Origin of the sequence: Myxococcus sp. AB036A, from assembly GCF_006547355.1 — a bacterium.
Classification (GTDB): domain Bacteria; phylum Myxococcota; class Myxococcia; order Myxococcales; family Myxococcaceae; genus Myxococcus; species Myxococcus virescens.
The window spans coordinates 1-41,005 of sequence record NZ_VHLC01000082.1 but is presented as its reverse complement, the minus strand read 5'-3'; the positions used below and the strand labels follow the sequence as shown (position 1 = coordinate 41,005).

The 41,005-nt window shown below is 69.1% G+C and carries 38 protein-coding genes; 13 read left to right on the top strand and 25 right to left on the bottom strand.

Features of this window, described 5'->3' with window-relative positions:
- Window positions 1-888 (top strand): hypothetical protein (locus FL344_RS27815; protein WP_141620660.1); only part of this gene is annotated, 888 nt, incomplete at its 5' end.
- On the opposite strand, the gene FL344_RS27810 is transcribed toward FL344_RS27815, so the two are convergent.
- The 3 genes from FL344_RS27810 to FL344_RS27800 all read right to left on the bottom strand — a co-directional run bounded on the left by FL344_RS27810 (window position 854) and on the right by FL344_RS27800 (window position 2,983).
- Window positions 854-2,026, bottom strand: a complete 1,173-nt coding sequence (locus FL344_RS27810) for a CaiB/BaiF CoA-transferase family protein (RefSeq protein WP_090492823.1) — start codon at window positions 2,024-2,026, stop codon at window positions 854-856. The genes FL344_RS27815 and FL344_RS27810 overlap by 35 nt on opposite strands.
- A 129-nt stretch (window positions 2,027-2,155) precedes the next feature.
- Window positions 2,156-2,479 (bottom strand): SCP2 sterol-binding domain-containing protein, encoded by a 324-nt coding sequence (locus FL344_RS27805; protein WP_011553019.1) that lies wholly within the window; start codon window positions 2,477-2,479, stop codon window positions 2,156-2,158.
- A 96-nt stretch (window positions 2,480-2,575) separates the two neighbouring features.
- On the bottom strand, window positions 2,576-2,983 hold the full coding sequence (locus FL344_RS27800; RefSeq protein ID WP_216609004.1) for a response regulator: 408 nt from the start codon (window positions 2,981-2,983) through the stop codon (window positions 2,576-2,578).
- Window positions 2,984-3,136: 153 nt separating this feature from the next.
- Here FL344_RS27800 and FL344_RS27795 point away from each other — a divergent pair, with 153 nt between their 5' ends.
- Together FL344_RS27795 and tatA are read left to right on the top strand one after the other, a co-directional pair.
- Window positions 3,137-4,162 carry a sensor histidine kinase KdpD gene (locus tag FL344_RS27795; RefSeq protein ID WP_141620659.1) on the top strand — a complete coding sequence of 342 codons (1,026 nt, stop codon included), beginning with the start codon at window positions 3,137-3,139 and terminating at the stop codon, window positions 4,160-4,162.
- Window positions 4,163-4,238: 76 nt separating this feature from the next.
- On the top strand, window positions 4,239-4,484 hold the full coding sequence (gene tatA, locus FL344_RS27790; protein WP_026114203.1) for a twin-arginine translocase TatA/TatE family subunit: 246 nt from the start codon (window positions 4,239-4,241) through the stop codon (window positions 4,482-4,484).
- 128 nt (window positions 4,485-4,612) lie between these two features.
- Here tatA and FL344_RS27785 read toward each other — a convergent pair whose 3' ends face one another.
- From FL344_RS27785 to FL344_RS27760, 6 genes are all read right to left on the bottom strand, one after another.
- A complete protein-coding gene (locus FL344_RS27785; RefSeq protein ID WP_141593213.1) occupies window positions 4,613-6,475 on the bottom strand; it encodes a long-chain fatty acid--CoA ligase in 1,863 nt (620 codons plus the stop codon).
- The gene (locus FL344_RS27780; RefSeq protein WP_141620658.1) at window positions 6,472-7,269 is read right to left on the bottom strand and encodes a hypothetical protein; all 798 of its coding nucleotides are present in this window, start codon (window positions 7,267-7,269) and stop codon (window positions 6,472-6,474) included. Before FL344_RS27780 ends, FL344_RS27785 begins: the two co-directional genes overlap by 4 nt.
- 97 nt (window positions 7,270-7,366) lie before the next feature.
- Entirely contained in the window at window positions 7,367-8,113 is a 747-nt protein-coding gene (locus FL344_RS27775) for an RNA polymerase sigma factor RpoD/SigA (protein ID WP_090492810.1), read from the bottom strand.
- Between the two features lie 201 nt (window positions 8,114-8,314).
- The gene (locus FL344_RS27770; protein WP_141620657.1) at window positions 8,315-9,733 is read right to left on the bottom strand and encodes an FAD-binding oxidoreductase; all 1,419 of its coding nucleotides are present in this window, start codon (window positions 9,731-9,733) and stop codon (window positions 8,315-8,317) included.
- Complete coding sequence (folE, locus tag FL344_RS27765; RefSeq protein ID WP_171442996.1) at window positions 9,730-10,287, bottom strand: GTP cyclohydrolase I; 558 nt, start codon at window positions 10,285-10,287, stop codon at window positions 9,730-9,732. Before folE ends, FL344_RS27770 begins: the two co-directional genes overlap by 4 nt.
- A gap of 102 nt (window positions 10,288-10,389) precedes the next feature.
- Window positions 10,390-10,731: a Rieske 2Fe-2S domain-containing protein gene (locus FL344_RS27760; RefSeq protein ID WP_141620656.1), complete on the bottom strand. Its 342-nt coding sequence runs from the start codon at window positions 10,729-10,731 to the stop codon at window positions 10,390-10,392.
- Window positions 10,732-10,856: 125 nt separating this feature from the next.
- Between FL344_RS27760 and FL344_RS27755 the strand changes: the two genes are divergently transcribed.
- The 6 genes from FL344_RS27755 to FL344_RS27730 all read left to right on the top strand — a co-directional run bounded on the left by FL344_RS27755 (window position 10,857) and on the right by FL344_RS27730 (window position 16,169).
- A complete protein-coding gene (locus FL344_RS27755; protein WP_141620655.1) occupies window positions 10,857-11,282 on the top strand; it encodes a hypothetical protein in 426 nt (141 codons plus the stop codon).
- 77 nt (window positions 11,283-11,359) lie between these two features.
- Complete coding sequence (locus tag FL344_RS27750; protein ID WP_141620654.1) at window positions 11,360-12,718, top strand: zinc-regulated TonB-dependent outer membrane receptor; 1,359 nt, start codon at window positions 11,360-11,362, stop codon at window positions 12,716-12,718.
- A gap of 17 nt (window positions 12,719-12,735) precedes the next feature.
- Window positions 12,736-13,665: a metal ABC transporter substrate-binding protein gene (locus FL344_RS27745; RefSeq protein WP_141593206.1), complete on the top strand. Its 930-nt coding sequence runs from the start codon at window positions 12,736-12,738 to the stop codon at window positions 13,663-13,665.
- A 3-nt stretch (window positions 13,666-13,668) separates the two neighbouring features.
- Entirely contained in the window at window positions 13,669-14,517 is an 849-nt protein-coding gene (locus FL344_RS27740) for a hypothetical protein (RefSeq protein WP_141620653.1), read from the top strand.
- Complete coding sequence (locus FL344_RS27735; RefSeq protein ID WP_141593204.1) at window positions 14,504-15,316, top strand: metal ABC transporter ATP-binding protein; 813 nt, start codon at window positions 14,504-14,506, stop codon at window positions 15,314-15,316. The genes FL344_RS27740 and FL344_RS27735 overlap by 14 nt, the downstream gene beginning before the upstream one ends.
- Entirely contained in the window at window positions 15,297-16,169 is an 873-nt protein-coding gene (locus tag FL344_RS27730) for a metal ABC transporter permease (protein WP_141593203.1), read from the top strand. The genes FL344_RS27735 and FL344_RS27730 overlap by 20 nt, the downstream gene beginning before the upstream one ends.
- Window positions 16,170-16,172: 3 nt before the next feature.
- Here the strand turns inward: FL344_RS27730 and FL344_RS27725 are convergent, their stop codons facing one another.
- The 6 genes from FL344_RS27725 to FL344_RS27700 form a co-directional block, all read right to left on the bottom strand.
- On the bottom strand, window positions 16,173-16,724 hold the full coding sequence (locus FL344_RS27725; RefSeq protein WP_141593202.1) for an isochorismatase family protein: 552 nt from the start codon (window positions 16,722-16,724) through the stop codon (window positions 16,173-16,175).
- Between the two features lie 206 nt (window positions 16,725-16,930).
- Window positions 16,931-18,664, bottom strand: a complete 1,734-nt coding sequence (locus FL344_RS27720; RefSeq protein ID WP_141620652.1) for a hypothetical protein — start codon at window positions 18,662-18,664, stop codon at window positions 16,931-16,933.
- Window positions 18,665-18,674: 10 nt separating this feature from the next.
- Window positions 18,675-19,277, bottom strand: coding sequence for a hypothetical protein (locus FL344_RS27715; RefSeq protein WP_141620651.1), 603 nt, complete (start codon window positions 19,275-19,277; stop codon window positions 18,675-18,677).
- 15 nt (window positions 19,278-19,292) lie between these two features.
- Entirely contained in the window at window positions 19,293-19,676 is a 384-nt protein-coding gene (locus tag FL344_RS27710; protein ID WP_141620650.1) for a hypothetical protein, read from the bottom strand.
- Window positions 19,677-19,757: 81 nt separating this feature from the next.
- Window positions 19,758-20,258 (bottom strand): hypothetical protein, encoded by a 501-nt coding sequence (locus FL344_RS27705; RefSeq protein ID WP_141620649.1) that lies wholly within the window; start codon window positions 20,256-20,258, stop codon window positions 19,758-19,760.
- Window positions 20,259-20,532: 274 nt separating this feature from the next.
- On the bottom strand, window positions 20,533-20,967 hold the full coding sequence (locus tag FL344_RS27700; protein WP_141620648.1) for a hypothetical protein: 435 nt from the start codon (window positions 20,965-20,967) through the stop codon (window positions 20,533-20,535).
- Between the two features lie 337 nt (window positions 20,968-21,304).
- Between FL344_RS27700 and FL344_RS27695 the strand changes: the two genes are divergently transcribed.
- The 3 genes from FL344_RS27695 (at window position 21,305) to FL344_RS27685 (ending at window position 25,625) form a co-directional block, all read left to right on the top strand.
- Window positions 21,305-22,777, top strand: a complete 1,473-nt coding sequence (locus FL344_RS27695) for a hypothetical protein (protein WP_141620647.1) — start codon at window positions 21,305-21,307, stop codon at window positions 22,775-22,777.
- A 57-nt stretch (window positions 22,778-22,834) separates the two neighbouring features.
- Window positions 22,835-23,989, top strand: a complete 1,155-nt coding sequence (locus tag FL344_RS27690; RefSeq protein ID WP_141620646.1) for a lytic polysaccharide monooxygenase — start codon at window positions 22,835-22,837, stop codon at window positions 23,987-23,989.
- 139 nt (window positions 23,990-24,128) lie between these two features.
- Window positions 24,129-25,625, top strand: a complete 1,497-nt coding sequence (locus FL344_RS27685) for a hypothetical protein (RefSeq protein WP_141620645.1) — start codon at window positions 24,129-24,131, stop codon at window positions 25,623-25,625.
- 152 nt (window positions 25,626-25,777) lie between these two features.
- Here the strand turns inward: FL344_RS27685 and FL344_RS27680 are convergent, their stop codons facing one another.
- The 9 genes from FL344_RS27680 to FL344_RS27640 all read right to left on the bottom strand — a co-directional run bounded on the left by FL344_RS27680 (window position 25,778) and on the right by FL344_RS27640 (window position 36,708).
- On the bottom strand, window positions 25,778-27,067 hold the full coding sequence (locus FL344_RS27680; RefSeq protein ID WP_228565428.1) for a hypothetical protein: 1,290 nt from the start codon (window positions 27,065-27,067) through the stop codon (window positions 25,778-25,780).
- Between the two features lie 323 nt (window positions 27,068-27,390).
- On the bottom strand, window positions 27,391-28,671 hold the full coding sequence (locus FL344_RS27675; RefSeq protein WP_141620643.1) for a hypothetical protein: 1,281 nt from the start codon (window positions 28,669-28,671) through the stop codon (window positions 27,391-27,393).
- A gap of 238 nt (window positions 28,672-28,909) precedes the next feature.
- Entirely contained in the window at window positions 28,910-30,187 is a 1,278-nt protein-coding gene (locus FL344_RS27670; RefSeq protein ID WP_228565427.1) for a hypothetical protein, read from the bottom strand.
- Window positions 30,188-30,395: 208 nt separating this feature from the next.
- Entirely contained in the window at window positions 30,396-31,628 is a 1,233-nt protein-coding gene (locus tag FL344_RS27665; protein ID WP_141620641.1) for a hypothetical protein, read from the bottom strand.
- Window positions 31,625-32,497 (bottom strand): tol-pal system YbgF family protein, encoded by an 873-nt coding sequence (locus FL344_RS27660; protein ID WP_141620640.1) that lies wholly within the window; start codon window positions 32,495-32,497, stop codon window positions 31,625-31,627. Before FL344_RS27660 ends, FL344_RS27665 begins: the two co-directional genes overlap by 4 nt.
- Entirely contained in the window at window positions 32,494-32,982 is a 489-nt protein-coding gene (locus FL344_RS27655; RefSeq protein ID WP_306440799.1) for an RNA polymerase sigma factor, read from the bottom strand. The genes FL344_RS27660 and FL344_RS27655 overlap by 4 nt, the downstream gene beginning before the upstream one ends.
- Before the next feature lie 149 nt (window positions 32,983-33,131).
- Window positions 33,132-34,325, bottom strand: coding sequence for a hypothetical protein (locus tag FL344_RS27650; protein WP_141620639.1), 1,194 nt, complete (start codon window positions 34,323-34,325; stop codon window positions 33,132-33,134).
- A gap of 86 nt (window positions 34,326-34,411) precedes the next feature.
- Window positions 34,412-36,211 (bottom strand): glycosyl hydrolase family 18 protein, encoded by a 1,800-nt coding sequence (locus tag FL344_RS27645; protein ID WP_141620638.1) that lies wholly within the window; start codon window positions 36,209-36,211, stop codon window positions 34,412-34,414.
- A gap of 155 nt (window positions 36,212-36,366) precedes the next feature.
- Entirely contained in the window at window positions 36,367-36,708 is a 342-nt protein-coding gene (locus tag FL344_RS27640) for a ferredoxin (RefSeq protein WP_141620637.1), read from the bottom strand.
- Window positions 36,709-37,312: 604 nt separating this feature from the next.
- Between FL344_RS27640 and FL344_RS27635 the strand changes: the two genes are divergently transcribed.
- A complete protein-coding gene (locus FL344_RS27635) occupies window positions 37,313-40,105 on the top strand; it encodes a vitamin B12-dependent ribonucleotide reductase (protein ID WP_141620636.1) in 2,793 nt (930 codons plus the stop codon).
- 87 nt (window positions 40,106-40,192) lie between these two features.
- Here the strand turns inward: FL344_RS27635 and FL344_RS38680 are convergent.
- On the bottom strand, window positions 40,193-41,005 hold an 813-nt coding region (locus FL344_RS38680), incomplete at its 5' end, for a general secretion pathway protein GspE (RefSeq protein ID WP_141620635.1).

Below are 41,005 nucleotides of genomic sequence, written 5' to 3'. Positions count from 1 at the left end.
GCCCAGCGGCTCTTCTTCGACAGCCGAACCGCCAACGGCACGCCGGTGGAGCCCCACCCCGCCCTTCAGCTCAAGAGCCTGCTGCACGCGGGCTACCCGGTGCGCCACCGCTTCGACGCGTCCTGGGGCCCCGTCATGGTGCAGGCGCTGGTGGAGCAGTTGCAGCTCGACTTCCGCCCCTCACTCGTCGCCCATCCCGAGGGCGCCTGGGCACTGGACGCCCTGTCCCTGGCGATGGAGCCCGGCGCCACGTTCCGCACCAGCGAAGGCACGACGGTCCACATCGACACGGTGATGCGGGACGCGCTCGCCACGCTCGAAGCCGCCCAGGCCGAGCTGGCCGCGGCGATGCGCGCGGGGCGGACGCAGGTCCCCAAGCGAAAGCAAGGCATCTACGCCCACCCGTGCGGCGGGCTTCACTACTTCCAGGCCGTGGCGGGCTGGGCCCGGCATGCCTCCGTGCGCAAGGCGTGGCGCAAGCGGCTGGACGCGCAGGTGGACGTGCTGCTGTACCGGCTGGACTCGGAAGGCCGGCAGTACGAGGCGGCGCTGGCCGACGCGCCGTTCGCGCACCGGCTGCCCCTGCTGGTGCAGATGCTGAAGTTCCAGGGCCACCTGCTGGAGACGCTCGGCCGCTACCGCGACGACACCCGGTGGCGGCCCACGAAAGCCCAGCAGCAGACGGTGGAGCGGGCGCGCACGGCCCTGGAGCACACCGTGCGCCGGCTGGAAGCCGGTGGCGCCTTCGACGGGTGGCCAGCGCTGGCCGAACGGCAGCCGCAGCTCGCGTTGGATTTGTTGGGCGACACCTGCCACGCCGCGCGCGGCGAGGCCCTGTGGCGGACGCCCGCCGTCAGTGCCCCAGCCGCGCAAGCTCCTGCGCGGTAAAGCCCGCCGCTTCCAGAATCTCCCGCGAGTGCTGCCCCAGCGCGGGCGGCGCGCGCAGCGGCGTCTCGCCCATGCGCAGCGGCGTCAGCAGGTGCGTCACCTTGCGGCCCAGCACCGCGTCCTCCGTCTCCACGAAGAGGCCCCGGGCCTGGAGCTGCGGGTCCTTCAGCACGTCGTCCCCTTCCGCCACGGGCTCGATGCAGAGGTCGGAGCCCGCGAAGCGCTCCTGCCAGTACGCCAGTGGGTGCTCGGCGAACAGGCGCGTCAGCTCCGCCTTCACGCGCGCGCCGGGCTCACCCGGGGCGTAGGCGTCCTCCAGCAGCTCCGGACGCCCCAGCCGCTCACACACGCCCGCGAAGAACTTGGGCTCCAGCGCGCCCACCGCGAGCCACCGGTCATCCGCCGTGCGGTACAGGCCGTAGCACGCGTAGCCCCCGTTGAGCGCATCCTTGCCCCGCTGAAGGGCGGCGCCTTCCGTCCCCATGAAGAGGCGCGACGCCAGGTGCATGTGCAGGAAGGCCAGCGCGCCGTCCGTCATGGACACGTCCACGAAGCGCCCCTGCCCCGTGCGCTCACGCTCGTGCAGCGCCGCCAGGATGCCCACCAGCGCGAAGAGGCTGCCGCCGCCAATGTCCCCCATCTGCACGCCGGGAAACGCGGGCGCGCCGCCGGCCTCGCCGCCGTAGCCCAGCAGGCCGGCGCGGGCCGCGTAGTTCAAGTCATGCCCCGCCTTCAGCCGGTCCGGCCCCGTCTGCCCGTAGCCGGAGATGGCGCAGTAGATGAGCCGGGGGTTCTCCGCGCGCAGCACGGACTCGCCCACGCCCAGCTTGTCCATGACGCCGGGCCGGAAGCTCTCCACAAGCACGTCGTAGTGGCGCACCAGCCGCTTCAGCGCCTCGCGGCCCTCGGGCTGCTTCAGGTTCAGCGTCAGGGAGCGCTTGTTCCGATTGAGGCCGTAGAACAGGCCGCTGACGTCATCCCGCAGGGGCGGCATCTGGCGGATGTAGTCCCCGCCCTCCGGCTCCTCCACCTTGTCCACGGTGGCGCCCAGGTCTGCCAGCACCAGGGTGGCGTAGGGGCCGGGCAGCAGGCGCGACAAGTCCAGCACGCGCAGGCCAGTAAGCGGGAGCGACGACATGGGCATTCCTCGAAGCGAGCGTCGGGGGGGTGTGGAAACGACTGCGGCGCGCCCCTGTGAAGGAGACGCGCCGCGTGCGGCAGAAGCCAGCGGGCGGAGTCCGCCCGCAACGCTCCGGTCCGCCGGAAATTAGAGCAGCTTCGCGAGCTTCATCGCGAGGCCCATGTCCATGGGCTTGAACTTCAGCTTGCCCTGCATGGCCGCCATCTGCGCGTTGAGCTTCTTCTCGCGAATCTTCACGAAGTCGTCGTTGCTCACGGAGATGGTCATCTTCGCGTTGTCGACCGCGCCTTCCGTCACCCAGCCCTCGGACTTGGTGGCGTCCAGCGTCCACTTCCCGCCACCCTCGCCCGACACGTCAAAGACGATGACGGCGTTGATTTCCTTCGCCAGCTCCGGCTTCGCCTTGAGGGTCTCCGGAATCTGGTTCTCGATGATGTCCTTCGCGCTCACGACACACTCCTTGGCCTGATCGTTGATTTGAAAATCAAAGACAGGGGGACCGTAATGGCGCCCCCCTGGCAGGTCAAGACACGGATGCGGCATCTGTCACGCGATGGTGGACGCGGCAGCGGGGTTCAGCGAGCGGCGAACCATGTCCAACAAATCGTTGAGTTCGAACGGCTTGGCCAGATGCCCCACCGCGCCAATGTCGGCGGCCTTGCTGCCCACATTGCGGTCCGCACTCAGGACGATGAGGGGGATGCGCGCCACCTCGGGCGGCTTCTGCCGCATCCGCTGGGCGAACTCCCAGCCGTCCATCACCGGCATCATCAGGTCCAACAGGATGAGGTTGGGCGGTTCGGGCTCGAGCCGATCCAACGCCTCCTTCCCGTTCCGCGCCCGGCGGATTTCGAAGCCTTCGGCTTCCAGAATCTCTGAAAGGGCCTCCAGGATGTCCGGGTCGTCATCGACGACCAGGACCACCGGGGCCCTCGCATGCTGTGCATTGTGCAAGGTCAGAGCAGTCTCCCGAGGTGCGACGCTGGGATTCTTCAACCATCCTCCCACACGGCCGCGCAAGAAAATGCGCCCACGCCGCCAGACATGGGCCCACGTTGCAAAACCGACAGTCACTGCCCACCCTTTCCGTGACCTGATGGACTGGGGGTGTGGAACGTGGCGAGCGAGGGGGAGCTGAAAGCAGGCGACATGGCGGCACCCGGGCTTCTGCTCGTGCCTCGCGGAGGCAGCCCGCGCCTGCTCGGACGCTCGCTGCTGGCGCAGCTCGGCCTGGAGGCGCTCCCCAGCCGCGTGGGCTCCCTGCCGGAGCTCATGGCGGTTGCGGGCTTTCAGCGGCGCCCTGGGAGCGGCAGCCACTGGGAGCGGGACGGCCAGGTGCTGATGGCGGGCGAGGAGGCGCTGGAGGACGGCGCGCTGCTGCTGTGGACGTCGCCCCTGGCGTGGGACGAGGCCGGGGTGCGGCGGCGTGTGCGCTACCTGTCCATGGCGTCGCATGACCTGCGCGGCTCACTGGCCAACGTGCGCTCGTACGCGGCCCTGCTGCTCAACGGCCGCGTGCCCCTGGAGGCCAAGGTGCAGCGCGGCCTGGAGACCATCCTCCGCAACGCGGACCGCTCGCTCGCCTTCTCCCAGGACTTCTTCGACGCCAGCCGGGCGGACCTGGGCTCCCTGCCCTGTGAGCAGGAGCGCCAATCCCTGCTGCCTCTTCTGGACGCGGCGGTGGAGCGGCAGCGCGCCGCGGCCTCGGCGGCCCAGGTGGCGCTCGTGTTGGGCCTGAATCCGGCGCAGGCGGTGCCCGACGTCATCGTGGACGGGGCCCGCATCCAACACGCCGTGGAGTCCTTCATTCAGTACCAGTTGGCCCGCGCCCAACCGGGCGAGGTCATCCGATTGGGCATCCGCGACTTCGCACCCCAGGTGCGCGTGGAGGTCCGCCGGGACGGGGCGCCCCTGTCGGATGAGGACGCCGCCGCCGTCTTCCAGCGGGAGGAGCGCGCCTTCCGGGAGAAGCGGCTAGAGGACCCGTTGCGCGTCTACCTGGCCCGGCAGGAGGTGGAGGCCCACGGGGGCAGCGTGGGCGTCGAGTCGGACCGGGGTGGCAGCACCCTCTTCCTCACCCTGACCCAGGCCCCCGCCGCGGCGCTCGGTTCTCCAGCAACCATGCAGGCTTGAATCGCCCGCTGGTCTTGCTGGCGGTCGGCGGCGCCCATCGGTATGCTCCTTTGCGTCTTCGCGAAGGAGCCGAGTGATGGGTTTGAAGGGAATGGAAATCCTGCTGATCATGGGGGTGCTGCTGCTCCTGTTCGGAGCGTCGCGCCTGCCACAGCTGGGCTCTTCGCTGGGAAGTGCGATCCGCAACTTCAAGCGCGGCTTTGGCGGTGAGGGCGAGGACGCGGCGGCCCCTGGGGACAAGAAGGGCTCCGGGACGCTCTCCAGCAGCACCGGCGTGCAGAACGACGTCACCAAGAGCCAGACGCCCAGCGGCCACGTCTGAGCCGCCGCCGGGTGGCCGTGCCTCCCGGCAGGACGTGAGCAGTGCCCTGAAACGCGCAACGCCCGAGCCGCCCCCTGGAACACGGGGTGGGCCGGGCGTTCGCTTTTGCCCTGTGCGTGGCGCGGGCCTCAGTCGACCACAGTGGTGCCTTCGTACATCCGGTCGAGCTGCGCCTTGTACTTCTGGGTGCAGACCTTCCGCTTCACGCTGAGCTTGGGCGTCAGCTCCTCCGTCTCCTGGCTGAAGTCGTTCTCCAGCACGGTGAAGCGCTTGAGCGTGGCGTAGGGCGGCTGCTGCGTGTTGACCTGATCCACCGCGGCCTTCACCGCCGCATGGACCTCCGGACGACGGGCATTGTCCGCGTAGCTGCCCACGGGGGCGCCCTGGTCCAGGAGGAGCTTGCGCGCGCCCTCCTCCGACACGGTGATGAGCACCACCAGGTACGGCCGCTTGTCGCCGTACACCATGGCCTGACTGATGATGGCGTGCGTCTTGAGGGCATTCTCCAGGTTCTGCGGCGCCACGTTCTTCCCGCCCGCGGTGACGATGAGGTCCTTCTTGCGGTCGGTGATGCGCAGGTAGTTGTCCGCGTCCAGCTCGCCGATGTCACCGGTGTGGAACCAGTTCTCCGCGTCGATGGCCTCTGCAGTGGCCTCGGGGTTCTTGTAGTACCCCTTCATGACGGCCGGGCCGCGGATGAGGATTTCGCCGTCGGAGGCAATCATCACCTCCATGCCCGGCACGGGCGCGCCCACGCTGCCAATCTTGATGTTGTGCTCGCGATTGACGGTGGTGCCGGCGCACGTCTCCGTCAGGCCGTAGCCCTCCAGCACCTTGAGGCCCAGCAGGTCGAAGAAGTAGCCAATCTTCGGAGACAGGGGCGCGCCGCCGGAGATGAACACGCGCATGTTGCCGCCCAGCTTCTCGCTGATGGCCGCGTGCACCTTGGAGAACACCAGCTTCTTCGCCAACGCGAAGCCCAGGGTGGCGTACTCGCGCCCCTGGCTGCGTGCCTCGACGTACTCGTCGAACAGCTTGAAGGCCCAGCGGAAGAGCCGGCCCTTGAGCCCCGGGGCCGCCGAGCCGTTGGCCACCACGTTGTTGTAGACCTTCTCGAAGACGCGCGGCACCGACGGCAGCACCGAGGGACGCGTCTCCACCAGGTTGGCGAGCAGCTTGTCCACCGACTCCGCGACGACGAGCCGGTATCCCATGCTCAGCCAGGCAGCCTTCACCACCTGCGCGAAGACGTGCGCCAGCGGCAGGAACAGCATCACCGAGTCAGAGGGCACCATCATCCCCACCGACTGGGCGGCCTTCGCCTCGAAGGCCCAGTTGCGGTGCGTGAGGATGACGCCCTTGGGGTCCCCCGTCGTACCGGACGTGTAGATGATGGAGGCGGTGTCCTCCATGGACACGCCCGCCACCCGCGCCTCGAAGTCGTCCGGACGGGCGGCGTGCTCGGTGCGGCCCTGGGCGACGACGTCGGCGAGTGACAGCTCGGTGCCACCGGCGACGGGGCCCTCGAAGGCGACGATGCGGCGGAGCGACGGACACTCCGCCAGCTTCTGGCGCAGGCGCGTGAGCCGGCCCGCCTGCCGGGCGTCCTTCTCGTCGTTGTCCACGAAGACGAGCGTCGTCTCGGAGTGGTTGAGGATGTACCGGCACTCATCCGGCGTGTTGGACGCATAGATGGGGACGGTGATGGCCTGCGCGGCGCTGATGGCCACATCGCAGATGAGCCACTGCAGACTGGTGTTCGCGAAAATCGCCACCCGGTCCCCAGGCTTCACCCCCTGGGCAACCAGGCCCGCGGAGAGCGCTTTCACCTCGTCCAGGAACTGGGCGAAGGTGACGTCCTGCCAGCGGCCGTCCTTCTTGTGGCTTGCGCCCACCGTCGACGCGTTCTTCGCGCGCTGAATGAGCAGTTGGACCAGCGTCGCATCCCCCCCCGCGGTAGCGGAAGCCGCTACCTGATTCTCTGCCCTCATCTGAGCTCCTTCTCGATATCGGCTTCGACTTTCTTGGACCACTCCTGCACGCGCCGCCCTTCCGCGGGGTCGTACGCGATGCTGCCTTGCTTCACCTTTTGAATGGCCTCGCGCGCCTTCGCGGCCTTGCCGTCCTTGAGGAGCGTCTCCGCCAGGAAGTAGTAGGCGCGCAGCATCTGCGGGTGCTTCGCGATGGACTTTTCGTAGAGGCTGGCGGACTTCGCCAGGTCGCGCTTGGGCCAGGGCAGCTCGTAGTAGTAGCGGCCCTTGGCCAGCAGCGGCGCGCCCCGGTCGTAGCCCGCGTCAATCTGGATAGCCTTGTCGAGCCGCTCGTTGAACTTGCCCTCGAGCCCCTCGCCCAGCGCCTTCATGATGCCCACGGCCTGGGAGTAGGCGCCGATGCCGGTGGCCGCGTAGTAGTGGCCCTCCACCCGGGCGGGGTTGAGCTTCACCGCCTTCTCACCCCAGTCCCACGTCTGGCGGCCCAGCACCTTCTTGAGCTTCTCGTTGGCCGCCCCGTCCGCCTGCCACTGAAGGATGCGCGCCTTGCGCCAGACCAGCTCGTAGTCCTCCGGCGCGGCGTCCAGCGCCGTCTTCAAGGCCCCCTCGTAGGCCTTCTCCCCACCGGACTCGCCGCGCTTCGCGTACAGCGCGTCAAGCTCGGACAACAGGGAGGCCTCAGCCCCCCAGGCAGGCAGGCTCAGGAGGAGGCTCAAAGCAAATGAAATCAAGCGCATAAGCGCCGGGCTTAGCACGCACTTTTGCCCGGTAGCAAACCATCGGCGGTCAAACATCCGCCAAACGACAAGAGGCGGGAGCGGCCCGGAATGACCCGGTCCGTCCCGCCCCGATGACGCGCCTTCCCAGGTGGGAAGGGCCCTGGATGGCCGCTCACGCCGCGTCGGCGGCCTGCTCGCCCAGGTGCTCCTCGTTCTCGTTGAACGCCTGCAGGTAGCGCTCCAGGAAGTTCTTCGTCTTCAGCTCCACCTGACGCACGCGCTCGCGCGACACGCCCCACCGCTGGCCCAGCTCCTCCAGCGTCAGCGGCTTGTCCTGCGTCAGCCGCTCCGTGAGGATGTCCCAGCCCAGGTCACCAATGCGCTTGCGCACCTTGGCGAGCGCCTCCTGAATCTCCGTGTCCTGCTCGTGCGCCAGGAACACCTGCTGAGGCGAAGGGCTGTTGTCCTCCAGCCGGTCGAGGAAGGTCGTCTCGCCGTCCTCGTCGATGGTGGCGTCCAGCGAGAAGTCCACCATGCTGCCGCGCTCGGCCTCACCGCCGCGCACCTGGCTGCGGTTGTCCTTCAGGTACCGGGTGATGTAGGCGCGAATCCACCACACCGCATAGGTGGCGAAGCGCACGTTCTTCTTGGGATCGAAGTGCTCGATCGCCTTCATGAGACCGACGTTGCCCTCCTGGATGAGGTCATCCAGTCGCGCGCCGCGATTGGCGAACTTCTTCGCCACGGCGACAACGAAGGCCAGATTGGAGCTGGCAAGCGTCTGCCGCGCGGACTCGTCACCCTTGCGGGCGCGGCGCGCAAGCTCGTACTCCTGCTCACGCGTCAGCTGCTGGTGCCCGCCCAGGTTCCGAAGGTAGTGCGACAGGCCTTCGGCTGCGTACTTCGTCGAATTGGCCATGATTTCCCGTCCTCCGTTCGATGCCGGACGCGCTCTCCCCCCGCCGCCTCGCGTCCACCTGGAACTAAGACGCGCAACGAGCGAAAGGGTTTCTCATTCCAGGTCCGATTAGGCATTTCGCGCGACATTCCCAGCCCTTCCCACGCTTTGGACGGTAAGCCGCTCGACGCCGGGACAAAAACGAGCCGCGTCGGCCACGAATCAAGAACGCATGAGCGCGGGGAAGATTTTCGAAGGGTTGAGCAACCCTGATGGATCGAAGAAGGCCTTGAGCCTGCGCTGCAGGTCGATGAGCGCGGGGGACTGCTCCAGCGAAAGATATTCCCGCTTCGCGTGCCCCACACCGTGCTCGCCTGTGATGGTTCCGCCCAGTTCCACGGTCATCACCAGCATGCGCCGCAGGGCCTCCTCCACCAGCGGCCGTTGGTGGGCGCCCTCGTAGAGGATGTTGGCGTGCAGGTTCCCGTCGCCCGCATGGCCATACGTGGCCACGGTGAGCCCCAGCTCCGCGCCCATCGCCTTCAAGCGCTCGATGACCTCCGGAATCTTCGAGCGGGGCACGACGATGTCCTCGGAAATCTTGTGAGGCTTGAGGGCCCGGAGGGCCGGGGAAATCGCCCTGCGCGCGGCCCAGAGCTTCTCGCGCTGGGAAGCATCCTGAGCCACCAGCGTCTCCGTGGCGCCCTGGCTGGCACAGATGTCACCCAACTGCGACAACTCAGCGAGCAAGCCCTCGCGGCCGTTGCCGTCCACCTCCACGATGACAGCGGAGCCCGCGCCCGGAGGGAACTGGAAGCCGCGGCCGTTCACCGCCCGCAGGGCCACGTCATCGATGAGTTCCAGGCAACGCGGGAGGATGCCCGCGGCCAGCACGGCGGACACCGCGCGCGCGGCGTGTAACACGGACGGAAACACCACCAGGGCCGTCAGCACCTCGCGCGGCAGCGGGATGAGCTGGACGGTGATTTCGGTGGCGACGCCCAGCGTGCCCTCCGAGCCGACGAAGAGGCCCACCAGGTCATAACCCGCCACGCCCTTGATGGTGCGCCGGCCCACCCGCACCACCTCGCCGTCCGGGAGCACCCACTCCAGTCCGATGACGTAGTCGCGCGTGACACCGTATTTGAGTGCCCGAGGCCCGCCGGCGTTCTCCGCCACGTTGCCGCCCAGCGTGCACACCTCCCAGGAGTTCGGGTCCGGTGGATAGAAGAGCCCTACTGCTTCCACGGCCTTCATCAGGTCGCCGGTGATGACGCCGGGCTGCACCACCGCGGTGAGGTCCTCGGGGGAGATGGAGAGGATGCGGTTCATCCGCTCCAGGCTCACCGCTACCCCGCCATGCAAGGGCAGCGAGCCGCCGCTCTTGCCGCTGCGCGCGCCACAGGGGGTGAAGGGCACGCCGTGCACCGCGCACGCCTTGAAGACCTGCGACACCTGCCGCGTGTCCGCGGGGAAGACGACGAGGTCGGGCGCATGGACACCACTATCGGACTCGTCACGGGCGTAGGCGGCCAGCGCGGCGTCATCCACGCGCAGCTGCTCCGGAGCCAGAACGGCGGCCAGCGCCTCGCGCACGCGGGCCACGCGCTCGGGCTCCACGCGCGGCAGGGGCGCACTCATCGCCGGGCCCCCAACCGGGCCCATAGCTCACGGCGCAGGGGGCCGTCGCGCCGCAGGGTGCCTTCATAGGCCTCCGCGTGAGTGACGGCGTCGCGCTGCTTGTCCCCGCGCAGGCGCAGGCACGCCTGCTCCGCTTCGATGATGCATGCGGTGGCGGGACTGCCCAGCACCTGCGCCAGGGAACGCGCCACTTCCCGCGCCATGTCTTCCTGGAGGATGAGCCGGTGCGCGAAGCAGTCCACCAGCGATGACAGCCGGCCAAATCCCACCACCCGCTTGCCCGGCACGTAGGCCACGTGGGCCCGCCCGGTGAGCGGCAGCAGGTGGTGCGGACACATGGAGTGGAAGCGCAGGTCCGTCACCACCACCAGCTCGCCCGAGGAGCCCGGCGGCGCGGGGAACGTCTCCCCCAGCGCCTGCTCCGGGGTGCGGCTGTAGCCATCGAGGAACTCGGCCGTCCAGGCCTCGGCCACGCGCGTGGGAGTGTCCGCCAGGTGGACGTCCTGGAGGTTCAGACCGGCGGCGCGCAGGAAGTCCGCCACGGCACGCGCCATGGCCGAGGTATCGGGGACAGCGGCGGGGGCGGCAGCGGCGGGGGCTTTGCGGCGGGCTCGGGACGAAGTCACAGTGGAATCGCTCCTGGAAGGGGCCGGCACTCAGGGGGCGTGGACCCTACCTGATGCGGACACGAGGATGTGCTGTCCCTGCACACGCACCGCATAGGTGCGGACCTGCACCCCTGGATGCCGAGGGCACTGCCCCGTCCGGATGTCGAACGGCCAGGTGTGCAACGGACAGTGCACCACGTATCCCACCAGGTCCCCCTCGGACAGGGGCCCGGCCCGGTGGGGGCATGCGTCCGCCACCGCATGGAGCTCCCCATTCACGCGGAAGAGGGCCACCGCGACACCGTCCACCTGCACCACCGCGCGGCCCCGCGCGTCGAGTACGTCCAGCGTCGCCACTGGAATGAATCCTCTGTCCAGCTGTCCGTTCATCCCTGAAGTTCCCCAACGTTCGGCCGGGGCCGACACATCCCCACCCGGACGAAACAGAGCGTGATAGCGTCCCTTGACACCCGCCGTGCCGCGTCATTAGAGCACCCGGGCAACCGTCCCTTCCGATGAATCAGCGAGCCCACACCTTCGCCCGCTGCACCGCGACGCTGCTCGTCGCGCTGTGGCTGTGTCAGCCGCTGGGCGCGCTGATGCACGCGAGGGACGAGCACGCGCATCGGTTCTGTCCGCAGCATCAGACGTTCGAAGAGACGGCGCTCGGCACGGGCGCGCGGCTGTCCCGGCTCGCCATCGAGCAGAGTCCACAGCTGTACGCCCTGCCCGAAGCCGTCATGGACTCGGCCGCCCTCCCCCATGAGGAATGTCCGCTGGTGACGTCCGGCTCCCGCCCGGAGCTTCTGACGCCCTACCGCACGACACTGGTGCTGACGCTGCTCGCCGTGAGCCGTCCGGCCACCGCGCCGCCTCGCGTCCAGGCCCCCCTCTCCATCCTCGATACCGCTCCCAAGGCCTCGCCTCCCGCGCACGCGTGACGTGCGTCGTCCGAGGTCTTTCAGGTCTTTGGTGGGCGTGACCGCTACGCGGCCGCCCCGTTCGAGGAGCATTCCAGGTGGCAACCCGTTCGCGCCGTGCTCACGGCGCTCTCATGGTCGTTTCACTCACGCCCTTGCTGTTCGCCAGCGGCGCCCGCGCCCAGGACGCCTCCGCGCCTCCGGCGGACGCCCCCATGCAGGAGCCGGGGGAAAACGCTGCGCCCGCGCTCACGCCTGAGGAGTTGCAGGAGATTGAAAAGGCGCTTGGCAGCGATGCCGCGTCCGCGCAGCAGAACGCGCCCACCGGCACCGCGGCGCCGCCGGCCTCCATGCCTGGCGGTGGCTCCGCGCTCTCCATCCCCGGGGTGAACAATCCCAACACGGGCGCGAACTTCCTGGACCTGAGCTTCATCCTGGATGTGGCCGCCGCGGCCTTCACGGACAAGGAGCCCCTGCAGAGCGGCGCGCACGACCCCACGCGCAACGGCTTCAACCTGCAGCAGTTGGAGCTGTCCATCGGCTCGGTGGTGGACCCCTACTTCCGGTTCGACGCCAACATCGTCTTCAGCCAGTTCGGCGTGGAAATCGAAGAGGCCTACGGCACCACGCTGGCGCTGCCCTACAACCTCCAGGTGCGCGCCGGTCAGTTCCTCACGCGCTTCGGCCGCATCAACCCCACGCACCCGCATTCGTGGGACTTCGTGGACCAGCCCTTCGCCGTGGGCCGCATCTTCGGAGGCGAAAGCAACCGCGGACTGGGCGCCGAGGTGTCCTGGCTGGCGCCCCTGCCCTGGTACGTAGAGGTGATTGGCAGCACCACCGACGCCACCGGCGAGGCCACCGCACGCAGCTTCCTGGGCTCCACCAGCGAACGGGTGCAGTCTCCGTTCGACTTGCAGCTCACCGGCGCGGTGAAGCAGTTCTTCCCGCTGTCGGATGACCTGTCCCTCATGTGGGGCCTGTCCACCGCCACCGGTCCCAACCCCACCGGCTACCGCAACCGCACGGACGTGTTCGGCACGGACCTGTACCTGCGCTACCGGCCCATCACCCAGGCCCACAACACCACGCTCATCACGCTCCAGGCGGAGGCCTTTTACCGCCGCCGCCAGGTGCCCGGGGACGTGCTGACGGACTTCAACACCTACGCGCAGGCCGCGTGGCGTTTCTCGCCCCGGTGGGCCACCGCGCTGCGCTACGAGCTGGGAACTGCGGCGCGAGGCGAAGACGGAGCGCGCGTCATCGACCCGTTGGACCCGGACTGGACGGAGTCACGCAACCGCGTGTCCGCCAACGTCACCTTCTGGCCCACCGAGTTCTCCCGGCTGCGCGTCCAGGGCGCCAGGGACCATGCCGGGTGGCGGGATGAGCCCGGCTACTCCCTGATGCTCGCGCTCGAGTTGGTGACCGGCGCCCACGGCGCCCACGCGTTCTAAACCCTTTCGAAGGAGCCATGACCATGCGTCTCTCCCGTCTGTTCGCGGCCGTGTGCGCCGCCTTCACCCTCTTCGTCGCTTCCCCCGCTCGCGCGGACCTCAACGTCGTCACCACCCTGCCGGACCTGGCCGCGTTGACGAAGGCCGTCGGCGGCGACCACGTCAAAGTGCAGGCCCTGGCGCTGTCCAGCCAGGACCCGCACTTCGTGGATGCCAAGCCGAACCTCGCCCTGGCGCTCAACCGCGCGGACCTGCTCATCGCGGTGGGCCTGGACCTGGAGGTCGGCTGGCTGCCCACGCTCCAGGTGGGCGCGCGCAACCCGAAAATTCTCGTAGGCAACCCGGGCTACCTGGTGGCCTCGCAGTTCGTGAAGCTGCTGGAGGTCCCCACGGCGCAGGTGGACCGGGGCCAGGGCGACGTCCACCCGGGCGGCAACCCGCACTTCCTCTATGACCCGCGCCAGGCGTTGTCCGTGGCGCGTGCCATCACCGACCGGCTGGCGCAGTTGGATCCGAAGAACGCGCAGGCCTACCGCGACAACCTCGCCACCTTCACCACCGAGTTGGAGAAGTCGCGCGCGGACTGGGAGAAGCGGCTGGCGGCGCTGCGTGGCCAGCCCGTCATCGCCTACCACCGGACGATGGCGTACCTGGCGGACTGGCTGGGCTTCGACACCATCGCCTACCTGGAGCCCAAGCCCGGCATCCCGCCCAACCCGTCGCACGTCGCGAGCGTCCTGGCCCAGGGCCGTCAGCGAAAGGCGCGAATGGTGCTGATGGAGAGCTACTACCCGGACACCACCGCGCGGCTGGTGGCCTCGAAGATTCCCGCGCCGCTCGTCACCCTGCACGGCGGCACGGACTTCAAGGCGAAGGAGACGTACCTCCAGCACATCAACGAAATGGTCGAGCGCCTGGAGAAGGGGCTCGCCGGCAAGGGGACCTGAGCCATGCGGACCCGTCTCCTCCTTCCCCTGCTCTTCATGTCCGGCTGCGCGCTGGAGCCCGGTGAGAGCTTCGCGGTGCTGGAGCCCGCCGTCCGCGCGGACTACGCGCCGGTGGCCGGGCGCGACGTGGGCAACGGCTTCCAGCGGCTCGCCTCCGACTTCGAGCTTCGCCTGGACGGCGCCGCGCTGGGCGTGGACCACATCGACCTGGTGGGCGGCGGCGGCACCCGCGGCCCCATCACCTTCGACCCGGCCAACCCGCCGCCGGGCTACACCAACTGCCACAACGGCCACTGCCACCACGACGATGGCTCGCTGGTGGATTACGAGGACATCCAGGCGGAGCTGGATGGCGGTGGTGGCGGCGCGGAGGCCACGGTGGCCAGCCTGCACGTGGACGCGGACCTGGACCTGCTGGCGGACCAGACGCTGTCGCCCGGCTGTGAGCCGTCCTGCGAGCTGGGCCGCACCCACGTCAGCCGCTACCAGTGGGACGTGTCGTCGGTAAACCTGGAAGGCGTGGTACGCGACAGCCGCGCCACGCCGCGCTTCAACGATGAGCGCCGCTTCCGGCTCGCGTTGGCGTCGGCGGAGGAGGCCACGCCGCTGATGATGCTGCGCGGCACGGTGGACATCCCCACGGACCGCGAGAACAAGCCGCGCGTGAAGCTCGCCCTGCGCCTGACGCTGGCGCCCACGCTGTTCGACTCGCTGGACTGGGCGGCCACCACGCCAGGCCCTGACGGCGTGGTGGACCTGAACGCACCTGAGAACGCCGCCATCCGGAACGCGATGGTGGAAGCACTGGCCACCTTGGAGCCACAGGCGGAGGTCCGACGTGAAGACCGTTGAGCCCACGGACGGCGCGCACGCGGTGCCCGCCACCTTCGCGCCGGGTGACGCGTTGCTCACCTGCGAGAAGCTCGTCATCGGTTACGACGGCAAGGCCATCCTGCCGCCCATCGACCTGACCATTCGCCGCGGCCAGTTCGTGGCGGTGGTGGGCCGCAACGGCTCCGGCAAGAGCACCTGGTTCCGGACGCTGCTGGGCATGCAGCCGCCGGTGTCGGGCACCATCTCTCGCGCCTCCGCGCAGGTGCGCAGTGCGTATGTGCCGCAGACGTCCGCCATCGACTCGCTGCTGCCACTGCGCGCGGGCGAGCTGACGGCGTGGGGACGCCTGCGCGGCTGGAGCTTCCTGTGGCCCTTCGCCCGGAAGGCGGACCGGCAGGCCGTGCAGAGCGCGCTGGAGACGGCCGGCGCGAAGGACTTCGCCTCGCGGCCCTACCGAGAGCTGTCCGAGGGCCAGAAGCAGCGCACGCTGCTGGCACGACTGGTGGCCACCGAGGCGGACCTGGTGCTCCTGGACGAGCCCACCGCCGCCATGGACGCCGTCGCGGAGCACGAAACGATGCAGCGACTGTGCACCCTGTCGCGTGAGCGGGGCCTGGGCGTGGTGGTGGTGTGCCACGACCTGGAGGTCGCCGCCGAGCACGCGGACGTGCTCGTCTTCGTGGACCGCGAGACGTCCGCCTTCGTCGTGGGCGATGCCCGCACCGTCTTCTGTCACCCCGCCTTCCGCCGCCAGTACGGCGACGAGTACTGCCAACGCGCGCCCCTGGGACCTCACCGTGGAAACGACGCTCGCTGAACCATCCAAGTGGGAGCAGTTCCACCTGGCGTTCGATTTGTTCAGGGACCCGCTGCTGTGCGCGCTCATCGCGGGCGGCGTGCTGGGCTTCCTGAGCGTGTACGTGGTGCTGCGGCGCATGGTGTTCGTCAGCGCCGCGGTGGCCCAATCCGCGGGCCTGGGCGTGGCGCTGGCCTTCTACGCGGCCATCCACCTGGGCACGCATGTGGAGCCCGTGCTGGGCGCCACCACCCTGGCGCTGTTGGCCACCATGTTGCTGATGACGGAGCCGGCGAAGCTGCGCCTCACGCGGGAGAGCCTGCTGGGCCTGGCGTATGCGCTGGCGGGCGGCGCCGCGGTGCTCGTGGGAGACCGCATCGCGCAAGAGGCGCACGACATCCAGGGCATCCTCTTCGGCACGGCGGTGCTGGTGACGCCCGAGCAGCTCTACACGGTGGCCATCGCTGGTGGGGGCGTCATGTTCATCCACCTGTGGTGGTACCGGGGCATCACCTTCGCCAGCTTCGACCGGACGGGAGCGCTGGTGCAGGGGCTCCCGGTGCGCCTGCTGGACGGCGTGCTGATGGTCAGCATCGGCGTCATGGTGGGCGTGTGCGCCCGGGCCCTGGGCGCGCTACCGGTGTTCGCCTTCTCCACGCTGTCCGCCATCGCCGCGCTGATGTTGGAGCTGAGGCTGCCGTGGACCTTCTTCATCGCCACGCTCTTCGGCGCCATCGCGGGCGTGGGCGGCTATCTCTTCGCGTTCTTCTACGACTTCCCCGTGGGCGGCTCGCAGACGGTGTTCGCCGCGGCCATGGTGGCCGTGGCGACCGTCCTCCGGATGCTCGTCCACGCGGTACAGAAGGCGCGCTGAGGGTCAGCGGACCGCCGCGGAGACCTGCTTGAACTCGGGCGTGCCGGCGCGCCCGAGCAGGTCGAACAGCGCGGCCTCCACCGTGACGACGTGCGCGCCCGCGTCACGGCACATCTGGAGGCCCACCTGCCGGTCCTCCTGCGCGCGGGACAGCACGGCGTCCGTGAGCAGGAACGGGGACAGGCCGCGTTCGGCCAGGTCGCGCACCGTCTGGAAGACGCAGATGTGCGTCTCCATGCCCGCCACCAGCACCTGCGTGCGCCCGCCGAGCGCGGCCAGCACGTCTGGCACGGCGGCGCTGAACTCCAGCTTCTCCACCGCCTTGACGTCCTTCAGCACCCGCATCCGCAGCAGCGAATGCGTGGGCCCCAGGCCCTGGGGGTACTGCTCAGTGAGGAGGATGGGGAGCCCCAGCGCTCGAGCGCCCTCGATGGCGGCGGCGGTGCGGCTGAGCATCCGGTCCAGCGCGTCCCGGTCCATGGCGGCGCACAGTCGCTCCTGGATGTCCACGACGAGCAACGCGGCCTGGTCCTGCTTGAGGCGGAAGGTGGGCATGCCCCCTCCTCGCGCGAACGGTGAGGGCCCGTCAAGCGGCGGGAGCCGTCAGCGCGACTGGTGGACGTCCGCACGGCGAGGACTTCCAGCAGGTGACAGTCAACCCACGGCGCGCGGGCAATGAGCCCCGTGGACGGTGCGCACGCTCGATGGGGCGCCTGATGGACCGCAAACAGGCGGCAGCCCCCGTGCCATTCGGGCACCGCTCAGCAGGACACCGTCCCATGTGCGGCGAGCGCCGGGGCTCCGGTCTCCCGCAGGGCGAGGAGCTCCGGCGGGCGCACGAGCCGCAGCAGACGCCCCCGCCCGGCGATGAAGGCCCGAGCGCGGCGAAGCTCCGGCTGATGCGGGTCCGCGTCACGCCAGCAGTCGAGGAACGCGGCGAAGTCCTCCACCGCGCTGCTCCAAGCGCCGAGCGCCACCTGGGATTCCGCGGACAGCAGTCGCAAGTGCCCGCACCCAGGCCGCTCCGCCACCAGCGTCTTCGCCAGCGCCACCGCCTTGTCCTCGCGCTCCGTGCGCAGACGCAGCCGGACCAGTGCCTCGCGCGCGGGCCGGGAGAAGGCCGCGGGCCCTGCGGCCCGAAGCCGCCGCTCCAGCCTCCACGCACGCGTCAGCGTGGCCTCGGCGCGGCCCACCTCGCCCCTGCGAGCCTCCAGCGCGCCACGCAGCTCATGAGCGGCCACCTCCACCACCCGCGCCACATCTCGTGGACACAGGGCCAGGTCCTCCGAGCGGCGAGCCTCCGCCAGGAGCGCATGCTGCGCATCCAGTGAGTTGCATACCCGCTCCACGTCGCCCAGCCGCGCGGCCTCGAGCAGGCTGAGTCCTCTCGTGTACTGGCGAATCCCGTCCCGCAGCGCCCGCTCCGCCGGGCTGGCCGTATCCGACAGCTCCATGGGCACGTCCGCCGCCGCACGCCAGAAGCCGAAGCGCAGGTGCGCCGACACCATCGTGGCGGCGGCGAACAGCAGCGCCTGGTCGTCGCCTCCAGCCCCTTCCACCCGCTGCCGCAGACGACGGGCCCACGCCTGGGACTCGCCGTACTGGCCCGCTTCGGCGCAGCCCTGGCTGAGCAGCCGCATGGCCGGCTCGGCACTCGGCGCGTCGGCGGTGTGCAGTCCTTCCTCGGCCAGGTACGCATCATCCGCGGCCACCGTGGCCTCCAGCACGCGCTGGGCCTCCGCCACCAGCCCGACCCGCTGAAGCAGGCGCCCCGCGGAGAGCAGCGCGGGGCTGGCACGAGGCGCCAGCGTCACCAGGCGGCGAGCACTGTCACGGGCAGCCTCGGGCCGGCCGCTGTTCAGCATGGCCTGCACCCATGCATGGTGGACGCCCGCGTGGTCCGGGTGTGAGCGCAGCAGCTCGCGCAGCAGGGCCTGCGCATACGGCTGCCCCTGCCCGGGCCGGCCATCCGGCTCGTAGCCGTCCAGGAGGAAACCCGCGAGCAGCAGCCGCGCGTCGCCGTCCTCGGGATAGCGGTCGATGAGGCACTCCATGTCACGCACGAAGGCGTGGCGCCCATTGGCCGGCCCCTTCTCCGCCAGCAGACTGCCCGCGACGATGTAGCGCTGCTCGCGGTCCGAGGTGCCCTCGCTCAGAGCCAGCGCGCGGCCCATGGCCTCCGCGCGGGCGGTGGCGAAGCGGGCACCGGGGCCTCGCGTGAGGGCGAGCCCCCACCAGGCCATGGCCAGTGACGAATCCTCGCGCGTGGCCTGCGCGAAGGCGCGGCGGGCCTCACCGCCCCACCCCAGGTGCAACAGCCGCAGACCCTGGTCGAACCAGGCCTGGGCCTGGGGCCTGGCGGTGCTGACATCCAGGTGTGCGTGACCCAGGCCCTCGCGCAGGAGCGGCGTGGGGAGCGCGTCATCCGCGACATCCTCCCACGGCGCGCGGGCATGGACGGAAGGTTCATCGGCTCGGAGCAGTCGCGCCAACATGATGGCCTCCTCAGGCCCCGGCGATCGGGGCGGTGCAGACGTTGAATCCAGAATCCAGGGAACGAAGGCGGGAGGCGAAGCGCCGCCACGCCGAGGCCAGCCCGTCCGCCGCGACGGGAGCCGCTTTGCGGCGTGCCCCGAAGCACTCACGGCGCCAGGACGGCCCCATCTCGGAGGAAATCCAGTCCTCGTGCTCGGCCAGCCACCCCGCCAGCGAGGCGAGCCCCGCGCGCAGCGCCCGCCGCTCGTGCCCCGTGGTCGGCAAACGCGCCGGGCCCAGCTCCTCCGCGCGAAACGGTAGTTGGCCCGGCCCCCCCTCCAGCAGGACGGGCGCGAAGCCCGCCCGAGGGACGAAGATGGCTTCGCCGCACTCACACAGCGCGCCGAAGCCCCACAGCGTCAGGCGCCCACCATCCGGAAGGCCCACCGTGTACGGGCTCTGTCCCTCCGCGCCTTCGGGGCGCGCGTGGCGCACGAGTCCTCGTCGAACGAGGAGATTCCCCTCCGGGCAGAGGACATCCCGCCCGAGGCACCACATGGAGACGTCGAACAGCCGGTCTCCATCGCGTCGAAGCTCACAGGGAATCACGGTGGACATGGCATGGCCGGACATGGGCGCGCGCTCCTCTCAGCTCGCGGACTTCTTCGCCGTGGCGCCGCGGCGCACGGGGCTGGCGCCGAAGAGCGCGGGCGCGTCCACCGGGCTTCCGCCCTGCTTGCCCAGCACCGCGTTGACGGCGCGCACCAGCTTCCCGCGCACGCTGGCCGTCAGTGGCAGGTCTCCCAGCGCGGCCTGGAGCTGCTGGGCGCTGACGCCCCGGCCGCTCTTCGGCTTGCCGATGGACAGCGACTCGTAGCTCTTGCCCTGCGCGTCCTTGTCACGGCGACGGGCGCTCCGCTTCTTCAAGAGGATGCGGCCCTCGGAGCCGTAGGACTCGAGCTGGCGCGACAGGCGGAGGAGCTTCTCGGAGGGGATGTTCTTGTCCGTCAGGAACTGCTGGAAGGAACCCATGGTCTTCTCTCTTCGGGGAACGAGGGGCCGGCACTGGAGCACCGGCCCCCGGGTGAACGGGCCAGGGGCCCGGGAACAGCGTCAGTGCTCGTGGCCGTGGTCGCCGTGCGACTCTTCGATGAGCACGCCGACGGTCGCCACGGACGTGGGGCCGAAGGTCAGGTAGTGCGTGCCCACCGTGAGAGGCACGACGTGGCGGCCCTTGATGTCGGTGCAGCCCTGGGAGCTGCTGGTGCTCTCCTCGATTTCCACCGCCTCACCGCTGGCGGTGGTGATGGAAAGGGGCACGTCCGCGTTGGTGTAGATGACGTAGTCGGCGGCCTCGCTCGCGGCGAAGGCCACCATGCCCTGATTCCCATCCGAGCCGGTCATCAGGGTGATGTCGTAGCGGCGGTGGTCAGCGCGAATCTCGGGGGGCGGGTTGTTGCCCCCCATGTTGGCGCTGACGGCGGTGGCGGGTCCCTCCTGGAGGTGCTCGCACGCCTCGGCGTCGACGCCCTCTTCTTCGGGATGATCGTCGCCGCAGCCGGCGGAGACGAGCGCGGTGGACAGCAGGAACGCGGCAAGGAGCTTCTTCGTCATGGTGCTACTCCACGGGATTGGACTGCGGGTGTGCCACGCCCGCGCGCCAGCAACGGACACCGCCAGGACATGGAGGGGCCGCCACGGGTGCGTGGGAATGGAAGGGGCGTGCGCGGAGCACGAAACACGGGCACCGTGAGACAACTCAGCCGGCGTGGACGCAAAGCCGCAATGACTCACAGTCCGCGCGGAGCGGACGGAGTCTGTCTGGCTTTATCGGACGGGCAACCTCACACGGCGCGACAGGCCGCCTGAGCGAGCAAACTCCCGGGCCTCACGCGCGCGGCGGAGATGCCTTGGGAGCCAGGTGCAGACGGGCGACGGGCTCCGCGTGAAAGCGGAACACCGCCAGCGCGGGCTCGGAGCGAGCGGGCGCGACCAGGAGGGACGGCGTGTCCTGCTGCGGAGGCGGGGCCTCCCGCCGGAAGAAGGCGTGGACACAGTGGGCGTCGGAGCCGTGGGCGTCCGCCTCCGTGCTCTTGGAGGCGAGCCGCACATCGTCGAAGGACGCCTCGACGTGACCGGCGCCGTGGGAGCCACCGGCCTCCACGTGCATCACCTCACCATGCTCCAGGCACGTGGCGTGCTGGACCAGGGCGAAGTGCATCACGCTCCCCATGTACGCCAGCACGCACACGAGCGCGAACGGCAGCGCCAGACGGCGCGACCGGACGGAACTCACGGGCTGGTGAAAGGAGGAGCGACTCACGTCAGGGCATTCCCGGTCGAACGGCGTCTACGGTTGTAAGCCAGACAGGCCGTTCGCGCAAGTCAGACTGTCTCACGCAACATTCGCCAGGAAACAGCACCTCCGGCGAATGAACAACAGCAACTTGGAAACAAAAGCAACTAGGGCCCCTTTCCAGCGCCGGTGCCCGGGTGTGCCCCGGAGCGGCCGGTCCCAGGCCCGGCAGGCGGCACAAGGCCACCGGGGAAGTGTCCTGCTTCGAAGGAAGGCACCGGGCCCGTGGACCGGTGGACCCGTCCAGGCGTAGGGTGCGCGCCGCCCGGAAGACGCCCGGGCGTACCATCGAGGTCACGACTTCGTGCAAGAGTTCATCGACGCGCTCCGGAGCCAGGCTCGCCACATCGCGCCCGACCTGGCGCGAATCGCCTACCAGCGGGGCCTCGCCGTCACGCGACCGGACGGGACCACCCACCCCATCCCCATTACCGCCACGCCCGTGGTGCTGGACGCCGCGGAGATTCGCCGCCGCGCGGAGCTGTCCGCCCGCCTGTCCTCCGCCACGGTGAAGATGGCGCAGGCGCAGCTCCAGGGCGCGGACGCGGAGTCCCTGCTGGGCGCCCTCTCCCCTCTCGAGCGCGTGCTCGCCGAGCGCACCTGGCGCCAGTCCACCCGGCTGGCCACCACGCGCGTGGACTACTTCGTCGCGGGCGGCACGCCGTGGGCGTTGGAGGTCAACGCCACCATCCCCGCCATGCAGGGGTACTCCGACATCGCGGCCCGCACCTTCATCGAGGTGGTGGGCCGCTACTTCCGCTATCCGGAGAAGTCCCTGCACGCCCTGCTGTCGCTCAACGGCAGCAACGCGCTGGCGTTGTACCGGGCGCTGCTGGACGGCTACGCGGCCGAGCGCAACGGCCGGATGCCAGACACGGTGGCCCTGCTGTGCCGCCGCAACGACGCCCAGATCACGGAGCTGCGCTGGCTGTGCGAGCGCTTCCGCGAGTTCGGCGCGGACGCGGACCTGGTCCATCCGGACGAGGTGTCCGGTGACGACGCCTTCGTGGCCCACGGCAAGAAGTACGACCTGGTGTACCGGCACCTCTTCGTCCGGCGCCTGGAGGAGTCCCCCTCCCCCTGGGTCGAGGACTTCCTGGGCACCGTGCCCGGCAAGAAGGCGGTGTTCCTCAATCCCCCCGCTTCGCAGGTGGAGGTGAAGCTGACCTTCGCCCGCCTGTCGCAGGCCCTGGCCGAGCCCGCACTGGCCGAAGCCGCGCGCCTCACCGGCGAGGAGTTGGAGGCGGTGCGCACGTCCGTGCCGTGGACGCGAACGTTCCAGCCCGGCCCGACGCAGGGCCCCGACGGCGAACGCGTGGAGGACCTGGTGGCCCTGGTCGCCGCGACGCCAGCGCGCTTCGTGCTGAAGCGGGCCTGGGATTATGGCGGCCGAGCCGTCTTCCTGGGTCGCTCCGCGGGCACCGTCCCCTACACGGAGCGGGTGCAGGCGGCCTATGGCGCGCCGATGACGTGGGCGGAGCTGTGCGCGCGCACGGCGGCGGACACCGCCGGCGGAGGCTTCGTGGTGCAGGAGGTGGTGGACTCGCCGCCCGAGGAGCACCTGCTCTGCGAGCCCAATGGCACCGTGCTGCCCACGTCCTTCTTCGTGGACTACTCCGCCTATGCCTCCGTGGGTCTGGCGCGGCAGCCCGCGTGGGGCGGTGTGTGCCGCGGGTCCATGTCGGAAATCGTCAACATCGTCGGCGGTGGCGGCGTGTTGCCGCTCATCACCTCGCAAGTCGCCTCCAAGCTCCTGATGGCGTGGAAGGCCTTCTAGGGCGTTGACCCGATTTCAGGGGCCGCGCCCTCCCTCCTCGCACCACAGGAGGAAGGGATGACCTCAGCAGTGCAGCGGTGTCTCGGCGCGTCGCTCGCCGTCGTGTCGATGTTGTGCGCCAGCGTGGCCCTGGCGCACGGCTCCATGGAAGTACCTCTCAGCCGCGTCTACAGCTGCTTCAAGGAAGGGCCGGAGACGCCGAAGTCCGACGCGTGCAAGGCGCTCATCCAGGCCGGTGGCACACAGGCGCTCTACGACTGGAATGGCGTGCGGCAGGGCAACGCCAACGACAGGCACCGCGACATCATTCCAGACGGAAAGCTCTGCAGCGCCGCGAATGAAAGCCACCGGGGCCTGGACCTCGCGCGCACGGACTGGCCCTCCACGCTCATCACTCCGGACGCCCAGGGCCGCTTCGAGTTCGTCTTCCACGCGACCGCCGTGCACGCCACCGGCTACTTCCGCCTCTACGTCACGCGCGAGGGCTACAACCCGGCGCTCCCGCTCAAGTGGTCGGACCTGGAAGCGAATCCCTTCTGCTCCATCACCCACGTCTCCGCCCAGAACAACCGCTACCGGCTCAACTGCCCCTTCCCTCAAGGGAAGACGGGCGCGCATGTCATCTACGGCATCTGGCAGCGCTCGGACAGTCCGGAGGCCTTCTACGCCTGCACCGACGTGAAGTTCAGCAACACCCCGCCGCCGCCCTCGTCGTGGAAGGAGCTGGGCCAGGTGCAGGCGCGTGAAGATCTGCCCGCGGGGAGCTCGGTGACGCTGCGCGTGTTCGACGCGCAGGGTGCTGACGCCGAATCCCATGTGCATCCCCTGGCCACGGCCACGCCGGCGGCCCAGTGGATTCATGCGCTCGCGCAGCGGGTGAACGGCGCGTCCAGCCGCGTCCAGGTGGGCGTGCTCGACGCAGCGGGCCGCGTGAATCCCGTGCAGGACGCGCTGGGCAACCGCGTCTACGCGCGTGAGACGGGCTACACCTTCCAGGTCGACATCATGAAGCCGCCGCCCGGTGGCGGTGGCGAGCCTGTCTACCCGTCTGGGATTGAGGGCTATGCCGCGGGCACCGTGGTGCGGGGCACCGACGGACTGCGCTATCGCTGCAAGCCCTTCCCCTACTCTGGCTGGTGCAAGGGCTCCGCGCTGCATTACGCGCCGGGCACGGGCTTGAACTGGCAGGACGCGTGGGAGCGCATTCCCTGAAGCCCACCGGGTGACGCGACACATCCAGTTTCGGAGTGAAGGTACCGGGATGTCACAACGCCTGACGCAACATGTTCGCGTCATGGCCGACAATCCCGATGCCTCCGACATTCATGTCGTTCCCGAGAAAGGTGTGTGTATGTCCCCCCGAATCGACCGGCGCGCTCCCTCGAAGCTCGGCTCGAATCTCCAGAAGGACGCGGAGCCAGCCCAGGCCCGTACGCCCACGGCGACGACGTCCTCAGTCAAATACCAGACGCAGCGCAACGCGGATGCCTTCCAGGGTGCTGCTCCGCGTGGGCGCGCGCAGGTTGCCTTCGGAAACACCGTGGCGGCCCTCAACACGAACGCGGTGGCGGCCCCGGCGCTGACGCCCGAGCAGCAGGCGTCTGCGGAGCAGGCGCAGGTGGACGCCACCAACCGGCAGGACCCGTCGTACCTCACGAACTGGCTGAAGGCCCATCCCGACCCGGCGCAGCAAGCGGCCTTCATGGATCGCTTCTTTCAACAATACGGGCCCGAGGCGGGACAGCTGCTCGACAAGGCCAGCGAAGAGGATTTGCCGGTGCTCTCCGCCGCCCTCGACGCGGCCTACCGGTCGGGCGCCGTCACGCTCGACGAACTGACGGCGGCCGTCGGTTCCCATGGCGCGGGCTCCTGGAGCGGTGAGACGCACGAGACGCTGGCGAAAATCATCGCTGGCACGGGCAACCCGGAGCTCATCACCGCCTACGCGCAGCGCGAGCTGGAAATCATGACGGCCAGCAACCCGGCGGACCCGGCGCGCGCCGTGGCCATCGCCACGGCGCTGGCGGGCCTGCCGCCGGACAAGCTCCAGGAGTTCCTGAAGAACAACCCGGACGCCCTGGGCCACGTCCTCAAGAACATCAACGACCCCATCATCGGCGGCGGCACGGAGGCGCTTGGAAAGCTGCTGGACGCGGCCAGCGCCATCCAGCCCGCCACGCCTGAGTCCATCAAGCTGTTCATGGACAGCATCGGGCACCTGGGAGACAACCCCGAATCCCGCGCGGCGGCGGCGCGCTTCTTCACGCAGCACGCGGACGCGATTCTCGCCGCGGCGAGCGACGCCTCGGGCTCCATTGGAAGCGCGGGCGCGGGCAAGCTGTCCGAGTTCTTCACCCGGACGCTCTTCACCGAGCCTTCCTTCGAGGGCCAGGAGGCGTTCCACTCGTTCATCACCTCGAAGCTGGGTGACATGCAGGCGCAGTTGGAGGCGGAGGCACACGCCAATCCGCCGTCGCAGGATGCGCAGCGCCTGGCACGGTCCATGGGCAGCCTCGTTGGCGCCATCGAGGGAGGCTTCCTCCTCTCCGTCGAGGAGCTGAACAAGCGCAACGAGGCCGTCGAGGGTATGGCGGGGCTGATCTTCAAGCTCAAGGATTTGCTCCCCACCTCGAGCATCCCGGGGCTGGGCCAGTTGCAGAACCTCACCATCGACCAGATCCAGAACTGGGTGACGGAGGCGCTCAAGAAGAAGCCGGATGATCCGCAGGACGCCATTCCGTTCCACCAGCTCTTCGGGGAGAGCATCTCCAACCCCGCCCTCCGCAGCGTGTACGACTCCGCCCGGCTGACGTCGCTGGAGAACCGCGAGCTCGGCCTGAACAACTGAGCCCGCGCGCAGGGCTCGGGCCGGCGTGCATACGCCGGCCCTTGCTCCTGGGGAACACCGCCTCGCACGCGGTGATGCACCGCAAGGCACGCGGACCCTCAGCAGCAGTCCGCGTGGTGGCCGGCCAGCGAAGCGGCCTCTCCTTCAACGACTCAGTGCTGGCGCGTGAGCGGAATGGCGGGCACGTCCTTCACCTGCGCCTGGTGCGTCACCCGCGTGCCCAGGATGAAGTGCGGTTCGAGGGGATCGAACGTCTCCTGGCCCGAGTAGACAACGAAGAACTTGCCGCCCCCGTAGGCGACATCCGGCAGGTACTCCTGTGGCTGGTCCCCGGAGGAGATAGGGAAGCCCGAGGGGTCCCACACGTCCCCGTTCTCGCCCCACCGCGCACCCCACACGGCGTGCGGACCGTCACGCCTGTCGTCCCAGACGACCAGGGACTTGTCGTTGTGGTGGGCAAGACGCGGCTCGGCCTGCGCGCCCTCTGCGATGGAGATGGGGATGCCTTCGGGGTCCTTCACCATGCCTGTCTTGCTCACACGGGCGCCGAAGATGTCCGCGTTCCCATTCCGCTCATCGGTCCAGACCACCTGGTAGTTCTTGTGCGTCCACTCCACGTCAGGCGTCGTCTGGGCGCCCTCCGCCTGGGAGATGGGGAAGCCGTTGCCGTCCAGGATGGTGCCGTCCTCCTTCACCCTGTTGCCGTAGATGTCCGCGTTCTCCGGGCCTTGGCCGTGCTCGTCGGACCAGACGACGAGGAACTCCTTCGTCTTGTTGTTCCAGGTCGGCGACGCGTCGTTCGCGAAGGTGCCGGAGGCACTGAGCGACTCGTCTCCCGTATCGAGGACGACGCCATCCTTCGTCACCCGCGTGAAGAAGATGTTCGAGAAGTCACCGGAGACGGTGTACGTCACCAGGCAGATTTTCGGGGAGCAGGCGACTCGCGCCGGGCCGACGGTTTCGCCCGATTGTTTGACGTTGAAGACCGGGCCCACCACGGTGCCGTCCGGCTTCACGCGCACAGCGTCGATACCATCCACGCTCTCCCAGACGACGAAGAAGTGCGTCCCGTTGAAACCGATGCCGGGCCGGAATCCTTCGACGTCTCCGATGTTGATGCGAATGTCCGCCGGGTCGAGCACGGTGCCGTCCGGCTTCACCCGGGTGCCGAAGATGCCGCCGGTCCGCACGTCGGTCCAGACCGCGAGGAACTTGCCCCCACCGTACGCAACCGCGGGCCAGAAGCGCGCCAACGGGGCGGGATGGACGTAGCCCCCGCTCTCCTCGAGCCCGGTCTCGGCGCGCATGGGCGCCTCTGCCTCCGACTCCGCCGTCGCGTCCCCCACTCCGCCCAGTTCTCCTTGTTCCGGCGCCACCCCGCAGCCGACCAGCATGGACCCGAACAACAGCCCGGCAATGCCGGCCTTCACTTCCCGCTTCATGTGCAGCCTCCCCTTCGCGAACAACCGTGCAAAGCTGGGGACCTACACTCACGTCACCAGCCTCCCGGGGGGCGCAGGCCGGATATGGCGGTGGACAGGCGCATCAAGCCGCCGCTCCTGCCGTCGACCCCATGCGCTTCGGGGAGCGCATCTCCACCCCCGCCCTCCGCAGCGAGTACGACTCCGCCCGGCTGACGGCGTTGGAGAACCGCGAGCTCGACCTGAACCACTGAGCCCACGCGCAAGGCCCGGGCCGGCGTGCATGCGCCGACCCGGGCCTCTGGGGAACGCTGCCTCGCACGCGGCGAGGCCCTCTCCTTGGCTCAGCGCAGGCGCGTGAGCGGAATGGCGGGCACGTCCTTCACCTGCGCCTGGTGCGTCACCCGCGTGCCCAGGATGTAATGCGGCTCGGAGGGGTCGTAGACGGCCTGGGCGGCGTAGACGGTGAAGAACTTGTCAGCCCCGTAGGCGACGTCCGGCAGGTACTGCTGGGCCAGACCCTCGCTGGAGATGGGGAAGCCCGAGGGATCCCACACGTCCCCATCCTCGCCCCACCGCGCACCCCAGACGCTGTGCGGGCCGTACCGCGTGTCGTCCCAGACGACCAGGGACTTGCTGTTGTGGTGGGCAAGACGCGGTTCGGTCTGCGCGCCCGCGGCGGTGGAGATGGGGATGCCTTCGGGGTCCTTCACCGTGCCATGCCCGCTGACGCGCGTGCCGTAGATGTCCGGGTTCCCATTCCGGTCATCGGACCAGACCACCTGGTAGTTCTTGTGCGTCCACTCCACGTCAGGCGTTGACTGGGCGCCCTCCGCCTGGGAGATGGGGAAGCCGGTACCGTCCAGGATGGTGCCGTCCTCCTTCACCCTGTTGCCGTAGATGTCCGCGTTCTCCGGACCCTCGCCGTGCTCGTCGGACCAGACGACCAGGAACTCCTTCTTGTTGTTGTTCCAGGTCGACGACGCGTCGTACGCGAAGTTGGGGACGGCGCTGAGCGTGCGGTCATCCGTATCGAGGACGACGCCATCCTTCGTCACCCGCGTGAAGAAGATGACCGACTCTTCGTCACCGGTGACGGTGTACGTCACCAGGCAGATTTTCGGGGAGCAGGCCACACGCACCGGGCCGAAGAACTCGTCCGTCTGGATGGCGCGGAACACCGGCCCCACCACGGTGCCGTCCGGCTTCACCCGCACCCCGTCGACACCATCGCGGGTCTCCCAGACGACGAAGAAGTACTTCCCGTTGAAGGCGATGCCGGGCCGGAATCCTTCGACGTCTCCGATGTTGATGCGGATGCCCGCGGGGTCGAGCACGGTGCCGTCCGGCTTCACCCGCGTGCCGTAGATGCCGCCGGTCCGCACGTCGGTCCAGACCGCGAAGTACTTGCCGTCACCGTAAGCGACCGCGGGGCCGTAACGCGCCACCGCAGCGGGCGTCCAGTGGCCACGGTGTTCATCGAGCCCGGCCTCGGCGCTCGATGTCGCCTCCGCCGTCATCTCCTCCACTTCGTTCTGCGATTCCTGCTCCGGCGCCACCCCGCAGCCGACCAGCATGGACCCGAACAGCAGCCCGGCGATGCCGGCCTTCACTTCCCGCTTCATGTGCAGCCTCCCCTTCGCGAACTCCGGCGCAAGAGTGGGGGGCCCCGAGCGCCTCACCAGCCACCCGTGGGGCGCAGGCCGGATAAGGTGGAGGACAGGAGCATCGAGCCACCGCCCCTGCGCGCGTGACGCCGGACTCCGGGGATCAGCCCACGCGCAAGGCCCGGCCCGGCGTGCATGCGCCGACCCGGGCCTCTGGGAAGCGCCGCCTCGCACGCGGCGAGGCCCTCTCCCTGGCTCAGCGCAGGCGCGTGAGCGGCAGGGCGGGCACGTCCTTCACCTGCGCCTGGTGAGTCACCCGCGTGCCCAGGATGTAATGCGGCTCGGAGGGGTCGTAGACGGACTGGGCGGCGTAGACGGTGAAGAACTTGTCAGCCCCGTAGGCGACATCCGGCAGGTACTGCTCTGGCAGGCCGCTGCTGGAGATGGGAAAGCCCGAGGGATCCCACACATCCCCATCCTCGTCCCACCGCGCGCCCCAGACGCTGTGCGGGCCGTACCGGGTGTCGTCCCAGACGACCAGGGACTTGTTGTTGTGGTGAGCGATGCGCGGAACGGTCTGCGCGCCAGCGGCGGTGGAGATGGGGATGCCTTCGGGGTCCTTCACCATGCCTGTCTTGCTCACGCGCGTGCCGTAGATGTCCGGGTTCCCATTCCGGTCATCGGACCAGACCACCTGGTAGTTCTTGTGCGTCCACTCCACATCGGGCGACGACTGGGCGCCCTCCGCCTGGGAGATGGGGAAGCCGTTGCCATCCAGGATGGTGCCGTCCTCCTTCACCCTGTTGCCGTAGACGTCCGCGTTCTCCGGGCCCTCGCCGTGCTCGTCGGACCAGACGACCAGGAACTCCTTCTTGCTGTTGTTCCAGGTCGACGACGCGTCATATGCGAAGGTGTCGGAGGCGCTGAGCTTCCGGTCGGCCGTTGAGAGGACGACGCCATCCTTCGTCACCCGCGTGAAGTAGATGACGGAGAAGTCACCGGAGATGGTGTACGTCACCAGGCAGATTTTCGGAGAGCAGGCGACTCGCACCGGGCCGAAGGACTCGCCCGTCTGGATGGCGCGGAACACCGGGCCCACCACGGTGCCATCCGGCTTCACGCGCACGCCGTCGACACCATCGCGGGTCTCCCAGACGACGAAGAAGTACTTCCCATTGAAAGCGATGGCCGGCCGCAATCCATCCTCGTCGCCGATGTTGATGCGGATGCCCGCGGGGTCGAGCACGGTGCCGTCGGGCTTCACCCGGGTGCCGTAGATGCCGCCGGTCCGCACGTCGGTCCAGACCGCGAAGTACTTGCCGTCGCCGTACGCGACCGCGGGGCCGTAACGCGCCACCGCGGCGGGTGTCCAGTGGCCACGGTGTTCATCGAGCCCGGCCTCGGCGCTCGCTAGCGCCTCCGTCGTCGCGTCCTCCACGCCGCCCAGTTCTTCTTGTTCCGGCGCCACCCCGCAGCCGACCAGCATGGACCCGAACAACAGCCCGGCAATGCCGGCCCTCACTTCCCGCTTCATGTGCAGCCTCCCCTTCGCGAACAACCGCGCAAACCTGGGGACCTGCACTCACGGCACCAGCCACCCGGGGGGCGCAGGCCGGATAAGGCGGTGGACAGGCACATCGAGCCACCCGCCCCTGCGCGCGCGACGCCGGACTCCGGGGCTCAGGGCCTTCGCACAAGCGACGGAGGTTTGGCACGGATACGCCGGGCCGGTGGCGTGCACCTCAATCGCCTGTGCACTCGGCGCCCGCATCGCGGATGTCTGCGTCGTAGTGCAGTCGGAGCGGTCCGGAAGCCTCGACTTGACGGACGAACACGGAACCGAAGACCTCGGCGCCCCCGCTCAGGCTGAGTACGGCGCGGGGCGCATAGAGATTGCCCGCGAGGATGCTGCCCGCGGACAGCGCCAGCACGTTCGAGCCCGCGACGTACATTCGCACGCGAGAAGGCGTGGCGGTGGACCCCAACGTGAGCGGTCCCGCCACCGCGACAGCGCCCCCGAGGAACAGGTCTAGCTCTCCCGGCGCCTGGACGTCTACGGACAGTCCTTCGCCCAGGTCGACGACGTCCTCGACGAAGAGCGCCGTGCGCGCGCGAATCGTGAGCGTGGCGCGGCCGGTGCCGGTGATGCGCGTCAGGTGGAAGCGGCCACACGGCAGCTCCAGCGCGCGTTCGCCTTCGATGTCCTCCATCGCCGTGGCGTCGAGGCCGATGGCCGCGTTGTCATTGTCGAGCACGTGCCGGGCGATGAGCCCGGAGACATCCACCTGGGACGCCGCATCACACGCACAGGGGATGACGGGGTCCACGGGCTCGCGGCGGACCTCGGCCGCATCTACCGGCCCCAATGTGTGGCCCGCTGGAACCATGAGCACGCCACCGACGCTGAAGGCGGGCAACGCGACATCACCGCGTACGCGGGCGTCTCCCATGACGGTGGCAGAGACAGGGCTGCCGGTAAGCGGACCACTGCAGTGCAACGCCTCACCCACGCGGAACGTCTGCCCGAGTTGGGCGCCTCCCGCACCGCCAATCCTCAGCGAGCCTCCCACCGACACCGCGTCATTGGCCGACAGCGCGCCATTCACCCCGACATCGCCCCCCGCGCCTCCTGGCTGATACCTCTCCGAGGTGCCGTGAAAGGCATCCGTTTCGAAGGACGCACCGAGGGCGAGCCCCTCGCAGGTGCACAGCGCGTGACGGAAGGTTCGCTCCGCCAGACGTCCACTGCACACCTGCGAATCGGTATCTGCATCACCCACGACGATGGGAGGCCCGCGCCCCGCGCAGTACGCCTCCCAGTCGGCAGCCGGCTCGCCGCCGTCGGGCCCACCGGCATCCGCCGAGGAGCCCGCGTGCCCTGCGTCCGGCGACTGGACGGTGGCCACCAGGTCCCCACGGGTGCAGCTTCCCATCGACGCGGCCAGTAGCACCGCCAACGTCCGTCGCCTGTTCATGGCGCGGTGAGTTCCTGAACGCGCGCGCGAGCCGACGGCACGAGCGGCGAATCCGGATGGGTGGAGAGGAACGATTCCAGCGCGCTGCGCTCCGCGTCCTGGTTGCCGAGCACCCGGTGCGCTTCGGCGATACCGTGCTGCGCTTCCTGGTCGAGCACACCGCGCGGCTGGATGCGAATCGCCGCCTTGAACTGACGCAGGGCGCCTCGCGCGTCCCCCAGGTGCTCCAGCCGAAGCGAGCCCGAGGCGACGCGCGCGACGTATGACGCGAGCGATGATGGCTCGGCGCGAATGACGCGTAGGTAGAGCGCCTCGGCCTCCTTCCACCGCCCCTCGGAACGGAGCCCATTGGCCTTGAGCAAGAGGTCTTCCGGCGCAGCCGATTTCACAGAGGCCGGCGGCGCGCGCGGACGCACCGGCGCGGACGCACCCTCGGCATCAGCGATGGACGCGGCAGGGACCACCGGCGTTTCGGGAGGAGCCTCGTCTGCCACGGCATCCAACCGCGAGGGGGGCGCGTCAACCGCGCCGCTGCCGCTCTGTTGTGATTCCGTGCCCAACCGCGGGGGCCTCATGTGCGCAGCCGATTCCACCTGCGACGTCGACGCCCGGCTCGGGCGTGTGAAGCTCCAGACCGCGGCCGCGGCGGCGCCCGCGATGAGAAGCGCTCCCGTCATCAACCATACGGGAGGCCGCTTGCCGCGTGGCCGGGGCGCGGGCGACGCCACCAACGCGCCTGCCTCCAACGCGGTCAGCACCATCCGGGCCGACCGCTCCCGGGAGATGCGTCGGGCCGGCCCCGCGCCTTCGTCCAACGGCAGGACCAGCGCGTTCAGGGCGTCATCCCCCTCTTCCCTGAAGTCACTCATCCCCGCTCCTCCCCTCCGTCTCCCTCCGCGGTCGCCAGCGAGCGCAGCGCCGTCCGCCCCAAGCGGAGCCGGCTGCGCACCGTCTCGAAGGGAATGCCCAGCTCCGTCGAAATCTCCGGCACGCTCAACTCCAGCACGTGATGCAACACCAGTGCATGCCGCTGCTCATTCGAAAGCCGATCCAGGAGTGTCACCATGTGACGGCGATGAACATACTCGTCCGGCAGGGCATCCTCGGAGGGAACCGCGACCAGCTCCACCGGCGCATCCGCGTGTTGGGCATCCCGGCCTCGGGAGCGCTTCAGCCATGCGAACGTCGTCCGCGCCACCACCCGGTCCGCCCAGGACTGGAAGCGGCCTTCAGCGCGGTACGACGGCAGCCCTCGCACCAGGGCGATGAGCGCCTCCTGGGCGATGTCCTCCACGTCCACATCCCCGCGCACCAGGTAGCGCACGAGGTTGCGAACCCGGGGGAGCAGCTCCATCAACAAAGCGCCGGTGGCCTCTCGCTCGCCCTGGATGGCTGCCTGGATGCGAGGGTCTTCCGCCGCACGACGTGGGTCCGCTGCGTGTGAGCCCGAGCTCCTCATTGCCGCCATGGAGGACGGCACCGGGCCAATCGGGTCATCGGCGCTCAAAGAAAAACCACCATCGCCAACCCCAGCCGGGGACGGACAGCCCAACCCGCACCGCGTGACACGAAGTTTCCGTCGATGGCGTAGCGAAGCTCGGGCCGTCCCAGGAGGAGCTCCGCGGCCATGCTCGCCTCCAGGCCGACACGCGCCCCCATCCGCCAGCGGGCGCGGAGTTCGGGGCCCATGAGCAAGGCCACCATCGTGCCCGGAGGTGCAGCCTCCACCTCCTCCGTCAGCGCTTGCGTCCGACGCGTGAAGACCACCGCGCCCGCGCCGAGCCCGGCCTCCACCTCCAGTCGCTCCGCCGCCGCCCAGGGCAGGCCCGCCCACACCGACGCCGCATGCTGCCCCAGCGTCAACTCCGTCCGGGCATCGCGAAGCCGGGTCGGCACACTGGCCAGGACTTGCGCTCGCAGCCGCCACCGGCCCGGCTGCAATCCCACGCCCACCACCAACCCCTGGTGGCCCGTGCGCGTGTACCCATCCAGCGCGGCATGGCCCCCCAACGAGAGCCACATCGGGCGCGATAGGTGCTCCTCGGCCGAAGGCAGCCGCGGGCCCTCACGAGGCAACGTCACGCCTTCCCGCGCGGAAGGCGAGCCCCCTTCCTCCGCGAGCGCAACGTCGGCCCCCTTGGACGAGGGCGTCCGCAGCGCGGCCCCATCACTGGAGGCCGCATCCTCGATGCGATTCCCCACCCCGGTGTCAGTCCCCGCGCCGTTCGACACAGGTCGCGGCGGCGCCAACTCCACCACATCCCCCAGCGGCGCCCCGGCCTCCACCGCGCGCAGTGCGGAGCGAGCAGCCAGCGCCAGCGCCTCCGCCCCCGTGGACCATTCCAGGGAGCCTGGCGACTGCCCCATCCGTGCGGCCCGGGAGAACAGACGCCGGCTGTCGAACTCGGCCACCTGGACACGAACGTCGCTGCCCTCTCGCACGAACCAGAGGACAGCGCGGGCCTGGTGGCGCCCGGCCAGCCGTTCCGCCGCGAGCCATGGGCCCTCTCGAAATTCTCCGAGCGGCGCTCCGGACGAGACCTCGAGACGCACGGGCAGATCGCTGCTCTGCCCCCGCACTCGCACGAGCAAGGCGGTGTCCTCGTCGGACGCCACCCGGACGACGGCGGTCCACGGCTCGGCGGCCACGGAAGAGCTGGAGAGCGCCACCAGCAGGACGGCTGCCGCGAAGGACATGCGGCAAACCCTAACGCCATGACGCCGGGGAACAGAAGTCCCCCGGCGTATGGCTTCACGATGCGCTCACAATGCCTGTCAAAGACTCAGCGCAGCTTCCGTGCCAGCGCATCGAGCAGCGAGCCATCATCACCACTCAACTCCCAGAACATCGCGCCGCCCAGGTTCTTGTTCAGGATGTAGTCCGCCTTGGCGTTGATGCTCTGCACGTCGTCATACCCAATCCAGATGCCCGTGGCAGGGTTGTAGACGTAGGCCTGCTTCGCCTCCGGGTGGAAGAACTTCGTGTAACCGGAACCGGCACGCTCGTAGTTGGCTTTGATGTCCTTGAAGTCGAACACACCCGTCAGGCCCGACGAGCCGTCATCCCAGGTGCCGCGCGTGGGCACGCCGCTCTGGAACAGGCCGTTGTTCACGTTGGGCACACTGCCCCAACCCCGGCCGTAGAAGGGCACACCGACGACAATCTTCGCGGGCGGCACGCCCAGCGCCAGCATCTTCGACACCGAGCCATCCGTGTAGAAGCCCGTGGCCGCGCCCGGGTCCCCCGTGACGCGATGAAGCGCCGAGTGGAAGTTCACCGTGCTCTCGAAGGCCCCGTGGTAGTCGTAGGACATCACGTTGATCCAATCGAGCACGTCGGACAGCTTCTTCGTCTCCTGCTTGTTCTCCAGCAGGTCCGGCGACGCGCCCGTGGCGATGGTGAGCAGGTACGGCTTGCCCGTCTGCGTGGTGACGGCGTTGAGCTGACTGCGGAACTCCTGCATCAGCAGCGTGTAGTTCTGCTTGTCAGCGGGGCTGTTGCTGTTGCCTGGCAGGCCGCCGCCGACCGGGTACTCCCAGTCGATGTCGATGCCGTCGAACACGCCCTCGCCGTTGACGGGGTCCACACCGGGGTACTGGCCACGGATGTAGAGGTCCACGCAGGACTTCACGAAGGCCGCGCGCGAGGCAGGCGAGGACGCCACGGTGGAGAAGTGCGTGGACCAGGACCAGCCGCCCACGGAGATGAGCAGCTTCAGGTGCGGGTTCTGCCGCTTCATCTCCTTGAACGCGCGGAAGTTGCCGCGCAGCTGACCGGGGTCCCACTCACCTTGCCAGCCGCCGCTCTTGTCGATGTCCGCGTACGGGTCACCGAGGATGCAGCGTCCGTCCCCGGAGATGTTGGAGAACGCGTAGTTGATGTGCGTGAGCTTGGACGGCTGCACGTTGGACACGTGGTAGTTGCGCGCGTAGATGCCCCACGCGGTGAAGTAGCCGACGATGCGCTGCCCTCCCGGCGGCGGCCCCCCCGGAATCTCCACGACGACGGTGAGCGTGGTGGTCCCCACGTTACCCGCGGCGTCGTAGGCGCGCACCGCGTAGACATACGTGCCGTTCTGCTCCCAACCGCTGAAGGCCCGGCTGAACTGCGAGCCGGTGGCGACGACGGCACCGTTCTCCAGAATCTCCACCCGCGTCACGCCCACGTCGTCCGACGCCGTGGCCGTCAGGCTCAGCGGCCCCGCGGCGATGATGCGTGAGGCACTGGCACTCAAGCCCACGGTGGGCGCGGTGACGTCCCCGCCCGTGCCCGCGTCCGTTCCGCCGCTACCCGCGTCTGGCTCACCACCGCCTGCGGGCCCCAGGTCCAACCACAGCGAGGCCACCGCCACCGGTGTCCAGTCCGCCTGGGACGTGTGCGGCTGGCGACACTCATAGAGGCGCCCTTGATAGGTGACGCGCGTTCCCACGGAGTACGCGACGCCCACCGCCCACTCCGCGGCCAGTGCCGCATCCTGGAACGCCGTCATGTCCCGAACGTGAGACGACGGCACTTCGGAATCACAGCCAGCCACGGACAAGGCGGTGGCGATCAGGCCAGAGGCCCACCAACTGCGACGCATGCATGTGCTCCTCGCCGCGCTGGACACATGCCGAGCCCAAGCCCGGTGCAGGCTTGCCCCGGGCTTCTCGACAAGGGTTCCACGCGGCTCGTCTGCGGGTTCACGCAGACAGAGGCAGGCGTCGACTATTTCGGGTTAATACCGAGAAGCTTGCTTCAGCCCGAAGTGGCGGCCTTGCGGGAGAAGGGCATCAGCAGCCGCTCCACGGGGCGGCCTTCCATCAGGTGCTGCTCGACGATGTCCTTTACGTCCTCCACCTTGACGCCGCCGTACCAGGTGCCTTCCGGGTAGACGACGACGGCGACACCGAAGCTGCACGTGTCCAGGCATCCCGCCGCGTTGGCGCGCATGCGCCCCTTGAGGCCCCGCTTGTCGAGCTCCGCCTTGAAGGCCGCGCGGACCTCCTCCGAGCCCTTGGAGGCGCAACACCCCTTGGGATTTCCGTCCGGGCGGCGGTTGGTACAGACGAAGACGTGGCGCTGGTAGGGAGGAGCCATGTCCGCCTCCTAACGCGCGTCCGGGCCAAAATCGATGGCCGCGTTCACCAACGGACCGCCAACGGGGCTGATCCACCACCCCTGGCGGATCAGCACGCTTGCACCCACCCGAGTCGTGCACAGACTCACAGCAAATGTCTCCCAGTGATCACGCTCGCTTGGCTCGAAGTGACAATACATGGCTCGCCATCTGGATTCAGGCACTGCAAAGCATGTGTTGCCAGGGCAGCCGAGGCCCTCTAGATCGGGCGCCCGCGCTGAACGCAGTAGCAGCAGGGCAGGCAGGCAGACACCGGACGCCCACTTCACGGCTGTACACAATTCGTGGTGGGCATGACTTTGACGGACACCATTTGTTGTACCGATAGAATCTTTGACGGAGGTGCTACAGGAGTCTATCCATGGCCTCGTCCGGCAGTCTGGCGGGCATCTCCCAAGAACAGCCGAGGGGCCGGGCGCGCCCCTGCTTCGTCGTCGCGAATCCGCTCTGATGTCACCCGCGTTTCACGTCGGGCTGATCCATCGGATCCATCGGGATCTCGCGACGTTAGCGTTTTGCAAATTTTGCATCAGAACTCGCAGTGAACTCGCGGAGGGTGGCGACATGGATAAAGAGCTGAGCTCGAAGTCCACGGTGAACGGGAAGGAGCGGCGCGGCGGGCGCAAGGCGCGCGTGGCGGCGACGGGCTTGACGGTGGAGCGCTTCTTCACGACACCGGGCGTGGATCCCGCGGATGAGCTGGCGTGGGAATACCGCAGCGCCAGCATCACCGGCGAGGATGGCAAGGCCGTCTTCGAGCAGAAGAACATCGAGGTGCCGAAGTCCTGGTCGATGCTGGCGACGAACGTCGTGGCGTCGAAGTACTTCCGCGGCACGCCGGGCACGCCGGAGCGTGAGACGAGCGTGCGCAAGCTGGTGGCGCGTGTGGTGGACACCCTCACCCAGTGGGGTGTGGAAGGTCGCTACTTCACGCGGGACGCGGACCGCGAGGCCTTCCACGCGGAGCTGACGCACCTGCTGCTGCGCCAGAAGGCGTCCTTCAACTCGCCCGTGTGGTTCAACGTTGGCGTGGAGGCGCAGCCCCAGTGCTCCGCGTGTTTCATCAACAGCGTGGAGGACAACATGGACTCCATCCTCACGCTGGCGCGCACGGAGGGGATGCTCTTCAAGTACGGCAGCGGCACGGGCAGCAACCTGTCCACCATCCGCGGCAGCAAGGAGCTGCTGGCGGGCGGCGGCACCGCTTCCGGCCCGGTGTCGTTCATGCGCGGCTTCGACGCCTTCGCCGGTGTCATCAAGAGCGGCGGCAAGACGCGCCGCGCGGCGAAGATGGTCATCCTCAACGCCGAGCACCCGGACATCCTCGAGTTCATCCGCTGCAAGTCGAGCGAGGAGAAGAAGGCCTGGGCGCTCATCGAGGCCGGCTACGACCCGTCCTTCAATGGCGAGGCGTACTCGTCGGTGTTCTTCCAGAATTCGAACAACTCGGTGCGCGTCACCGACGCGTTCATGAAGGCGGTGGTGGATGACGCCACCTGGACGACGCGGTCGGTGCGCGATGGCCAGCCGGTGGACACCTACCAGGCGCGCGAGCTGTTCCGGGAGATCTCCGAGGCCGCGCACCTGTGCGGCGACCCGGGCATGCAGTTCGACACCACGGTGAACAGCTGGCACACGTGTTCGACGACGGCGCGCATCAACGCGTCCAATCCGTGCTCGGAGTACATGTTCCTGGACGACTCGGCCTGCAACCTGGCGTCCCTGAACCTGATGCACTTCCGCACCATCGACGGCGACTTCGACGTGACGGCGTTCCGCCACGCGGTCGACATCCTGCTGATGGCGCAGGAAATCATCGTCGGCAACTCGCGCTACCCCACCGAGCGCATCGAGAAGAACAGCCACGACTACCGGCCGCTGGGCCTGGGCTACGCCAACCTGGGCGCGCTGCTGATGGCGTCCGGCCTGCCGTATGACTCGCCCGCGGGCCGCAACTACGCGGGCGCGATTACCTCGCTGATGTGCGGCGAGGCCTACGCGATGAGCGCCCGCCTGGCGGAGAAGCAGGGCCCCTTCGCTGGCTACGCGAAGAACGCGGAGCCGATGCTGGGCGTCATCCGCAAACACCGCAAGGCCGCGTACCACATCGCCCCGGAGGGTGTGAGCCAGGGCCTGTTCGCCGCGCAGAAGGACGCGTGGGACCGCGCGCTCGCGCTGGGTGAGGAGCACGGCTTCCGCAACAGCCAGGTGACGGTGCTGGCCCCCACGGGGACCATTGGCTTCATGATGGACTGCGACACCACCGGCATCGAGCCGGACATCGCGCTCATCAAGTACAAGAAGCTGGTGGGCGGCGGCATGCTGAAGATCGTCAACCAGACGGTGCCGCTGGCGCTGGAGAAGCTGGGTTACCCGCAGACGCAGTCCCAGGACATCATCAGCTACCTGGACAAGCAGGACACCATCGAGGGCGCGCCGCACCTGAAGCCCGAGCACCTCCCGGTGTTCGACTGCGCCTTCAAGCCGGCCCAGGGCGAGCGCAGCATCCACTGGATGGGCCACATCCAGATGATGGAGGCCTGCCAGCCGTTCCTCTCCGGCGCCATCTCCAAGACAGTGAACATGCCGTCGGACGCGACGGTGGAGGACATCGAGAAGGCGTACATGGAGGCGTGGAAGCGCGGCCTCAAGGCCATCGCCGTGTACCGCGACGGGTGCAAGCGGACGCAGCCGCTGAACACGTCGAAGGAGACGGTGAAGGACACGCGCGCCGCCAAGGCCACCGTGGCCCCCGAGCCCGCCCCCGCCATCCAGCCGGAGCCCCGCGCGGTCCGCCGGCGCCTGCCGGACGAGCGCCGCTCCATCACGCACAAGTTCTCCATCGGCGGCCACGAGGGCTACCTGACGGTGGGCATGTACGAGGATGGCCTGCCAGGCGAGCTGTTCATCGTCATGGCGAAGGAAGGCTCGGTGGTGAGCGGGCTGATGGACAGCTTCGCCACCAGCGTGTCGATGGCGCTCCAGTACGGCGTGCCGCTGAAGGTGCTGGTCGACAAGCTCAGCCACACCCGCTTCGAGCCCAGCGGCTTCACCGGCAACCCGGACATCCCCATCGCCAAGTCCATCACCGACTACATCTTCCGCTGGCTGGAGCTGAAGTTCCTGCCGAGCGAGGAAGAGGCCGCGGTGCTGGACCGGATGGACGTGCAGCCGAAACGGGAAGCCCTGCCCGCGCAGACGGCTTCGGTGCAGCGGTCCGACGCCAACGTCTCCAAGCGGTCCACCTGGCTGAATCAGGCGGATGCTCCGCCGTGCCACACCTGCGGCGCCATCATGGTGCGCAGCGGTGCCTGCTACAAATGCAGCAACTGCGGCGCGACCAGCGGCTGCAGCTGAGCGCGACGCGCCGTTCTTGAAGTGAAAAGGGCTCCGGAGCACCTGGCTCCGGAGCCCTTCTTGCGTCTCCCCTCCTCCGGCTCGCGCTCAGGCGCTCCGGGTGGGGAGACGGGAGAAGGCCTCAGAGGCCTTCTGCGCGATGAGGGTGAGTTCATCGAGCGCGGGCGCGGCGATGGGCTCCGCGCCGTGGTCCGCGACGATGAACGCCACCACCTGTCCCCGGCTCCGGATGGCGATGACGGCCAGGTGAGAAGCGCCCTCCCCGCCCAGCGCGGCGAAGATGGCCTCGTCCTGGGGACAGGCCGGTGCGTCGAAGACGCTGGCACCCGCGGACGTCATCGCGGTGTGCAGCAGGGACGGTGCTTCGAGGTCGACCTTGAGTTGGGCGACCGCCGCGCTGTCGCTGCCCGGGCCCCAGGCATGCCCCACCCGCGCGAGGCCGAGGCTCTCGCCCAGGAGGAAGGCGCGCTGGAAGCGGCCCGCGCAGTACGCCAGCACCACCCTGCCGAGCACCCCCTGGGTACTCACGACGTCGAGCGCCGACAACACGTGCTCCGCCGTCACGGAAGGGCCACCCACGGGCACTTCCGTGGCCGCACTGGCCGCTGCGGCCAGGAGCGTGGTGATGACGTCCGAAGGCTCCGCCGCCGTGGGCTGCCAGGGCTGCTGGATGAAGTCCCACGCCGAGGCCAGAGGCACTTCGGTCGCCGCGGGCGATATGGCCGGGCCGTCGAGGTCCACACCACGGTCCGCCCAGGTCGTCTCCGGGACATGGCCAATGGGGCCCGTGTCATCGCCGCCCTGCCAGCCCACGAACTCCCACGTCGAGGCGAGCTGCATCGGCTCGTCGGATGCGCCGGACAGGTCATCCAGTTCAATGGGCGCCCGGGGCGTGGGGGC

Bases quoted from the DNA above. Each gene is read 5' to 3' on its own strand.
- FL344_RS27810 (WP_090492823.1), bottom strand. From the start codon at position 2,026: ATGTCGTCGCTCCCGCTTACTGGCCTGCGCGTGCTGGACTTGTCGCGC.
- tatA (WP_026114203.1), top strand. From the start codon at position 4,239: ATGGGTTTGAAGGGAATGGAAATCCTGCTGATCATGGGGGTGCTGCTG.
- FL344_RS27785 (WP_141593213.1), bottom strand. From the start codon at position 6,475: ATGAGGGCAGAGAATCAGGTAGCGGCTTCCGCTACCGCGGGGGGGGAT.
- FL344_RS27780 (WP_141620658.1), bottom strand. From the start codon at position 7,269: ATGTTTGACCGCCGATGGTTTGCTACCGGGCAAAAGTGCGTGCTAAGC.
- FL344_RS27775 (WP_090492810.1), bottom strand. From the start codon at position 8,113: ATGGCCAATTCGACGAAGTACGCAGCCGAAGGCCTGTCGCACTACCTT.
- FL344_RS27770 (WP_141620657.1), bottom strand. From the start codon at position 9,733: ATGAGTGCGCCCCTGCCGCGCGTGGAGCCCGAGCGCGTGGCCCGCGTG.
- folE (WP_171442996.1), bottom strand. From the start codon at position 10,287: ATGGCGCGTGCCGTGGCGGACTTCCTGCGCGCCGCCGGTCTGAACCTC.
- FL344_RS27760 (WP_141620656.1), bottom strand. From the start codon at position 10,731: ATGAACGGACAGCTGGACAGAGGATTCATTCCAGTGGCGACGCTGGAC.
- FL344_RS27755 (WP_141620655.1), top strand. From the start codon at position 10,857: ATGAATCAGCGAGCCCACACCTTCGCCCGCTGCACCGCGACGCTGCTC.
- FL344_RS27745 (WP_141593206.1), top strand. From the start codon at position 12,736: ATGACCATGCGTCTCTCCCGTCTGTTCGCGGCCGTGTGCGCCGCCTTC.
- FL344_RS27740 (WP_141620653.1), top strand. From the start codon at position 13,669: ATGCGGACCCGTCTCCTCCTTCCCCTGCTCTTCATGTCCGGCTGCGCG.
- FL344_RS27725 (WP_141593202.1), bottom strand. From the start codon at position 16,724: ATGCCCACCTTCCGCCTCAAGCAGGACCAGGCCGCGTTGCTCGTCGTG.
- FL344_RS27720 (WP_141620652.1), bottom strand. From the start codon at position 18,664: ATGTTGGCGCGACTGCTCCGAGCCGATGAACCTTCCGTCCATGCCCGC.
- FL344_RS27715 (WP_141620651.1), bottom strand. From the start codon at position 19,277: ATGTCCGGCCATGCCATGTCCACCGTGATTCCCTGTGAGCTTCGACGC.
- FL344_RS27710 (WP_141620650.1), bottom strand. From the start codon at position 19,676: ATGGGTTCCTTCCAGCAGTTCCTGACGGACAAGAACATCCCCTCCGAG.
- FL344_RS27705 (WP_141620649.1), bottom strand. From the start codon at position 20,258: ATGACGAAGAAGCTCCTTGCCGCGTTCCTGCTGTCCACCGCGCTCGTC.
- FL344_RS27690 (WP_141620646.1), top strand. From the start codon at position 22,835: ATGACCTCAGCAGTGCAGCGGTGTCTCGGCGCGTCGCTCGCCGTCGTG.
- FL344_RS27685 (WP_141620645.1), top strand. From the start codon at position 24,129: ATGTCCCCCCGAATCGACCGGCGCGCTCCCTCGAAGCTCGGCTCGAAT.
- FL344_RS27680 (WP_228565428.1), bottom strand. From the start codon at position 27,067: ATGAAGCGGGAAGTGAAGGCCGGCATTGCCGGGCTGTTGTTCGGGTCC.
- FL344_RS27675 (WP_141620643.1), bottom strand. From the start codon at position 28,671: ATGAAGCGGGAAGTGAAGGCCGGCATCGCCGGGCTGCTGTTCGGGTCC.
- FL344_RS27670 (WP_228565427.1), bottom strand. From the start codon at position 30,187: ATGAAGCGGGAAGTGAGGGCCGGCATTGCCGGGCTGTTGTTCGGGTCC.
- FL344_RS27665 (WP_141620641.1), bottom strand. From the start codon at position 31,628: ATGAACAGGCGACGGACGTTGGCGGTGCTACTGGCCGCGTCGATGGGA.
- FL344_RS27660 (WP_141620640.1), bottom strand. From the start codon at position 32,497: ATGAGTGACTTCAGGGAAGAGGGGGATGACGCCCTGAACGCGCTGGTC.
- FL344_RS27655 (WP_306440799.1), bottom strand. From the start codon at position 32,982: ATGGAGCTGCTCCCCCGGGTTCGCAACCTCGTGCGCTACCTGGTGCGC.
- FL344_RS27650 (WP_141620639.1), bottom strand. From the start codon at position 34,325: ATGTCCTTCGCGGCAGCCGTCCTGCTGGTGGCGCTCTCCAGCTCTTCC.
- FL344_RS27645 (WP_141620638.1), bottom strand. From the start codon at position 36,211: ATGCGTCGCAGTTGGTGGGCCTCTGGCCTGATCGCCACCGCCTTGTCC.
- FL344_RS27640 (WP_141620637.1), bottom strand. From the start codon at position 36,708: ATGGCTCCTCCCTACCAGCGCCACGTCTTCGTCTGTACCAACCGCCGC.
- FL344_RS27635 (WP_141620636.1), top strand. From the start codon at position 37,313: ATGGATAAAGAGCTGAGCTCGAAGTCCACGGTGAACGGGAAGGAGCGG.